The 56,027-nt window shown below is 70.9% G+C and carries 52 protein-coding genes and 2 tRNA genes (2 of these 54 only partly in view); 26 read left to right on the top strand and 28 right to left on the bottom strand.

The genetic code is table 11. The features are described from left to right. The 5 genes from dnaG to ACGFNH_RS03195 form a co-directional block, all read left to right on the top strand. A protein-coding gene (gene dnaG / locus ACGFNH_RS03215) for a DNA primase (protein ID WP_393651241.1) crosses the window boundary here: on the top strand, positions 1-556 show its final stretch. It extends 1,379 nt beyond the left edge of the window; only the last 556 of its 1,935 coding nucleotides appear in the window; its start codon lies beyond the left edge, outside the window; its stop codon occupies positions 554-556. A gap of 206 nt (positions 557-762) precedes the next feature. Further along, the gene (locus tag ACGFNH_RS03210) at positions 763-2,028 is read left to right on the top strand and encodes a sigma-70 family RNA polymerase sigma factor (protein ID WP_393651240.1); all 1,266 of its coding nucleotides are present in this window, start codon (positions 763-765) and stop codon (positions 2,026-2,028) included. Positions 2,029-2,299: 271 nt separating this feature from the next. Beyond that, positions 2,300-2,899: a hypothetical protein gene (locus ACGFNH_RS03205; protein WP_393651489.1), complete on the top strand. Its 600-nt coding sequence runs from the start codon at positions 2,300-2,302 to the stop codon at positions 2,897-2,899. Positions 2,900-2,901: 2 nt separating this feature from the next. Next, positions 2,902-3,327, top strand: coding sequence for an SgcJ/EcaC family oxidoreductase (locus ACGFNH_RS03200; protein WP_393651239.1), 426 nt, complete (start codon positions 2,902-2,904; stop codon positions 3,325-3,327). A 34-nt stretch (positions 3,328-3,361) separates the two neighbouring features. Next, positions 3,362-3,757: a VOC family protein gene (locus ACGFNH_RS03195; protein ID WP_393651238.1), complete on the top strand. Its 396-nt coding sequence runs from the start codon at positions 3,362-3,364 to the stop codon at positions 3,755-3,757. 89 nt (positions 3,758-3,846) lie between these two features. Here ACGFNH_RS03195 and ACGFNH_RS03190 read toward each other — a convergent pair whose 3' ends face one another. After that, positions 3,847-4,686, bottom strand: a complete 840-nt coding sequence (locus ACGFNH_RS03190) for an SDR family oxidoreductase (protein WP_393651237.1) — start codon at positions 4,684-4,686, stop codon at positions 3,847-3,849. Between the two features lie 111 nt (positions 4,687-4,797). Between ACGFNH_RS03190 and ACGFNH_RS03185 the strand changes: the two genes are divergently transcribed. After that, positions 4,798-5,307 (top strand): MarR family winged helix-turn-helix transcriptional regulator, encoded by a 510-nt coding sequence (locus tag ACGFNH_RS03185; protein ID WP_393651236.1) that lies wholly within the window; start codon positions 4,798-4,800, stop codon positions 5,305-5,307. Positions 5,308-5,360: 53 nt separating this feature from the next. Here the strand turns inward: ACGFNH_RS03185 and ACGFNH_RS03180 are convergent, their stop codons facing one another. From ACGFNH_RS03180 to ACGFNH_RS03165, 4 genes are all read right to left on the bottom strand, one after another. After that, positions 5,361-7,292 (bottom strand): ABC transporter ATP-binding protein, encoded by a 1,932-nt coding sequence (locus ACGFNH_RS03180; RefSeq protein ID WP_393651235.1) that lies wholly within the window; start codon positions 7,290-7,292, stop codon positions 5,361-5,363. Beyond that, positions 7,289-9,022 (bottom strand): ABC transporter ATP-binding protein, encoded by a 1,734-nt coding sequence (locus ACGFNH_RS03175; protein WP_393651234.1) that lies wholly within the window; start codon positions 9,020-9,022, stop codon positions 7,289-7,291. The genes ACGFNH_RS03180 and ACGFNH_RS03175 overlap by 4 nt, the downstream gene beginning before the upstream one ends. A 92-nt stretch (positions 9,023-9,114) precedes the next feature. After that, on the bottom strand, positions 9,115-10,638 hold the full coding sequence (locus tag ACGFNH_RS03170; protein ID WP_393651233.1) for an FGGY family carbohydrate kinase: 1,524 nt from the start codon (positions 10,636-10,638) through the stop codon (positions 9,115-9,117). Between the two features lie 307 nt (positions 10,639-10,945). Further along, positions 10,946-11,245 (bottom strand): YtxH domain-containing protein, encoded by a 300-nt coding sequence (locus tag ACGFNH_RS03165; protein WP_393651232.1) that lies wholly within the window; start codon positions 11,243-11,245, stop codon positions 10,946-10,948. 159 nt (positions 11,246-11,404) lie between these two features. Between ACGFNH_RS03165 and ACGFNH_RS03160 the strand changes: the two genes are divergently transcribed. Further along, a tRNA-Asn gene (locus ACGFNH_RS03160) sits at positions 11,405-11,477 on the top strand. A 178-nt stretch (positions 11,478-11,655) separates the two neighbouring features. After that, positions 11,656-11,729, top strand: a tRNA-Ile gene (locus ACGFNH_RS03155). Positions 11,730-12,133: 404 nt separating this feature from the next. Here the strand turns inward: ACGFNH_RS03155 and ACGFNH_RS03150 are convergent. Then, entirely contained in the window at positions 12,134-12,463 is a 330-nt protein-coding gene (locus ACGFNH_RS03150) for a hypothetical protein (protein ID WP_393651231.1), read from the bottom strand. Between the two features lie 295 nt (positions 12,464-12,758). On the opposite strand from ACGFNH_RS03150, the gene ACGFNH_RS03145 reads away from it, so the two are divergent. Beyond that, the gene (locus ACGFNH_RS03145; protein WP_393651230.1) at positions 12,759-13,121 is read left to right on the top strand and encodes a YbjQ family protein; all 363 of its coding nucleotides are present in this window, start codon (positions 12,759-12,761) and stop codon (positions 13,119-13,121) included. Between the two features lie 138 nt (positions 13,122-13,259). Further along, the gene (locus tag ACGFNH_RS03140) at positions 13,260-14,204 is read left to right on the top strand and encodes a DUF5996 family protein (RefSeq protein WP_393651229.1); all 945 of its coding nucleotides are present in this window, start codon (positions 13,260-13,262) and stop codon (positions 14,202-14,204) included. Between the two features lie 45 nt (positions 14,205-14,249). On the opposite strand, the gene ACGFNH_RS03135 is transcribed toward ACGFNH_RS03140, so the two are convergent. From ACGFNH_RS03135 to ACGFNH_RS03110, 6 genes are all read right to left on the bottom strand, one after another. Further along, complete coding sequence (locus ACGFNH_RS03135) at positions 14,250-14,693, bottom strand: VOC family protein (RefSeq protein ID WP_393651228.1); 444 nt, start codon at positions 14,691-14,693, stop codon at positions 14,250-14,252. 369 nt (positions 14,694-15,062) lie between these two features. Then, positions 15,063-15,587 (bottom strand): GNAT family N-acetyltransferase, encoded by a 525-nt coding sequence (locus ACGFNH_RS03130; protein WP_393651227.1) that lies wholly within the window; start codon positions 15,585-15,587, stop codon positions 15,063-15,065. A gap of 138 nt (positions 15,588-15,725) precedes the next feature. Continuing rightward, complete coding sequence (locus ACGFNH_RS03125) at positions 15,726-19,019, bottom strand: GH92 family glycosyl hydrolase (RefSeq protein ID WP_393651226.1); 3,294 nt, start codon at positions 19,017-19,019, stop codon at positions 15,726-15,728. A 420-nt stretch (positions 19,020-19,439) separates the two neighbouring features. Beyond that, on the bottom strand, positions 19,440-19,961 hold the full coding sequence (locus ACGFNH_RS03120; protein ID WP_393651225.1) for a hypothetical protein: 522 nt from the start codon (positions 19,959-19,961) through the stop codon (positions 19,440-19,442). A gap of 218 nt (positions 19,962-20,179) precedes the next feature. Beyond that, complete coding sequence (locus tag ACGFNH_RS03115; RefSeq protein ID WP_393651224.1) at positions 20,180-20,884, bottom strand: DNA polymerase ligase N-terminal domain-containing protein; 705 nt, start codon at positions 20,882-20,884, stop codon at positions 20,180-20,182. A gap of 157 nt (positions 20,885-21,041) precedes the next feature. Continuing rightward, positions 21,042-21,635 carry a hypothetical protein gene (locus ACGFNH_RS03110; protein WP_393651223.1) on the bottom strand — a complete coding sequence of 198 codons (594 nt, stop codon included), beginning with the start codon at positions 21,633-21,635 and terminating at the stop codon, positions 21,042-21,044. 1,277 nt (positions 21,636-22,912) lie between these two features. On the opposite strand from ACGFNH_RS03110, the gene ACGFNH_RS03105 reads away from it, so the two are divergent. Continuing rightward, positions 22,913-23,512, top strand: a complete 600-nt coding sequence (locus ACGFNH_RS03105; RefSeq protein WP_393651222.1) for a hypothetical protein — start codon at positions 22,913-22,915, stop codon at positions 23,510-23,512. Between the two features lie 417 nt (positions 23,513-23,929). Here the strand turns inward: ACGFNH_RS03105 and ACGFNH_RS03100 are convergent, their stop codons facing one another. Next, entirely contained in the window at positions 23,930-24,388 is a 459-nt protein-coding gene (locus tag ACGFNH_RS03100; RefSeq protein ID WP_393651221.1) for a MarR family winged helix-turn-helix transcriptional regulator, read from the bottom strand. Positions 24,389-24,498: 110 nt separating this feature from the next. Here ACGFNH_RS03100 and ACGFNH_RS03095 point away from each other — a divergent pair, with 110 nt between their 5' ends. Further along, complete coding sequence (locus tag ACGFNH_RS03095) at positions 24,499-25,518, top strand: NADP-dependent oxidoreductase (protein WP_393651220.1); 1,020 nt, start codon at positions 24,499-24,501, stop codon at positions 25,516-25,518. A 179-nt stretch (positions 25,519-25,697) separates the two neighbouring features. Here the strand turns inward: ACGFNH_RS03095 and ACGFNH_RS03090 are convergent, their stop codons facing one another. Then, on the bottom strand, positions 25,698-26,186 hold the full coding sequence (locus ACGFNH_RS03090; protein ID WP_393651219.1) for a hypothetical protein: 489 nt from the start codon (positions 26,184-26,186) through the stop codon (positions 25,698-25,700). A gap of 13 nt (positions 26,187-26,199) precedes the next feature. After that, positions 26,200-26,664, bottom strand: a complete 465-nt coding sequence (locus ACGFNH_RS03085) for a plastocyanin/azurin family copper-binding protein (protein ID WP_393651218.1) — start codon at positions 26,662-26,664, stop codon at positions 26,200-26,202. Positions 26,665-26,948: 284 nt separating this feature from the next. Between ACGFNH_RS03085 and ACGFNH_RS03080 the strand changes: the two genes are divergently transcribed. From ACGFNH_RS03080 to ACGFNH_RS03065, 4 genes are all read left to right on the top strand, one after another. After that, the gene (locus ACGFNH_RS03080) at positions 26,949-27,533 is read left to right on the top strand and encodes an RNA polymerase sigma factor (protein ID WP_393651217.1); all 585 of its coding nucleotides are present in this window, start codon (positions 26,949-26,951) and stop codon (positions 27,531-27,533) included. Next, positions 27,526-28,290, top strand: coding sequence for an anti-sigma factor family protein (locus ACGFNH_RS03075; protein WP_393651216.1), 765 nt, complete (start codon positions 27,526-27,528; stop codon positions 28,288-28,290). Before ACGFNH_RS03080 ends, ACGFNH_RS03075 begins: the two co-directional genes overlap by 8 nt. Before the next feature lie 17 nt (positions 28,291-28,307). After that, positions 28,308-29,126, top strand: a complete 819-nt coding sequence (locus tag ACGFNH_RS03070; protein ID WP_393651215.1) for an EI24 domain-containing protein — start codon at positions 28,308-28,310, stop codon at positions 29,124-29,126. Positions 29,127-29,309: 183 nt separating this feature from the next. After that, on the top strand, positions 29,310-29,462 hold the full coding sequence (locus ACGFNH_RS03065) for a hypothetical protein (RefSeq protein WP_393651214.1): 153 nt from the start codon (positions 29,310-29,312) through the stop codon (positions 29,460-29,462). Positions 29,463-29,582: 120 nt separating this feature from the next. On the opposite strand, the gene ACGFNH_RS03060 is transcribed toward ACGFNH_RS03065, so the two are convergent. Beyond that, positions 29,583-30,875 carry a pyroglutamyl peptidase gene (locus ACGFNH_RS03060; RefSeq protein ID WP_393651213.1) on the bottom strand — a complete coding sequence of 431 codons (1,293 nt, stop codon included), beginning with the start codon at positions 30,873-30,875 and terminating at the stop codon, positions 29,583-29,585. 399 nt (positions 30,876-31,274) lie between these two features. Next, entirely contained in the window at positions 31,275-31,889 is a 615-nt protein-coding gene (locus ACGFNH_RS03055; RefSeq protein ID WP_393651212.1) for a TetR/AcrR family transcriptional regulator, read from the bottom strand. A gap of 129 nt (positions 31,890-32,018) precedes the next feature. Between ACGFNH_RS03055 and ACGFNH_RS03050 the strand changes: the two genes are divergently transcribed. Beyond that, positions 32,019-34,520: a glycoside hydrolase family 3 protein gene (locus ACGFNH_RS03050; RefSeq protein ID WP_393651211.1), complete on the top strand. Its 2,502-nt coding sequence runs from the start codon at positions 32,019-32,021 to the stop codon at positions 34,518-34,520. A 25-nt stretch (positions 34,521-34,545) separates the two neighbouring features. Here the strand turns inward: ACGFNH_RS03050 and ACGFNH_RS03045 are convergent, their stop codons facing one another. Beyond that, positions 34,546-35,490, bottom strand: coding sequence for an SGNH/GDSL hydrolase family protein (locus ACGFNH_RS03045; RefSeq protein WP_393651210.1), 945 nt, complete (start codon positions 35,488-35,490; stop codon positions 34,546-34,548). Between the two features lie 462 nt (positions 35,491-35,952). On the opposite strand from ACGFNH_RS03045, the gene ACGFNH_RS03040 reads away from it, so the two are divergent. Continuing rightward, entirely contained in the window at positions 35,953-36,447 is a 495-nt protein-coding gene (locus ACGFNH_RS03040) for a DUF3145 domain-containing protein (RefSeq protein ID WP_393651209.1), read from the top strand. 75 nt (positions 36,448-36,522) lie between these two features. Next, on the top strand, positions 36,523-37,398 hold the full coding sequence (locus tag ACGFNH_RS03035; protein WP_393651208.1) for an NAD(P)-dependent oxidoreductase: 876 nt from the start codon (positions 36,523-36,525) through the stop codon (positions 37,396-37,398). A gap of 87 nt (positions 37,399-37,485) precedes the next feature. Here the strand turns inward: ACGFNH_RS03035 and fabF are convergent, their stop codons facing one another. The 5 genes from fabF to ACGFNH_RS03010 form a co-directional block, all read right to left on the bottom strand. After that, positions 37,486-38,748, bottom strand: a complete 1,263-nt coding sequence (gene fabF / locus ACGFNH_RS03030) for a beta-ketoacyl-ACP synthase II (protein ID WP_393651207.1) — start codon at positions 38,746-38,748, stop codon at positions 37,486-37,488. A gap of 76 nt (positions 38,749-38,824) precedes the next feature. Next, positions 38,825-39,073 carry an acyl carrier protein gene (locus ACGFNH_RS03025; protein WP_360850225.1) on the bottom strand — a complete coding sequence of 83 codons (249 nt, stop codon included), beginning with the start codon at positions 39,071-39,073 and terminating at the stop codon, positions 38,825-38,827. Positions 39,074-39,121: 48 nt separating this feature from the next. Continuing rightward, positions 39,122-40,156, bottom strand: a complete 1,035-nt coding sequence (locus ACGFNH_RS03020; protein WP_393651206.1) for a ketoacyl-ACP synthase III — start codon at positions 40,154-40,156, stop codon at positions 39,122-39,124. Between the two features lie 12 nt (positions 40,157-40,168). Further along, entirely contained in the window at positions 40,169-41,155 is a 987-nt protein-coding gene (locus ACGFNH_RS03015) for an ACP S-malonyltransferase (RefSeq protein WP_393651488.1), read from the bottom strand. An 89-nt stretch (positions 41,156-41,244) separates the two neighbouring features. After that, complete coding sequence (locus ACGFNH_RS03010; protein ID WP_393651205.1) at positions 41,245-42,447, bottom strand: PucR family transcriptional regulator; 1,203 nt, start codon at positions 42,445-42,447, stop codon at positions 41,245-41,247. 153 nt (positions 42,448-42,600) lie between these two features. Between ACGFNH_RS03010 and ACGFNH_RS03005 the strand changes: the two genes are divergently transcribed. Further along, positions 42,601-43,257 (top strand): pirin family protein, encoded by a 657-nt coding sequence (locus ACGFNH_RS03005; protein WP_393651204.1) that lies wholly within the window; start codon positions 42,601-42,603, stop codon positions 43,255-43,257. 85 nt (positions 43,258-43,342) lie between these two features. On the opposite strand, the gene ACGFNH_RS03000 is transcribed toward ACGFNH_RS03005, so the two are convergent. Next, positions 43,343-44,158, bottom strand: coding sequence for a serine hydrolase domain-containing protein (locus ACGFNH_RS03000; RefSeq protein ID WP_393651203.1), 816 nt, complete (start codon positions 44,156-44,158; stop codon positions 43,343-43,345). Between the two features lie 160 nt (positions 44,159-44,318). Between ACGFNH_RS03000 and ACGFNH_RS02995 the strand changes: the two genes are divergently transcribed. Beyond that, positions 44,319-44,777, top strand: a complete 459-nt coding sequence (locus tag ACGFNH_RS02995; protein WP_393651202.1) for a MerR family transcriptional regulator — start codon at positions 44,319-44,321, stop codon at positions 44,775-44,777. A 4-nt stretch (positions 44,778-44,781) separates the two neighbouring features. Continuing rightward, positions 44,782-45,825 carry an aldo/keto reductase gene (locus ACGFNH_RS02990; RefSeq protein ID WP_393651201.1) on the top strand — a complete coding sequence of 348 codons (1,044 nt, stop codon included), beginning with the start codon at positions 44,782-44,784 and terminating at the stop codon, positions 45,823-45,825. Positions 45,826-45,925: 100 nt separating this feature from the next. On the opposite strand, the gene ACGFNH_RS02985 is transcribed toward ACGFNH_RS02990, so the two are convergent. The 3 genes from ACGFNH_RS02985 to ACGFNH_RS02975 form a co-directional block, all read right to left on the bottom strand. Next, on the bottom strand, positions 45,926-46,846 hold the full coding sequence (locus ACGFNH_RS02985; protein WP_393651200.1) for a DUF4429 domain-containing protein: 921 nt from the start codon (positions 46,844-46,846) through the stop codon (positions 45,926-45,928). A 56-nt stretch (positions 46,847-46,902) separates the two neighbouring features. Further along, positions 46,903-48,141, bottom strand: coding sequence for an alpha/beta hydrolase (locus ACGFNH_RS02980; protein WP_393651199.1), 1,239 nt, complete (start codon positions 48,139-48,141; stop codon positions 46,903-46,905). Positions 48,142-48,296: 155 nt separating this feature from the next. Next, positions 48,297-49,019: a TetR family transcriptional regulator gene (locus tag ACGFNH_RS02975; protein WP_393651198.1), complete on the bottom strand. Its 723-nt coding sequence runs from the start codon at positions 49,017-49,019 to the stop codon at positions 48,297-48,299. Positions 49,020-49,252: 233 nt separating this feature from the next. Between ACGFNH_RS02975 and ACGFNH_RS02970 the strand changes: the two genes are divergently transcribed. Continuing rightward, the gene (locus ACGFNH_RS02970; protein WP_393651487.1) at positions 49,253-50,737 is read left to right on the top strand and encodes an MFS transporter; all 1,485 of its coding nucleotides are present in this window, start codon (positions 49,253-49,255) and stop codon (positions 50,735-50,737) included. Between the two features lie 493 nt (positions 50,738-51,230). Then, positions 51,231-51,599, top strand: a complete 369-nt coding sequence (locus tag ACGFNH_RS02965; RefSeq protein ID WP_393651486.1) for a peptidase inhibitor family I36 protein — start codon at positions 51,231-51,233, stop codon at positions 51,597-51,599. 327 nt (positions 51,600-51,926) lie between these two features. On the opposite strand, the gene aceE is transcribed toward ACGFNH_RS02965, so the two are convergent. Further along, on the bottom strand, positions 51,927-54,674 hold the full coding sequence (aceE, locus tag ACGFNH_RS02960; RefSeq protein ID WP_393651197.1) for a pyruvate dehydrogenase (acetyl-transferring), homodimeric type: 2,748 nt from the start codon (positions 54,672-54,674) through the stop codon (positions 51,927-51,929). A 451-nt stretch (positions 54,675-55,125) separates the two neighbouring features. On the opposite strand from aceE, the gene ACGFNH_RS02955 reads away from it, so the two are divergent. Together ACGFNH_RS02955 and ACGFNH_RS02950 are read left to right on the top strand one after the other, a co-directional pair. Next, complete coding sequence (locus tag ACGFNH_RS02955) at positions 55,126-55,566, top strand: DUF3052 domain-containing protein (RefSeq protein ID WP_393651196.1); 441 nt, start codon at positions 55,126-55,128, stop codon at positions 55,564-55,566. Between the two features lie 236 nt (positions 55,567-55,802). Continuing rightward, on the top strand, positions 55,803-56,027 hold the 5' end (the start) of the coding sequence (locus tag ACGFNH_RS02950; protein ID WP_393651195.1) for a peroxiredoxin. The gene runs 234 nt beyond the window's last position; 225 of the gene's 459 nt are visible here — the first part of the coding sequence; the start codon lies at positions 55,803-55,805; the stop codon falls past the right edge of the window.

The raw sequence follows: 56,027 nt of genomic DNA, 5'->3' as shown, positions 1-56,027 counted from the left end.
TGCCGCTCCGGGCTCGCGGCAGTCCGGGGCCCCGGCGGCGGGGCAGGGGCAGGGCCCGCAGCCGCGGCGCGGCCCGGCCCTCAACCTCCGCAGCCCCGCCCACCGTGTGGAGCGCGAGCTGCTCAAACTCGCCCTGCAGCGGCCGGACTTGGTCTCCCCTGCCTTCGACGCGTACGGCGCCGACGAGTTCACCGCCCCGCCCTACGCCACCGTTCGCGGGGCGATCGAGCATGCCGGGGGAGCGTCCGCGGCCGATGGGGACTACCTCGCCCGGGTCCGCGACGCTGCGCCCGACGACACGCTGCGCGCCCTGGTCACCGAGCTCGCCGTCGAGCCCCTGCACACCCGGCGCGACCCCGACGCCCTCTATGCGGGCATGCAGTTGGTGGCCGTACGGCTCGCCGCCGTGAACCGCAGGGTGTCCGAGATCCACGCCCAGCTCCGCCGGCTGGAGAGCGGTCCGGAGAACTCCGCCATGATCGCCGTACAGAACGAGCTGAAGGTCCTCCAGGACTACGGCCGGGCCCTCAAGGACCGGGGCGCGGCCGCTCTCTAGCCGACGCCCCGGCGGACCCGTTCATGGTCCCCGTCCCATCCCGGCCCGTCCCGCCCCCGTCCACGGGCAGTCCGTCCCCTCGCCTCATCACGCCGCAAACCAGGGCGAGTTGCTGTAATCGACCGGACGCATCGGGTCACAATCCGCCGAGAAAGTGGACGCAGCCCTCTCGTGGCGGGCATGTGTCGTACCCCACACTGGGGGCGGTGCCTGAGTCATCGGAGCGCGGCGGGCCCGGCCGGTCGGGACCGGAGCCCCCTGCCGATCCGCTTCAGACGGACGGGACGGACCGCGGCCCGGCCGCAACCGTTCCTCAGCCGCATGGCCCTGATCCGGCAGCGCTCACCCTGGAGGTCGCTCCCGTGCAGACCCAGACCCTGAACGGCGAGGCCATCGCGGTGCCGCCGCAGGAGCTCGCCCCGCACCATCCGGACGCGGAGGGCGGCCCCGCACCCGGCAGCGCCCCCGCGGCCGAGGCCGGGGAGGTCGCCGAGATCGCCGCGGGAGTCCTCGTCGAGGAGGCCGGCCCGCCGCAGCCGATGCGCGTCGTCGAGTCCGGCGGCCCGTCGTCGGACCTGTTCCGCCAGTACCTCCGCGAGATCGGCAGGATCCCGCTGCTCTCGGCCGCCGAGGAGGTCGACCTCGCCCGTCGGGTGGAGGCGGGCCTTTTCGCCGAGGAGAAGCTGAGCACCACCCCCGACCTCGACTCCCAGCTCGCCGTCGACCTCGACAAGCTGGTCGTCCTCGGCAGAATGGCCAAGCGCCGCCTCATCGAGGCCAATCTCCGCCTCGTCGTCTCCGTCGCCAAGCGCTACGTCGGCCGCGGCCTGACCATGCTCGACCTCGTCCAGGAGGGCAATCTCGGCCTGATCAGAGCCGTGGAGAAATTCGACTACGCCCGCGGCTTCAAGTTCTCCACGTATGCGACCTGGTGGATCCGCCAGGCCATGTCCCGTGCGCTCGCAGACCAGGCCCGTACGATCCGGGTGCCCGTCCATGTCGTCGAGCTCATCAACCGGGTCATCCGCGTCCAGCGCCGCATGCTCCAGGAGCGCGGCTACGAACCGACGCCGGACGAGGTCGCAGCCCATCTCGACCTCACGGCGGAGCGGGTCGGCGAGGTGCTGCGGCTCGCCCAGGAGCCGGTCTCCCTGCACGCGCCGGTGGGCGAGGAGGACGATGTCGCGCTCGGCGACCTCATCGAGGACGGCGACGCCACCTCACCGGTGGAATCCGCCGCGTTCCTGCTCCTCCGCGAGCACTTGGAGGCCGTACTGTCCACGCTCGGCGAGCGCGAGCGCAAGGTCGTACAGCTCCGGTACGGGCTGGTCGACGGCCGGCCGCGAACGCTGGAGGAGATCGGCCGGATCTTCGGCGTGACCCGTGAACGGATACGCCAGATCGAGTCCAAGACCCTCAACAAGCTGCGCGAGCACGCCTTTGCGGAACAATTGCGCGGCTATCTGGACTGATACGCGGCTATCCGGACCGAGGGGACCGGCCGCATAAGGGTCAGGAGTGCCCGGCAGCCGGTTCCGGCGTTCGATAAGCGGACAGATCATTGAGCCGAGCGAGTTGCTGGCATAAACTCAACTCACCGCATTCACCGGTCATTTGCTGGTTGCGAATGGCCTTTCCGGGCATGGTCGGAGATCCCGGCCCTGCCCTTTTCAGGGAGACAAGTCTGTCATGCCCTTGACAACACCCCCCACCTTATCCCTGCAAACCCAACCCACCGTGCTGATGGACGACCGGGCGCTCGATCTCTTCCTCGGCGCCGCCGTCACCCAGTACGACCGCCTCACACCCGACTCCCCGCTCCCGTGCTTCGCGCTCCTCCTCGGCCGCACCCGGCCCGGCACGGTGCACATCGAGGACATCGCCTTCGGGCGCAACGCACGCACCCGCGACCCGGCGGCCAGACGGGAGTTCACCGAAGCGATCCTGCCGCGATTCGGCTCCTCCTACGAGAACGAGACCCGGGGCTGGTGGTTCGACTCCCGCGACCTCCTGGCGATCTCGCGGCAGGCCGACGACGAGGGGCTGGAGCTGCTGGGCTCGATCCATATGCACCCCGACTGGCACCGGATCGGCCCGCCGAAGGAACGGGCCACCGTCCTCAGCGAGTGTCCGACGCCGATGGACGAGTACCTCTTCAGCGGCACCGCCTGGCCGGTGAACATCATCTGCTACCTGGAACGCCGGAACGGCTTGCTCTACCACGCGCTCGGCGCCTGGGCTCCCCTTCCCGAGAACGGCCCGGATCTCAGGTGCCCGCAAATGTCGTTGCGGGTCGGCGCCAAAGGCCCCCGGGTTCCCTGCGGCGCGGAAGCGACGGTGTGACCATGACGACCACGACGACCATGACCGCGGACGACGAGAAGCGGATCCACGCACTGTGGGACGCGATGGCAGGCGCCTGGGCGGCCGGTGACGCCCCGTCCTTCGCGGCGAACTTCTCGCAGACCTGCGACTTCACCACCGTGCGAGGCGAGAAGCCGCCGGGCCGCGACGGCATCGCGGCCGGGCACGACCGGCTGTTCCGTACGGCGTACCGGGACACCACGCTCCGCGCGCGGGTCACCGGCATCCGCCCCCTGCGCCCCGGTCTCGCCGCGGTGAACGCCGAGTCGACGATCGTGGGCGCCGACGGGACCCCGCTCGCCTCCACCCACGCCCTCGCCATCGTGGAACGGACCGCGGCCACGGACGCATGGCACATCACCGCCTTCCACAACATGGTCCCGGTCGCCCCGGCCGGCGACCGCTGAAGCCCTCGACCCCCCACCCCAGGAGCCCAGCACCATGACTGCCACCTCCAGGCCCAAACTGCGCCATCTGGCCATCGTCGTACGTGATCCCGAGCGGCTGGCCGCGTTCTACGGCGAGATCTTCGCGATGGAGCTCTTCCACCGGGATCCCGACGGAAGCTGCTTCCTCAGCGACGGGTATCTCTCCCTGGCCCTGATCAAGCACCGGCTGGACGGGGAGACGCCCGTGGGGATGAACCACTTCGGCTTCCATGTCGCCGACACCGAGGCCATCTCCGCCGCGCTCGTCGCGAAGGGCGCGGACAAGCCTGCGGAGCGGTTCACCGACCGGCCGTTCGCCGAGTACCGGGCCATGGATCCCGAAGGCAACTGGTTCGACCTCTCCGAGCACGGCTTCGGCGGCCCCAAGCCGCCCGAGGGCGCCGCGTAGGACGGACGGTGCAGGAGGCCGGGCCCGCTCGACGGGTCCGGCCTCCTGCCGTTTCGGGGCGCGGGGCGCGGGGCGCGGAGCCGTCGGTGTCAGCCGAGCCAGCCGCCGGTCAGGGCAAGCGTGGCAGAGCCGTTGATGTCGGCCAGCTTGGTGGCGGCGACCGCGCTGACGAACTGCGAGGTCTGGATACGGAACGCGGGCCGCTCGGCCAGCAGGGCCTCCACGAGGGGCACCGCCGCCTGCTCGGGGGTCTGGGAGTTGGTCGCGAAGTGCCCCGTCGTCCGGGTGGCGTAGGCCTGCAGGGCATCGGCGTACGGACCGGCCTGGGCGACGGCGGCCACCGGGTCGATGCCGATGTTGGCGATGAACTCGCTGGAGACGGGCCCCGGTTCCACGACGCTGACGGTGACGCCGAGCTTGGCGGCGACGGGCGCGAGGCTCTCCATGAAGCCCTCGACGGCGAATTTGGCCGCGCAGTACGCCTCGTTGAACGGCTGCCCGATGACACCGCCGATCGAGCTGACCGTGATCAGGCGGCCGCCGGTGGCGCGCAGGTGGGGCAGGGCCGCCTTGGTCATCTGCACGACGCCGAAGAAGTTGACCTCCATGACGCGGCGTACGTCCTCGACGGTGTCGTTCTCGATGGTGCCCGCGTGTCCGGCTCCGGCGTTGTTGACCAGGGCGTCGAGGCGGCCGTGGTCGGCGATGACGCCGTCGATGGCGGCGTGGACGGAGTCGGGGTCGGTGACGTCGAGCTGCCGTATGTCGAGTTCGACTCCGGCGCTCTCGGCGGCCTTGCGGAGGGCGTCCGCCCGGTTGGTGTCGCGGAGGGTGGCGACCGTGGTCCAGCCTGCCTGGGCCGAGGCGATGGCGGCGGCGAGTCCGATGCCGGAGGAGGTGCCGGTGATGAGAACGACCTTGGGGGACATGGTGTGAGCCTCTCTGGAAGGGCGCGGCCGACCGGCGCGACCGTCGTACAGTGCGTGTGCACACACATTAGTGTTACGTGTGCGCACACGCAACCCGTAGAATCTTCTGCCATGACGAGAGGGAAGCTCACACAAGCGGAGATGCCCCCGGCCGACCATGCCTTCTACGGTCTGGTGTGGGCCGGGACCGTCCTGACCGACCGCGTCGACCGGGCGCTGCACAAGGCCCACGGTCTCCCGGTGTCCTGGTTCGAGGTGATGCTGTGGCTCGCCTCCCAGGAAGACCCGGTCCCGGCATCCGTCCTGGGCAACAGCACCATGCTCAGCCGCAGCCAGGTCTCGCGCGTCCTGGACGCGCTCCAGGAGCGAGGACTGGTCGCCCGCACTCCCTCCGCCCGGGACGCACGCTCCATCGAGGTCGCCCTCACCGCGGAAGGGCGCGAACTCTTCGAGCAGGCGGACGCCACCCGCCGCGCCTGCCTCGCCCCCGTCTTCACCGAAGTCCTCGACGAGGGAGACCTCGAGGCCCTGCGCACGGTCTGGCGCAAGCTCAAGGAGCACAAGGCCGAGCTGACCCCGCCGACCTCGACGGGCCGGGGCGTCCGCACCCGCGCCGAATGACGGAAGCGGGCGCCCGGCAGGCGCCCGCTCCCCGACATACCCGCGACGGGCGGCTATTCGACCTCCGCCACCGCCTGCGCGAACTGGGCCGCGTACAGCCGCGCGTACGCACCGCCCGACGTCAGCAGTACCTCGTGCGTGCCCTGCTCCACGATCGAGCCGTCCTCCATCACCAGGATCACGTCCGCGTCGCGGATCGTGGACAGCCGGTGGGCGATGACGAAGCTCGTCCTGCCCCGGCTCAGACCCGCCATGGCCCGCTGGATCAGCACCTCGGTACGGGTGTCCACCGAGCTGGTCGCCTCGTCCAGCACGAGGATCACCGGATCGGACAGGAACGCCCGCGCGATGGTGATGAGTTGCTTCTCGCCCGCGCTGACGCCCGTGCCCTCGTCCTCGATCACCGTGTCGTAGCCGTCGGGCAGGGTGCGGATGAAGCGGTCGGCGTGCGCGGCCCGCGCCGCCTCCTCGATCTCCTCGCGCGTCACGTCGCGGGACGCGCCGTACGCGATGTTCTCCGCGATGGTGCCGCCGAAGAGCCAGGTGTCCTGGAGCACCATGCCGATCCCGGACCGCAGTTCCTCCCGCGGCAGCGTCGCCGTGTCCACCCCGTCGATGGCGATCCGGCCGCCGCTCACCTCGTAGAACCGCATCAGCAGATTGACGAGCGTGGTCTTGCCGGCGCCCGTCGGCCCGACGATGGCGACCGTCTGGCCCGGCTCGACCGCCAAGGACAGGTCCTCGATGAGCGGCTTGTCCGGCTCGTAGCGGAAGGACACCCGCTCCAGCGCGACCCGTCCGCGGCGCTCCGGGAGTGCCGGAGAGGAGAGGGGCTCGGGCGACTGCTCCTCCGCGTCGAGCAGTTCGAAGATCCGCTCGGCGGAGGCGACACCGGACTGCACGAGGTTCGCCATCGAGGCGACCTGCGTCAACGGCATCGAGAACTGCCGCGAGTACTGGATGAACGCCTGCACGTCGCCGATCGACAGCGCGCCCGAGGCGACCCGCAGCCCGCCGACCACCGCCACCAGCACGTAATTGATGTTGCTCACGAACATCATCAGCGGCTGCATGCTCCCGCTGATGAACTGCGCCTTGAAACTCGCCTTGTAGAGCGCCTGGTTCTGCTCGTCGAAGTCCCGCGCCGACTCCTTCTGCCGCCCGAAGATCTTCACCAGCGCATGCCCGGTGTACATCTCCTCGATATGGGCGTTGAGCGTGCCCGTCGTCTTCCACTGCTGGACGAACTCCGGCTGCGCGCGCTTGCCCATCCGCCGTGCGACCGTCGCCGACAGCGGAACGGTCACCAGCGCGACCAGCGCCAGCAGCGGCGAGATCCAGAACATCATCACCAGCACACCGATGATGGTCAGCAGGGAGTTGACGAGCTGACCCAGCGTCTGCTGCAACGTCTGCGCGATGTTGTCGATGTCGTTGGTGGCCCGGCTGAGGACCTCACCGCGCTTCTGCCGGTCGAAGTACGACAGCGGCAGCCGCGACAGCTTCGCCTGCACGTCCCCGCGCATCCGGAACACGGTGCGGTTGATGGCCCGGTTGGAGAGCCGGGTGGCGACCAGCAGCAGCAGCCCCGCCGTGGCGAAGATGGCCAGCGCGAACAGCAGGACGGTGCCCACCGCTCCGAAGTCGATGCCCTGGCCGGGAGTGAAGTCCGTACCCGAGAGCATGTCGGCGACGCCGCCTTCGCCCCGGTCCCGCAGGCCCTGGATCGCCTGGTCCTTGGTGAGCCCGTCCGGCATCTGCCGTCCGACGATCCCCGCGAAGATCAGGTTGGTGGCGTCACCGAGGATCTTCGGCCCGGCCACCGAGAACCCGACGCTGCACACCAGCGCCGACACCATCGCGATCAGCGTGGCCCGTTCGGGACGGAACTGCCGCAGCAGCCGTTTGCCGGATCCCTTGAAGTCCATCGAGCGCTGGACGGGACCCCCGCCCATCATGCGCGCCATCGGTCCCCCGCCGCTCATGCCGCCTCGGCCTCCGTGAGCTGGGAGAGCACGATCTCCCGGTAGGTCTCGTTGTTCCGCATCAGGTCATGGTGCTCGCCTGCACCCACGATCCGGCCCTCGTCGAGGACCACGATCCGGTCGGCGTCGCGGATGGTCGACACCCGCTGGGCGACGATCACCACGGTCGCCTCGGCCGTCTCCCGCGCCAGCGCCAGCCGCAGCGCGGCGTCCGTCGCGTAGTCCAGGGCCGAGAAGGAGTCGTCGAAGAGATAGATCTCCGGGCGCTGCACCAAGGTGCGCGCGATCGCCAGCCGCTGCCGCTGCCCGCCGGAGACGTTGGTGCCGCCCTGAGCGACCGGTGCGTCGAGGCCGCCCTCCAGCCGCTCGACGAAGTCCTTCGCCTGCGCCACCTCCAAGGCGTGCCACAGCTCCGGCTCGCTCGCGTCGGGCCGCCCGTAGCGCAGGTTGGATGCGACCGTGCCGGCGAAGAGATACGGCCGCTGCGGCACCATCCCCACCGTCCTGGCCAGCAGCACGGGATCCAGCGTCCGTACGTCCTCCCCGTCGACGAGCACCGCGCCGCCCGTCGCGTCGAACAACCTCGCCACGAGCCCCAGCAGGGTCGACTTGCCGCTGCCCGTCGACCCGATGACGGCCGTCGTCTCACCGGGCCGCGCGATCAGCGAGACACCGTGCAGCACCGGCGCCTCGGCGCCCGGGTAGCGGAAGTCGGCGCCGCGGATCTCCAGATGGCCGTGGCGGGACAGTACGGTCACGGGCTCGGCCGGTCGCACCACGCTCGTCTCCGTGTCCAGCACCTCCTGGATGCGCTCGGCGCACACCTCGGCCCGCGGCACCATCATGAACATGAAGGCGGCCATCATCACGGACATCACGATCTGCATCAGGTAGGAGAGGAACGCCGTCAGCGCGCCGATCTCCATCCCGCCGCTGTCGATCCGGTGGGCACCGAACCAGACCACGGCGACGCCGGAGAGGTTCACCACCGTGGTCACCGTCGGGAACATCAGCGCCATCAGACGTCCGGTCGCCAGCGACACATCCGTCAGCTCGGTGTTGGCCGTGCCGAAGCGCTTCTGCTCGTAGGGGTCGCGGACGAAGGCCCGGATGACGCGATTGCCGGTGATCTGTTCCCGCAGCACCCGGTTGACCGTGTCGATGCGGGTCTGCATGGTCCGGTACAGCGGGCGCATCCGCCGGATGATCACGCTCACCGCGATGCCCAGCACCGGGACCACCGCCAGCAGGACGGCGGACAGCGGCACGTCCTGACCCAGCGCCAGCACGATGCCGCCCACGCACATGATGGGCGCCGTGACCATGAGCGTGAACGCCATGACCACGAGCATCTGGACCTGCTGGACGTCGTTGGTGGTGCGGGTGATCAGCGAGGGCGCCCCGAACTTCCCCACCTCCCGCGCCGAGAAGCTCTGCACGCGGTCGAAGACGGCCGCCCGTACGTCCCGGCCCAGGGCGGCGGCGGTGCGCGCACCGTAGTAGACGGCCCCGAGGTTACCGGCCACCTGGACCACGCTGATCGCCAGCATGATCCCGCCGAAGCGCAGGATGTAGCCGGTGTCGCCCACCACCACGCCGTGGTCGATGATGTCGGCGTTGAGCGTCGGCAGACAGAGCGTGGCCGTGGTCTGCACCAGCTGCAGGAGCACCAGTGCGGCGATGGTGCGTCTGTAGGGAGCGAGGTGGGCCCGCAGGAGTCGGATCAGCACAAAAAGTCTCTCTTCGGTTCGGCGCCGGTGCACTGCGCTGCTGGGAACACCCTGCCGCCTCAACTTCGGTTGAGGTCAAACGAGTTTTGCCACTAGCGGCCGCGGCTGAAAGCGCCCGGGTGGGTCTCCTCGCGCACCGCCGCGAACTGCTGCCGTACAGCCTGGCCCACCGCCAGGTCCGCACCCGGCTCACTCGCCGTCTCTCCCGTTCCCGGGTCGAACACCTGCGCCGACGGCCCCTGCCACAGCGGCGGCTGCTGCGGCGACAGCGTGCCCTGCGCCACGCCCAGCGCCCACGCCGCCTGGCGGGCCGCCCCGATCGCCGCGTAGTCGGCGGCCTGCGGAACGATCACCTGCGCCCCGAGGATGGCCGGCGCCAGGGCCTGCACGGCCGGCAGCTCGGCCGCCCCGCCCAGCAGGAACACCCGCCCCGAAGCCGCCCCGGGAACGCCGCCGGCCTGGACGCCGCGGCCGCGCAGCACATCGAGCGCGTCCGCCAGGCCGCACAGCATGCCCTCGAACGCCGCCCGTGCCAGGTGCTCCGGCTTCATGCTCTCCCGCCGCAGACCTGCCAGTGTTCCGGCGGTGTGCGGGAGGTACGGCGTGCGCTCGCCCTCCAGGTAGGGGAGCAGCACCAGCCCGTGCGAGCCGGGTGTGGACTTCAGCGCCAGCGCGGACAGTCCGTCGAGGTCGGTGCCGAGCAGCTCGGCGGTGCCGCGCAGGACGCGTACGGCGTTGAGCGTGTGCACGACCGGTAGATGCATCCCGGTCGCGTCGGCGAACGAGGTGATGGTGCCGGTGGAGTCCGCCAGCGGCTCATGGTGCACGGCGAAGATCGAGCCGGAGGCGCCGAGCGACACCACCACATCGCCGAGGCCGACGCCGAGAGCGAAGGACGCGGCCATGGTCTCGCCCGTACCTGCGGAGATCAGCAGTCCCTCGGGCGTCGTCCCCGCGGGCTCGGAGGGGCCGAGCACGTCCGGAAGAGCCACCGGACGGCCCAGCGCCATCTCCACGAGATCCGGCCGGTAGGCACCGGTGGCCGCCGACCAGTAGCCGGTGCCCGAGGCCCCGCCCCGGTCGGTGGTCTGCCGGGCCGGGCGCCCCAGCAACTGCCAGACCAGCCAGTCGTGCGGCTGCAGCACGGCGGCCGTGCGCTGCGCCGCCTCCGGCTCGTTCCGCGCCATCCAGCGCAGCTTCGCCACCGGCTGCGCGGCGGTCGGCACCGACCCCACGGCCTCCGCCCACGCCGGACGCCCGCCGAGCGCGTCGATCAGATCCGCGGCCGCGGACTGCGCGCGCTTGTCGTTGCCGAGCATGGCGGGCCGTACGAGGGAGCCCTCGGCGTCGAGCGGCACGAGTCCGTGCTGCTGGGCCGACACACCGATGGCCTGCACGCCTTCGAGCACCCCGCCGGCCGCCGCCTCGCCGAGCGACATCAGCCACATCTGCGGATCGATCTCGGTCCGCCTCGCGCCGCCGGCCTCGTCCTCGCCCTGTCCTGGTTCGGGGGGATGCGGCGCGCAGCCCTGCCTGAGCACGGCACCGGTGTCGGTGTCGCAGACGACGATGCGTGTGTACCCGGAAGAGCTGTCCAGACCGGCGACTATCCCCATGCCGACAGATGATGCCGCATGCCCGGGGGGATGCGGCCGGTGAGGCACGAGGTGGGCCGGGCCCGATGATCGTCCGCCCGGCTCCGGGGAGCGGCCGGCGGGGGAGGCGGAATGCGGCCGGGCCACACGAGAGCGGGCGGCGGAGCCCGCGTTGAGAGGACGCGCCGGCGGTCACGGTCCTTCCTGCGGGCGCGGGCGAGCGCGCGTAGGAAGGGGAGGACGTGATCGTGATCACACGGTGAATGGGGTGGTGGAAAGGGGCGGAGCCGGAGCCGGCCCGGGCGGGTGGCCCGGGCCGGGGGGCGGTCTAGGTGTTCGTGGTGCCCCAGTCGTCCGCTTCCGGGGACCGCTGGTCGCGCAGGGACCGCACACGCTCCGTCACGGCGCCCGGCAGGCGGTCACCCATTTTGGAGCCGACCGATTCCGCGGCTCGCGACGCGGCGCGCCGGCCGTTCGTCGCCGCTGCCTCCGCCGCGTTGCGGACGGCCGGGTTCTGGGCGACCTGCCGGGCGGACTTCATGAGCCCCTCGTACCGCTCCCGCCCGGCCCGCGCTCCCAGCACGTAACCGACGGCGAGACCGGAGATGAACGTGAGCCGGTACCGCATGGCTTCCACCCTTCACTCGATGCGTACTGAGCGCATGCCCAGCCTGGTGGGTGCCGATGCGGATACCGATTTCGGCGCACCCCCTGGCATGCGCTAATGTATTGCTCGCAGCGAGGGAACGCCCCCGGAGAGCAATCCGGGCGGGTCCGAGCGGAGCAGTCCCCTGTAGCTCAATTGGCAGAGCAGCCGGCTGTTAACCGGCAGGTTACTGGTTCGAGTCCAGTCGGGGGAGCACAGGATGAAGGCCCCGATCGAGGGGCCTTTTTTCATGACATCACCTGGGCGGGAACCGCGGACACCGTGATCGATGTCATCCAGGCGAGGCGACTGCAGCCCACACGGGCGGCAGATCTTATGAGCAGCTATGCTGCGGCAGACGGCGCGTACAGATGTGCGCGGCGCGCCGATACGGGGCGGTAGCTCAGCCGGTTAGAGCAGCGGACTCATAATCCGTCGGTCGTGGGTTCGAGTCCCACCCGCCCCACTCGAAACCCTCTTCCCGGGAACATTCTGACGGTTCGACGGGGCCGGAGCTTTGCTCGCCCGGGGCGGCGACGCAGCACGCGCGACGACGGGGGCAGGGGGCGGGCCGCGGGAGCCCCGCAGCGGATCTCCCCGAGGCGAGGACCAGTTGGTGTCCTCGGACCACCGCGCAAGCTCGCACCGCATCCCTGAGGCGCTCCGGCTCCTGCTCGGAAGGCACATCGCCGTCGGCCGCGCGCAACCGCCTCAACGGGCGTCGCGAGCGCACCCGGCGCCCGCTCCCGCACCGACGTGTGTGCTTGCGGTCAATCCTCAATCGGCGAGAAGGAGAAGTTGGTTTCTCCGTGCGCGAGCTGCCGCTCCGGTCGCAGATGATCGACCGTCAGGGGCCCCGCCCGCGCGGGGTCACGACCTCTCAAGGGTCGCCGGCGCGAGCATCAAGGGCAATGCGGCGAGGGCGAGCGCGAGTGCCGTCGCCGCCATCCCTCCACGGATCTCCCGTTTGCCCCTGAGGCCCATGTAAGCCGCGATCGGTGGGAGGACGAAACCCACGAGAAAGCTGAAGTGCCGACCCTCTTCCGTGAAGAAGAAGAGCGTGGCGCCCCACCAGGCCGGCACCGCCCCGACGCTCAGTTGGCAGCTACGGGCGAGGAAGAGCTCGAAGCCGTCGACGCACTGAAGAAGCCCATGATCCGAACTGCCTTCTCCGCTGCACCGCCCGGTGGTCGGAGCCACCGGTACCCACTCGTGGGAATCAGTCCGCCGCCGTTGGGCGGGGCCGTGCCGCGAGCAGCTCGACCAGCCGGACGACGAGCACGTCGCAGGACGACACCAGAGCCTCGGCTCAAGTGCGTCATGTCGGAAGTGCGTTTGAGCAACAAGTACTCAGGTTGACTACCCCATACCGCGGGTAACTTCGAGCCCGTTCCGTCCACGGGTCCTCCACCGCAGGGCACTTCACGGTGATCGCACCGTGGTAGCCGCGCCGCGCGTCGTGACACCCCCCATGTTCCAAGGAGAGCAATCAGCCATGTCCTACGAAGACTACGGCGGCAGCCAGACCTCGAACGACGTCCTGGTCGTCACGACCAACGAGCTTCCCGGCTTCCGTGTGGACGCCGTGGTGGGCGAGGTCTTCGGCCTCACGGTGCGTTCCCGCAATGCCGGTGCCCAGATCGGTGCCGGTCTGAAGTCCCTCGTCGGCGGTGAGCTGCGCGGTCTGACCAAGACTCTGGTCCAGTCCCGCAACGAGGCCATGGAACGCCTCATCGAGCACGCGCGTGCCCGCGGTGCCAATGCGGTCCTCGCCTTCCGCTTCGATGTTTCCGAGGCCTCCGGGGTCGGCACCGAGGTGTGCGCCTACGGGACCGCGGCCGTCGTCTCGCGTATCTGACCGGCCCTGCCGAGTCCCGCGGAGTCCGGGTGGCCACGCCGATGGGCGGCCCGGGCTCCGCGACGTGCCTCCCCGGTCCCGGCCGGTCATGATGGAAGGGTCCGGGACGCAGGGGGGACGGGCAGAAAGGGGAACGCCATGGAGCTGTTCCCGGAGATCCCGTACACCCAGTGGCGGGACACCAAGGAGACGCTGCACCGCTACACGCAGGTCATCGGCAAGATCCGCCTCGCCGCGAGTGCGCGGCGCAACCACTGGTGGAACGTGCCGTTCCATACGACCGGGCGAGGCATCACCACCCGTCCGACGGGGCAGGCCGACGGCCACCCCCTCTTCACGGTGGACTTCGACTTCGTCGACCATCAACTGATCGTCACCACACTCGACGGCCGGGCGGTCTCCTTCCCGCTCTACGGCCAGTCCGTGGCCTCCTTCTACGACAGCACCCTGGCCGCGCTCGCCGACCTGGACGTACGCGTGACCCCGGACAACCCCAGGCCCTTCGACCTGCCCGACACCGGGCGGCCGTTCGCCGAGGACACCGAGCACACGACGTACGACCCCGTGCAGGCCAACCGGTATTGGCAGGTGCTCAGTCAGGTGGCGGCGGTGCTCGAGGAGTTCGCGGCGCGCTACTCGGGGAAGGTCAGCCCGGTCCACCACTTCTGGCACACCTTCGACATCGCGCACAGCCGCTTCTCCGATGCCCATGTCGAGCAGCCGGCGGATGCCGACCCGGTGACGCGGGAGGCGTACTCGCGCGAAGTGATCAGCTTCGGCTTCTGGTTCGGGGACGACACCTTCCCCGAGCCCGCCTTCTACTCGTACACCGCCCCCGAGCCCCCGGGCCTCGCCGAGGAGCCGCTCACGCCCGCGTCCGCGCAGTGGGCGGCGCGCAAGGACAGCCATCTGGCGGTGCTGCGGTACGACGAGGCCCGTGCGGAGAGCGATCCCCGCACCGCTGTACTCGGCTTCTACGAGAGCGCGTACCAGGCAGGGGCGGGGCGTGCGGGCTGGGACACCGCCCGGTTCGCCTGTCCCGGCGGGGTCACCGACCAGCACCTCTCGGATTCGCACCCCTGAGGCGGCGGGTTCCGGTGCGGCGGGTTCCGGTGCGGGGTGTTCCGGTCAGTCGTCGGTGCGGGCGAAGATCCCTTCGAGGAGGCCGGTGGCCTGGCCCACCTCGATGAGGTAGCCGTCCGGATCCCGCATGTAGCACCGCAGTTCGGCACGGCGGTCGATGGGCGGGGTGAGGAATGCGGCGCCCTTCGCGCGCGCGGCGTCGTAGAAGCCCTGGATGTCCGCCACGCGGACGTTGAGGAAGCTGGAGACGCTGTGCGGGTCCTCCGGCGGGCGCAGCACGACATCCGGCTTGTCGTCGGTGGGGCCACCGCCGGGGTTCATGATGATCCACCCGTTGGCGACCTTGACGATGCAGGGGTTCTCCTCCAGGACGACCGTTCCGCCCAGCACGTCGGTGTAGAAGGCCCGTGAGCGCGGCACGTCGCGGACGGTGATGAAGTGCGTGAGCACCAGGCCCTCGGCCGGCGCAGGAAGGTCCTCGCGGTTCATACGCCTCTCCCGCTCATGGTGTGGCCGGACATGCACCGAGCGTAGGGCGGGGCCGGGCGGGCGGCATCCCGGCTGCCCCGCTGCCTGCGGGCCGGACCGCTCCGGCCGACCGGTCCCGCGGGCTGCCGGACGCCGGTCGAGGCCGTCGGCAATCCGGAACGGGTGCGGGGGTGATCGCCGACGGCCCCGGACCTGCTGCCCGGCGCTCACGAGGTCTCGCGGTTGCAGTGGCTGCCGGTGTCCCTGCCGGTGCCATGACCGTCAGAGACGCCAGAGGGGTGGTCGCCGCCGCCCTGCGCGACCGGCCCGGGGGCGACCGACCGGGTGCCGCCCGCCGAACTCGAGGGCGACCGGTTCGTGGTCAGCGAGCTACAGCCGGCTCTCGTCCAGCTCCTCGGCGAGGAGGTCCATCAGCAGGCCGTCGTGCCAGGTGCCGTCCGGGCCGCGCTCGTAGCGGCGCATCACCCCGACCGTACGGAAGCCCACTTTGCCGTAACTGCGGATCGCTGCGGCGTTGTCGGCGGCCGGATCGATGACGATGCGGTGATGACCGCGGTCGGCGAACAGATGGCGGGCGAGCGTACGGACCGCGTCCGTGCCCAGGCCGCGTCCGTGCACCGCGGGGTCGAGGTAGATGTCGATGCTCGCATGCCGGTAGTCCGGATCGCTCTCCTCGCCCCACTGGATCGCGCCCACGACGCGGCCCGCGGACTCGACCGCGTACGTGGTGGCCTCCGGCTCGCGCAGGTCCTCGGCCACCGAGGCCGCGAGGTCCTCCCCGCCGCCCCACCGCCGGAAGACCTCGGGTGTGCTGCGGATCCGCGCCAGCGCGGGGATGTCGGCGTCGGTCGCGGGGCGCAAGGCCACCACTGCTCCCCGGAGCGTCTCCTGCATGCTCCGAACGCTAGCGGTACGGCCGTACGGAGGGGGTCGCGCGGGGGCTTCTCGCGCTGCGCCCGCCCGCCGTCTGCGGGTCTGCTCAGCCGCCGCCCGCCGCCCGCCGCCCGCCGCCCGCCGCCCGCCGCCCGCCGCTCAGTTCAGCGTGAGCGCGTAGAGCTCGATCCGCGGGTCGTCGGGCAGGGTCACCGAGCGCAGCGTCCGGGACGGATCCAGCTCGGCCTTGTCCGCGAACAGCCGGACCGCTGGGCCGCCGGCACCCTGGCCCGCCTTGATCCGGTGCGGCATCTCCAGCGCCACGGAACTGCCGTCGGGGGCCTTGCCCGCCCAGTCGCCGACCGTGACCGGTACCTCGGCGCTGCTCCCGTCCTCGTACCGCACTGTCAGGCGGGTCGTCACCGGCCCGTCGTGCGCGGCGGCGACCAGGCGCAGTGAGGGGTGGTGGCTTGCGGGAAGCAGCAGCGTCTGGCCGCGGGCCTCGACGAAGTTCGGGGCGTTGCCGGACGGGTCGGGCGCGTCGTGGAGGACACCGTCCCAGGTGACCGGGCCGGCCTTCGGCAGCAGGTCGCCGTCGTAGCTCCAGCCCCCGCCGTCGAAGTCGCCGTCGTCCGGCCGGACGTCGGTCGCCGTGCCGTCGTGGTTGCGCTCGCCGTTGAGGCCGACCGCGCAGCTCGTGCCCGCGGTCGCCGCGCAGGTCGCGGCAGGCCGCACCTCGACCGCGGCGTTCCGGGTGACCGTGTTCGCGCCGTCGCCCGCGACGTCGATGCGGACCGGATACGAGCCGACGGGGGTGCCGGCGGGGACGGTCACCGCCAGTTCCACCGTCTTCTGCACCGGTGCGTGCCCGGACCTCACCATGAGCGGGGAGGGCGGAGAGGCTGTCACCTTCCAGCCCGGAGGCGCCTTCGGTGTCACCGAGACGCGAAGCCGGTCCGGGGCCTGGGCGAGCACATCGAGCGTCAGACGGGCGGTCCGGGCCGAGTTGCCCTGTGGCACGACGTCGGCGGGCGTACGCAGCGACGCGTCGACATGGCGACGGGTGTCGGCTCCTGCCCGGCTCACCGACGGGGGTTCGGCACCCGGCGCGGTGCCCCACGCCGAGGGCTCGGTGCCGAGCGTGTGGTTCAGGGAGCCGCCGTGTGCGAGCGAACGCCAGCCCAGCCAGGACGTCGTGACGTTCCGCCCGTCCAGCGACGCCTTCTGCACGTACCGCTTGGCGTCGCTCGCCCCCGGGGCCTTGATGTCCAGGGTCCCGCCCTGCTGGTCCCCGAAGCGCCCGATGCGCACGCTCGCCGACGGGAACTGCGGGCTGGACAGGGCCAGGAAGTCACCGCCGTTCATGGTCGGGTAGAGGCCGAGCGAGGAGAAGACGTACCAGGCCGACATGGTGCCCAGGTCGTCGTTGCCGGTCATCCCGTCCGGCCCGTCGGTGAACAGGGTCATCGCCGCCCGCACCACATCCGCCGTCTTCGCGGGCGCACCGGCCCAGTGGTAGACGTACGGGGCCAGCAGATCGGGCTCGTTGTTCGGGTTGTACGTGGGCTTGCCGTAGTAGTCGTACGGCTTGGATATCCACTCCTCGCGCGCCGTGCCCGCCGGGTCGGTGAGCAGCTTGTCGTGCGCGAAGAACGCGTCGAGCCGCTTCTCCGCCGCCTTCCGTCCGCCCATCAGCGAGACGAGCCCGGCCGGATCCTGCGGCACGAGCCACTGGTACTGGTACGCGCCGCCCTCGTGGAACTGGTGTCCCGCGGCGACCGGGTCGTACGGCGTCACCCACGTGCCGTCCGCCGTGCGCGGGCGGAAGTGGCCGGTCGAGGAGTCCCACAGGTTGCGGTACCACTGGCCGCGGCTCGCGAACATCCGCGCGTCCGCCCCGTGCCCGAGCCCGCGGGCCATCAGGGCGAGCGAGGCGTCGGCGGCCGCGTACTCCAGGGTGGACGAGGCCGGGTGGTCGCAGTCGTTGTCGCCGCCCTTGTCGGCGCAGTCCTTGCCGATCTCCAGACCGGAGGGGAGATAGCCGCGTTTCTCGTAATGGTCAACGCCCGAGCGGCCGTTGAAGGGGGAGTCGGCGGGCGGCGTGCTGGTCGCGTTCTTCCGCAGCAGCGCGTACGTCTCCTTCTCGTGCCCCTTCAGGAGCCCTTTCGACCACGCCTCGACGAGGAAGGGGGTGACCGGGTCGCCGGTCATGATGTTGGTCTCGCTGTTGGCCAGCGCCCAGCGGGGCAGCCAGCCGCCGTCCCGTCCGATGGCGAGGACCGACAGCGCGACATCGCGGGCGACTTCGGGTTGGAGAAGTTGCAGGAGCTGGTTCTGCGGGCGGTAGGTGTCCCACAGCGAGAGGTTCTGATACGGGGTGAAGCCGGAGGCGGTGTGGACGTCGTCGTCGAAGCCGCGGTAGCGGCCGTCCACGTCACCGGCGAGGTTCGGGTGCAACTGGGCGTGGTACAGCGCGGTGTAGAACGCGCGCCGCCGCTCCTGCGAACCCCCGCCGATCCGTACGGAATCGAGCTGCTTCTTCCAGGTGTCGCGGAGGGCCTCGCGCGTGGCGTCGAAGTCGTAGGAGTCCTTCGTCTCGGCGTGGAGGTTCTTCCGGGCGCCCTCGATGCCGGTGTACGACAGGCCGGTCTTCACCACGACGTCCCGGTCGGATATCGCGTCGAAGGACACCCAGGCGCCGTTGCTCCCCTCGCCCTCCGCGTCCCGGCTGCCGGGCTCGGGCTTGTCGCCGCGCCAGGTGCCGTGGGCCTTGAAGGGGCGGTCGAAGGTGGCCGTGAACCAGACCGTGTGCCGGTCGTCGCCGGAGCAGAACTTGCCCGCGCGGATGCGCCCTTCGATGGTCCGGTCGCCGACGACGTGCACCTCGGAGTCGAACACGTCCTGGTTGGCCTTGCCGGTGTTGAACATGACGTTGGCCGACCCGACGGCCGGGAAGGCGTAGCGCTGCCAGCCGGTGCGCGGGGTGGCGGTCAGCTCGGCATCGATGCCGTAGGTCTTGAGCCCCACGCGGTAGTAGCCGGGCTCTGCCTCCTCGTCGGCGTGGGAGTACGCCGAGCGGTAGTCGTCGGGGTCCACGCTGCGGACCGGGCCGGTGGTGGGCATGATCGGGAGCTCGCCCGAGACGCCGCAGCCGACTCCTGACAGATGGGTCTGGCTGAACCCGTGGATCTTGTCCTGCTGGTAGTCGTAGCCGCCCTGGCCGCCGGTGTCCGGGCTGACCTGGACCATCCCGAAGGGCGCGCTCGCGCCGGGGAAGGTGTTGCCGAAGTTCTGCGTGCCGACGAAGGGGTTCACCAGGTCGACAGGGCTGTCGGCCTGTCCGGATGCGGTCCGCATCGTACCGAGGACGTCACCGGCCAGCAGTCCGGCGACCAGCAGAACGGTCGCCACCCCCGCCGACACCGCGCGGATCCAGACTGCCCGGAGTCGCATCGGTCCACCCCTTGTACTCAGGCGCTGCCGCAGTTGCTGACAACGTTGTCCGGCCGGGTCCGCGAAACCGTTTCATGGGCCCCTGACGGTGTCAATGGGCCCGTTGTGAACGGCTGATGGCGATACGCGGACAGATGTGGTGCGTGACGGACATACCGTCTGATCCGGTACGAGTCGAGTGCTCGGTGGGTGCGGCGCGTGCGTAGGGCGCGCAGGGGAGGGGCGGTGGCCACGGCTCGGTGGCGGTGGCGGTGGCGGTTGCCGTTCCGGCTGAGGCTGGCGGCTGGCGGTTGCTGCGGCTCGCGTTCGCCACGGTTCGCCTTCGCTGCGCTCGCGGTGGCCACCGCCCACGTTGGCCACCGCCCACGCCCGCCACCGCCCACGCCCGCCACCGCTCACGTGGGCCACCGCCTACGTTCGCTACGGCTCGTCGTGCGTCAGCTCGCTCCGCGCGTCGTGCAGTCCGGCGAGGGCTTCGGCGAGGAAGCCTTCCGCGGCGTCGAGGCTGTGCCGCACCTCGCGGTCGTCGCCCATGTTGAGGTAGGCGCTGATGAGGTTCGCGGCGGCCACGGCGGCGTTGCTCGCCGCCTCCATCGCGGACGGCTCCGGCTCGTCCGCGCTCTCCGCCTGCAGGGTGTCCAGGGCGGTGCGCTGCAGGCGGTTGGAGAGAACGGCGAGGCCGAGCCCGTCGTCGCCCACCATCGCGTTCCAGCCGGCGATCAGCTCGGGCAGACCCGCCGGCGGGACCTCGGCGGGATGGATACGGGCCGCGATCTCCGTCTCGACTGTGGCCAGGAGCGCGCCCAGCAGCTCCGGCAGATCCTCGGGCCCCGGGCCCGCGGGGCGCAGCTCGGGATCGACGACGGGTTCGGCGCCGAGGCCCACCAGGGCCCGTAGCACCTGGTCCGCGGACAGTGTGTGATCACTCTCTGAACTGGTCACCCCCGGTCAACGAGCTGCCTGGCCGGCAGGTCATGCGGGGTGCACCCGGTTGCGCGGTCGCGGTCGCGGTCGCGGGGTCGCTCCGGAGCTCTCGGTCCGGCGCTCTCGGTCCGGGGCGCTCGCGGAGGTCGGTACCGGTCGTCCCGTTGGTCGGTCCCGGTCCCGGTCCCCGCTCGGGCGCGGTCGCTCGCGGAGATCAGTCGCGGTTGCTCGCGAGGTCAGTCCGGGGCGTCCCCGTTCTCCTCCGCGAGATCCTCGGTCGTACGGCCGCTGAGGACCGAGGCCGGCTGCGAGCCGACCGGGTTGAGGCGGGCGTCCGCCGTCTCGTCGGACTTCTTCACCAGGATCCAGCGTTCCTTGTCGCCGTCGCGGCCGGTCCGCGTCAACGCCCAGCCCCCGCGCAGCTTCTCGCCCTCCAGCCGGAACGAGACGTGTCCGCGCTCGACCGCCTCGGCGACCGGGAGCGGCTTGCCGCGGTGCTCGGTCCGGTTCTCGTAGTGACCCGTGTCCCACACGATGACCGTGCCCGCGCCGTACTCGCCGGACGCGATGACCCCCTCGAAGTCGACGTAGTCCAGCGGATGGTCCTCGGTCCGCAGGGCGAGCCGCTTCTCCCGCGGGTCCATGGACGGTCCCTTCGGCACCGCCCAGGAGATCAGCACGTCGTCCGCCTCCAGACGGACGTCGTAGTGCAGGGAGGTCGCGGAGTGCTTCTGGATCACGAAGCGAGGGGCACCGCCCCGGGGCTCGCCGCCCATGGGTTCGGTCGTGCGGTCGGCGTGGCGCTTGGAACGGTACGTCGTGAGCCGGTCGTCAGGGGCGTCCGCGCCACGGTCGACCGTGCCTCGGTCGTCCCGGCCCGTGCCGCTGTCCTTGGCGCTGCTCCGGCTGCTCTTCGCGGTCCTTCCGGTCTTCGCGGCCATGGTCGGCGGGTTCCCGTGCGGCATGGCCGCAAACAGGGAGGTAAGCCGCACGGGTGAGCGCTCTGGTGTATCGGCACGAAGCGTTTCGGCACGGGCGTTTCGGTGCGGGGCGTTTCGGTGCGGCCCGGCGTCGCCCGCTCACCGGCCGGGGCCGCCCTCACGGATCGAGGCGCTGGAGCAGCCCCCAGGTGAACTCCGCGACGTGGCCCCGCCGTTCGTCGGACGCCTTCGCCCCGGGCGCTGTGAAGGCGAGCCGCCAGCGCGTGGGCGCCGTGCCCTCCATCGGCGTCGCCGGGGGGAAGGCGCGGGCAACCTCGTCGATCGTGCAGCACCACGGATGCAGGTCCGCAAGGGCGTGCAGTTCGGGGCCCGGGGCTCCTGGAGCGCGGACCAGCCATTCGTTCCACACCTGGCCTCCGGGCCCGGTGACCACCTCGAAGCGCAGATCCGGCCACAGCGGCAGCCGCCAGCGGAGCGCCTCGCAGTCGAGGTCACCGATCCGCCGGGGGAGGACCCCCTCGGGCGGGCCGAGCGCCGAGCGGTAGCGCTGGACTCCGGGGCGTGCTCCGCGGGCATGTCCCCGGGCCTGCCAGACGCGGTTCGCCTCGCGCATCTCCGCCTTGCCGACGCCGAGTTCGCGCAGCGCGTCCTCCACCAGCCCCGGCTGGTGGTCGGCCATGCGCCGTAGCAGGACGAGCGTGAACTCCAGAGAGCCGAAGGGGCCGGAACCGGGACGGGACGTGGAGGTCATCGCCCCAGTCTCCACCGTGCCCCTGACACAGCAGGGGTGATGGTGGGCGCGGAGGCGCGTTCACCAACCCTCGGTTCCTGCCCTGAGGACGGGAACGGCACGGAGTTGACGCAGCGACGGTGCGGGGCGAGGGGGCGACGCAGCAGTCCGTGTTCCACGCCCTGGCTCCGTCGGTACGGGTGGTGGCCCGGCAGGACGAAGCACGACAAGAGCGCGGCCGGTCGCGCCGCAGAATGCGCTGTGCACCGCGGAGCCCGGCCCGCCCCGCCGCCGTCCGAATCGAGCTTGATCAGTGCGATGTCCGTCAGGCGCAGATCTTCCAGGAGGTCGTCCTGGGGACGCAGCCGCACGTCCAGCGGCGTGCCGGTGGACCTCGTACCGCACCAGCGGAGACACCCCGCGGGCATCGGGCCCGATGGACAGCAGCCACAGCGACGGCCCTCCCGTGCGGCCTGCGGCGACAGCCTGGACGACTGTGGCGTTTGGCGTTTGGCGTGCGTGGGAGGCGAGTTGGTGGATCAGGCGGGTACACATCCGACGGTGACGACGCGGTCGGCGGGGCGACGCCTCGCGCGGCTTCCTGGCGTGCGGACCCGCCCACGCGCGACGGCTGTCCGAACTCTGCCGGACCGGCTGGAGATGCGAGGCGGTGCACCGGAAGTGGCGGGACGATTCGGGGCGCACCCCCGACGATCCGCTACCTGCTGCGCCGGATCCGCGCACTGTGGGGGTACGGACGTGGACGATCCGGACCGCCGCTTCGAACCGGAACGTGTATGGAGGACCCAGCGGTTGCGGGCCGAACGACCGGGCTGTGCGCTCCGGTGGCGTCGGTCCACCGGCGGAGCGGCCGCCGGCGGAGCGGCTGCCCGCCCGGCGGCTCGGATCACCCTTGCGTTCCTGCGGGGGTGTGCCGCTCCGCCGGCTACGTGTTCGTCCCCTCTACGGGGCGGTTGGTGCGCCGGTCTCCCCAACGCCCGGTCTCCCCAACGCCCGGTGGTCCTGTCGGACTCGTGATCCTGCCCGACGCACTGTCGGTCGGTCCGGGGACAACGGTCGCTCTGCGGAGACGCGTGCCTGTCTGCGGCGACGGTTAGCCCGTTCTGTCTGCATCCGTCTGCCCGGCACGCCGGCCAACACGGAATCCTCACAAGAGACCGATGCCATCGTTACCGACGAGGCCATAACCTGCGGTCGCCATGAACTACTGCTCTTTCTGCCGACGACACCTCAACGGGGCGCTGTCCTGCCCGGGGTGCGGCAGGTTCATGGAGGACATGCTTCCTCCGCCTGCCCCGTCCGCGGCTGAAGAGGAGTCCATACCCGAGTCCCGCTCCCCGGCGCCCGCGGGCCGACGAGCCCACCGCCGCACCGCGCAGGCTCGTAGGGCCGCGCCGCGCGGGCGCCGCGCCCGCCGGGCCCGACGGGGCCCCCGCCTCGTCGTCGTCAGCGGCGCCGTGCTCGGATTCACGCTCCTCACCCTGGCGGTCGCCGAAGTCGCCACGGAGGGTGCCCTGTCCACCTCCCTGACGGACGAGGAGTCCTCGACCGTGTCCGAGGACGGGAATGGTGTCGGGGCCGATGCCACCGGCAGCGTGAGCCCTTCCGGGAGCGACGCGTCCAGCGCATCCCCGTCGAGCAGCGGGAGCGCGGACAGTCGGAACGCCAAGGACAAGAAGAAGGCCAAGAAGTCGCCGAGCCCCAGCGCCTCGTCGGACGGCTCCACCGCGACGGCCACGGGCGAGGTCTCCGCGCCGCCCCCTGCGCCCCGGCCCACGCAGCCCCGGAACCCGGACCCGCAGCCGACGACATCCAGTGCGCCGCCACCACCGGATCCCCAGCCGACGTGCACGCGATTCCTCTGGTTCTGCACCTGAGGCCCTGCACAGCGATTGCCGACCTGAGGCCCCGCACAGCGATTGCCGACCTGAGGCCCCGCACAGCGCCTGCCGGCGCGTGAGCCATGCGCGTGCCCGTATGCGAGCCGGAGGGGTTACCTGGACTTGAGTCGTCAGGCGCTGACTCGTGCCTGAGGTACGGGGTGCGTACTCGAGCCCGGCTCTCGCCCGTGCCCGCTCCATCCCGTACTTGAGCCCGGTGCTGCCCGTCCCCGTGCCCGTATCCGAACCCGGCCCTCGCCCGGGCTTGGCCCCGCGACCTGTGCCCGAACCCGGCCCTCTACCGTGCCCGTGCCTGGCCCCGACCTGTACCCGATGTCCGGGCGAGCCTTCCTGGGCCCGTCCCGGCCGTCACTGCCCGTACCCGAGGTGCCGGGCGTGGTGACGTGAGGGGGCTCAGTCTCCGGCAGCCGCCGCCGCGGCCGTGCCGGCCTCCTCGCCCAGCATTCTGCGGAGCAGATCCCGCAGCATCGTCCGCTCGACCGTCGTGAGTTCGGCGAGGGGTTCGCGCGCGAAGTCCAGAGCGTCGCCCAGCCGTGACGCGGTCTCACGGCCCTGGTCCGTCGGGGCGGCGAGCTTGACGCGGCGGTCGGCCGGGTCGGGGCGGCGCTCGACGAGCCCCCGCGCTTCCAGCCGGTCGACGATGCCCGTCACGTTCGACGGCTCGCACTTCAGGCGCAGAGCTATCCGGCGCATCGGCATCGGCTCATGGGAGAGGAGTCCCAGCACACGCGCCTGCGCTCCGGTGAGGGAGTGCTTGGCGGCGGCGTCCTCGTACTCCTCGTAGTAGCGAGCCACGACGGTGCCGATGAGCTCGACGACTTCGAGGGTCAGGGGATCGGGACGTGGGGCCATGGCAACCAGAGTACCCGGTTACTTGACAACATGAAACATCCAGGCGCATGGTTGTTTCAGTTGATGAAACATTGCCGCGGTGAAACTGCGGCTGGAGGAGGCACCGCACCATGTCCGAACTGCCGAAGACCGGCCGGGAATGGCACCTCACGGCTCGCCCGCACGGCTGGCCGAAGCCCGAGGACTTCGCCCTGCGCGAGGCCGAGATCCCCGCCCCCGGTCCCGGCCAGATCCTGGTCCGCAACACCCACATGTCCGTGGACCCCTACATGCGCGGCCGGATGAACGACACGAAGTCCTACGTACCGCCGTTCCAGCTCGACCAGCCCATGGAGGGCGGCGCGGTCGGCGAGGTCGTGGCTTCGAACGCCGATGACATCGCCGTCGGCGACCACGTGCTGCACGGTCTCGGCTGGCGTGAGTACGCGGTGCTGGACGCCCGGCACGCGGCGAAGGTGGACCCCGGGCTCGCCCCCCTCCCCGCCTACCTCGGTGTCCTGGGCATGCCCGGTCTCACCGCCTACGCCGGACTGCTGGAGGTCGCCTCCTTCAAGGAAGGCGACGCCGTCTTCGTGTCCGGTGCGGCCGGTGCGGTGGGCAGCCAGGTCGGCCAGATCGCCAAGCTCAAGGGCGCCTCGCGGGTCATCGGCAGCGCGGGCTCCGACGAGAAGGTCAGGCTGCTCGTCGAGGAGTACGGCTTCGACGCCGCCTTCAACTACAAGAACGGCCCGGTGGAGGAGCAGCTCAAGGCAGCCGCTCCCGATGGCATCGACGTCTACTTCGACAACGTCGGCGGCGACCACCTCGAAGCCGCGCTCTCCACGCTCAACGTCCACGGCCGCGCCGCCCTCTGCGGAATGATCGCGCAGTACAACGCGACCGAGCCGACCCCGGCGCCGCGCAACCTCGCCCTGGTCATCGGCAAGCGGCTGCGGCTGCAGGGTGTGCTCGTGCGCGACCACGCCGCGCTCCAGCCGGAGTTCGTGCGCGAGGTGTCCGGCTGGATCCGCTCCGGCGAGCTGCAGTACCGCGAGACCGTGGTGGAGGGAATCGACCACGCGGTGGACGCCTTCCTCGGCATGCTCCGCGGCGAGAACGTGGGCAAGATGATCGTCTCGTTCGGCGACTGACCGACCGGCCCAACGGCTTCCGTACGGGAGGTTGTTGGGGCCCGTGTGCGGGCCCCGGCCCGCACACGGGCCCGCCGCGACGCGACCGGCGGGCCACCCCTCGGGGACGAGGCGGCCCCTCGGCGCAGGCAAGCCGTGCATGACAGCGGCCTTCCGCGTTACGACCGTGGCCTTCCGCGTTACGACCGCGGCTTCCCGCGCCAGGCAGGGCGGGAGGCCGCGGTCGGCGCACCGCGGCCGGCCGGTCCCGCGGCGCCGGTCGCCGCACGCACGGTGGTTGCCCGCGCCGCACGGGTCAACGGCACCATCGCGCTCAGCGCGACGGTGCCCGCCGATTCGACGACGAGTGTCGTGGTCACCCAGGGGGCGTCGACCGACTCGGCGAAGCCGAAGAGACCGGTGGTCAGACTGAGCACCAGCGCAGCCAGCGTCCCCGCCGTGAACAGCGCACCGAACGCGGCGACCCATGCCAGCAGACGGACGGCGGTGACCAGCAGGGCCACGGCCAGCAGCCCGCCCACCACCGCGTTGATCAGGAACAGCTCGCCGATCGTGTCCAGACTCCCGTAGCCCTCGCCCCACAGGTGCGCATGGATTCCGGCCATGGCCCCGGTCAGCCCGGCACCGGTGAGGCGCAGAGCCATGAGCGTGCCGGCGACGATCCGCATCTCAGTCTCACCTTCAGTAACCGCCGCCCGGCGAGCTCGAATCCTTCGCGGCGCCCACGGTGATCTGGGTCCTCATGCCCAGGTCGGCGTGCGAGTCGACCGGGCAGAAGACCTTGTACGTGCCCTTCTCCAGCGTCACCTTCAGATCAGCTGTCTGCCCGGGCATGAGCGTCATCGTCTTCTGCTCGCCTCCTGGACCCTCGACCTCCAGCGCGTGGTCATGGGTTCCGCTGTTCTTGGCCACGAACGTGTAATTCCCGGCTGTGAACGTCTTCTTCGACAGCGCCAGCGTGAAGTCCTTCATGTCCACGTTCACCCGCGTCGCCGTCTTGTCGCCGTTGCCGGACGACGGGGATGTGGTGTCCGTGTTCCCGCCACCGCCGTAGCCGCCGCCCCCGCACGCGACGAGGACGCCCGCGAGCACTCCGCCCGCGACCCCCAGCGCGGCACTTTTCCCGCCCCTCACCGTCATCGCCATGACTCCGCCTTTCGCGAGCGCGCCGGCCGGCCGGCGCCGCCGGTCGCTCCTGTCCCGGCTTCCCGGCTCTGCGGCAGTCCTGCCAGTGGTTACGCACAAGCGGCGCCATGGGATTGCCCGGAGACGCCTCGGCACGAGGGAGGAGAGGCTCCGGCACGAGGAAGCAGAATCCGGCCCGCCGGGCGAGCGCGTCAGCGGGAGCGAGAATGGAGGTGTGACACCCACGCGGGGCGATCGGACCGGCAATCCCTCCGCCCGGCCTGGCCGTATCGAGTGATATGAGGATGGGCCTTCCCCTGGGCCGAGCCGCGGACGAAACGCTGCTGGCCGGACTCACGACAGGCGACCCCGAGATCGCCGTCGCCTTCGTGCGCCGCTTCCAGCGCACGGTCTACGGTGTCGCGATCGCTGTCGTCGGTGACCCGCAGCTCGCCGAGGACATTGCCCAGCAGACCTTCGAACGGGCATGGCGGCATGCCCAGATGTACGACTCACGACGCGGCTCGGTGAAGACCTGGCTGACGACCATCGCGCACAACCTGGCGATCGACACCGTCCGCGCCCGCAGGTCCACCCCCGTCGCCCCCGAGGACCTCGACGCCCTCCTCGACATCGTCGGGACCGAGACCCCCGAGCAGCGTGTCGTCGCCGCCGAGTCGGCCCGCCGTGTCCGTACGGCGTTGGCGGCTCTCCCTCGTGAGCAGGCCAGGGCGCTGGCGATGGCCGGTATCTACGGCATGACCGCTCAGCAGGTCGCGGAATCCGAGCACATCCCCCTGGGCACGGCCAAGACGCGGATCAGGGCCGGCATGGCGAAACTGCGCACCGCCCTCGCCGCGGCGGAACCGAAGCGAGCCGGCCATGAATAACCGCGCCCGCCCCTACGACGACGACCCCGCCCGCGGCGGAGGCATGACGTGCGAGGAGCTGAGGAACGGCCTCGGCACCGAATTGGCCCTGGGCATCCTCCCCGCCCAGGAGCGGGGTGCGGCCATCGCCCACCTGGACCGCTGCCCCGGCTGCCGCGAACACATCGAGCAGCTCACCCTCGCCGCCGACGGTCTGCTGGGACTGCTGCCCGGAAGCGAGCCGCCCGTCGGATTCGAGAAGCGCGTCCTCGGCCGTCTCGAGGTCCCGGGGAAACGGCAGCGTCTGCAGCGCAGACGTCACCGGCTCCGGCTCGCCGCAGCTTCCGCCGCCATCGCCGCCGCCTTCGGCTTCGGCGGCTGGGCGATCGGTGCCGCCACCGCCGGTTCCCCCGCCCCCACCGCCTCCGCCCCCGCCACCCAACACGGACTGCTCCAGGCCGACTTGACCAGCGACGGGCAGCGGGTCGGCGAAATCTTCGCCCACCCCGGTTCGCCCGGCTGGGTCTACATGTCGGTCGCGCTCGACGGCTACGGCACCTCGGGTTACGGTCAGTCGCCCCCCACCGGCAAGGTCACCTGCCAGCTCGTACGCGAGGACGGCACAACGACGGACGTCGGCACGTACACGCTCAAGGACGGCCACGGCTACTGGGGCGGCCCCGCACCCGTCGACGCCGACACAGTCTCCGGCGTCCGTCTGGTCGCCGAGGACGGCGCGGTCCTCGCCACCGCCCACTTCGACGCGGCGGGCCGCTGACAATTAGGCTGCCCCCCATGGGCGACCTCGGGCTCGGTATCCGCTATTTTATCGACGGGCAGCGCTGGGTGGCCCGGCACGGCCGCTGGTGGGGATTCGGGCTGCTGCCCGGGCTCATCACCCTCGTGCTGTACGTCGCGGCTCTCGTCGGCCTCGGCTTCTGGGCCGGCGATCTGACCGCCTGGGCCACGCCGTTCGCCGATGACTGGGGATCGCCCTGGCAAGGCGCCTTCCGCGGTTTCCTCACGGCCCTCCTGTTCGCGTTCGGCCTGCTGATCGCCGTCGTCTCCTTCACCGCGGTGACCCTGCTGGTCGGCCAGCCCTTCTACGAATCGCTCTCCGAGCAGGTCGACATTTCCGAGGACGGCTTCGCCCCCGAGTCCGGACTGCCGCTCTGGCGCGAGCTGTTGATCTCCGCCGCCGACAGCCTCTCGGTACTGGCGCGTGTCGCCCTCTACGGTGTGCTGCTCTTCGCCCTCGGATTCGTCCCCCTCATCGGCCAGACCGTTATCCCGGTCCTCGGATTCTGCGTCACCGGTTTCTTCCTCGCGGAGGAGCTAACCGCCGTTGCCCTCCAGCGCCGCGGCTTCCGCCTCAAGCCGCGACTGGCTCTGCTGCGCCGTCGCCGCATGCTGACACTCGGGTTCGGCGTTCCGGTGGCGGTGCTCTTCCTCGTGCCCGTGGCCGCGGTCTTCCTGATGCCCGGCGCGGTCGCGGGAGCCACGCTCCTGGCTCGCGACCTTGTGGGGGCGGACGACCGGCCAGGCGAGCCCGACGAGCAAGACGGCACACCCGAAGCCCTGACCACCAAGCCGCCCACGCCTTTCCAGGGCTAGGGTCCTTCGACGGGGCGTGCTGCTCGCGGCGTCTCGTAGGGCACCTGACTGCGTTGGCGTCGCGTTGGCGGAAGTCGTCCGACTACGCCCGGCACGAGGCGCCGACCCGTCTTGCGCGGGTCCCCCGGATACCGCCGGGAGGTTCCCCCGCACCAGACGCCGCTTCGCGGTCGGACGCTCTGCGTGACGAGAGACCCTGACCCGCCCCGTACGACGATGCGCCTCTTCGCGGCCGTCGTGTTCGTCCACGAAGCGGACGCCGTCCTCGGCCCCGCCCTGGAACCGACCTGGGCCGGGCGGCCCACTGTGAACTGCGCCGCCGCCCCGGCAGCCTGAGCGCCCGCGCTCGATAGCGCCCTTCACAGCGCGGGCCATGCGCTCGCCCGGCCGGCACGCACAGGGGCCGCCCCGCGTCGCCCTGCCGCCCCGGTCACCAGAGGCGGCCCATGCGCGACGTCAGCCCCTGGGCAGGGTGCCCGCCCCCGTCCGTATCACCGCCCGCACCTGTTCGGTGATCGCCAGCCGGTTCCGCACGAAGTCCGGATCGGTGATCTTCCCGGTGGCCGGATCCGTGTTGTCCGCGCCGAACTGCAGGACCGGCGTGTGGAGATGACCGCCGGGGACGGCCAGTCCGAGCGCGTCGCGCAGCAGGGTCGCGCGGTAGGCGATCTCGTTCGACAGATAGTTGCCGCCGCCGCCCGCGCGGGCCGTCGAGCCCTCGGTGGGGCCGTCGGGCCGGTCCACCGGCTCCGTCCCACCGGCCGGGATCTCCGTGACGGCCGTGTTGTCGTTCACGGGGAAGTCACCGGTGTCCGCGTCCACGATCGCCCGGTAGGGCAGGCTGGTCGTCGTCCACTGCGGCTGTGGCTCCACCGTCGGGATGCCGTCCGGAACCGGCACGGTCTCCGTACGCGACACATTCGCATTGTCCGGATAGCCGCCGCGCCAGGCCCCGTTGAAGCGCTCGACGTCGAAGCGCCCGACCCGACCCTGGCTGACCGTGGTGAACATGTCGACCTGCTGCGGCCCGCTCCTGAAGTGCGGCAGCAGGGTGCGCTCCACCGTGCCCTCCGCGAAGTCCCCCCAGCGCACCGGGAAGACGGCGGTCTCGATCCGCGCGGGCCCCGAAGCCGTACGGATCGTGGTCCCGTCGAGCGCGAGCGCGGCTGCCCCCGACGGGTTGCTGCGGCGGATGTCCGCGTCCAACTGGAACGGGTCGAACCCCGTGACCACGATGCGCTTCACCTGGCGCCCCGTCGGCAGATCGATGGAGTCCTGGCCGCGCGAGGTGCGCTCGAGACGCGCGATCAGCGCCGTGCGCTGTGCGTCGGACATCTCGAAGGAAGGGGACCACTCCCGCAGCGCCTTGCTCATGCCCAGCCGTGCCCAGTAGAGCGGCCGGTCGTCGTCCCGGCTCAGATCTCCGCCCGCAGGGCCGCGGCCCTGCACACGGTCGACCGCCCGTCCCCACAGCTGCGTGCCGGAACGGTCGGCGAGCCGCGCGGCATCGCGATAGGAGCCCGCGCCGTCCAGTGCTTGTGCGAACTCCGGCGCTACCGCGTCGAATCCGCTGCGCCGGAGGATTTCCTGAGGCGCCTCCTTCGCCAGCCGCTGCTCCTCGACCGTGAGCGCGGCGATGCCGGCGGTCCCAGCCGGTGGAGCGGCGGGGGCTGCCGAAGCCATGGGCGCGCAGAGCGCCAGTACGGCACCGGCACCGAGCAGAACCTTGCGGGCGTCTGTCCATCTCATGGCTGAGGTCTCCTCCAACTCCGCAGTGGGACGGGGACGACTTCACCACACCGTCCCGACCTCCGTCACCACCTGTGGATAACCCGAGTGACCCGCGTGCCATCAGCGCGTCGTCGCCCCCCTTTCCCATCCGCCCCGCCGGGCCTGGAGTCGGCTCCGGCGAACCCAACTCGCCACCGTGGCAGGGAACTCGGTACGTGCCGATCAGCCGCAGCCGACATCAGCCGGTCCCAGGCATCAGTCGGCCCCAGGCATCAGTCGGCCCCGGTGCCGGCTCACCCAGGTATGAACCTGGCCCGGTGCCAGCCCGCCCACGTATCAGGCCCACCCCGCTCAGGCCCACCCCGCTCAGGCCCACCCCACTCAGCCCACCCCGCCCGGCGCAGAGCGCCTCGACGTTCAGCCGTCCGCGCCCTGCCGGAACAACGCGACCAGAGCACGGAATGCGGCGGACATGTCCACCCGCTCCGGGTCCAGCAGCCACTGGAACTGCATCCCGTCCATCACTGCCACCATCAGCGGTGCGGCCTCCTCCGGCGTCAGCCCTCCGGGCAGTCGGTCGCCGAACTCGCTGCGCAGCGTGGCCGCCATGCCCTCGCGCACCGATTCATAGCGGCGCCGGAAGAAGTCCTGCGCCGGGTGAACCTCGGTCACGCTCTCGCCGAGCAGGGCGGAGAAGGTCTGGACGATGCCGGGCCGTGTCGCGTTGTACTCGACCAGCGAGGTGTAGAGGTCCAGCGGCCACGGCTCCACGCCGGGCGCCGAGGCGTGCTGGGTGTCCCAGTCGTCCCGTGCTTCCAGCACGGCGATCAGCAGTGCTTCCTTGGTCGGGAAATAGTGCAGCAGACCCTGCTGGGTGAGGCCGACCCGATCGGCGACGGCGCTGAGCGATGCGCCGCGGTATCCGCGCTCGGCGATGACGGCCATGGTCGCCCGCAGGATCGACTCGCGCCGTTCCTCACCGCGCGCCTCGCGCCCGCTGCCTCGTCGTCCCGGCTGCCACTGCTCCGCCACGCGCCCGAGCCTAGCCTCCGAGTGAACATAACGAAATGAGGACGACACCTACCGCGCGCACGGTCCGCGAGGTCAGGATGGCGTGCGTCCACCCCTGACGAACCGCACCACCCCCCGAGGAGGTCGACGATGGTCACGCAGGACGCGGCAGACACCCCGGCAACGGGAACACCGAGCGACGCGGCGCGCGAGGCCGCCGTCGAGAACGCGCTCGGCAAGCTGGACCTGGACGCCAAGACCCGTCTGCTCGCCGGTCAGGACACGTGGTCCCTGCCCGCGTTCCCCGAGATCGGTCTGCGCTCGCTCGTCATGTCGGACGGACCCGTCGGCGTACGCGGCGTGCGCTGGACCGCCGCCGATCCCTCGGTCGCTCTCCCCAGCCCCACAGCCCTGGCCGCGACCTGGGACCCGTCGCTCGCCCGCCGCGCCGGCCGGCTCCTCGCCCAGGAGGCACGCCGCAAGGGCGTGCACGTCCTGCTGGCGCCCACGGTCAACCTGCACCGTTCGCCGCTGGGTGGCCGCCACTTCGAGTGCTACTCCGAAGACCCGTACCTCACGGCCGCGATCGGCACCGGCTATGTGCGGGGCGTGCAGGACGGCGGTGTCGGCACCACCGTGAAGCACTTCGTCGGCAACGACGCCGAGACCGAGCGCTTCACCGTGAACAACACGATCCCGCCGCGCGCCCTCCGCGAGCTCTACCTCGCCCCGTTCGAGGCCATCGTCAAGAACGCCCACCCCTGGGGCATCATGTCCGCCTACAACGGGGTCAACGGATCCACGATGACCCAGCACGCCGCGCTCCAACTCGGCGTGCTGCGCGGTGAGTGGGGCTACGACGGCGCCATCGTCTCCGACTGGATGGCCGCCCGCGACACCGCGGGAGCCCTGAGCGGCGGCCTGGACGTGGCCATGCCCGGCCCCCGCACCGTCTACGGCGAGGCCCTCGCCACCGCCGTACGGGAAGGCCGCGCCGAGGAGTCCGCCGTCGACGCCGCCGTACGGAACGTGCTCCGGCTCGCCGCCCGTACCGGCGTCCTCGACGCCGCCCCGCCCGCGGTCGACCCCGCCGACCTCCCCGCCGACCTCGACGGTGACGCCCTCGCGCGCGAGATCGCCCGCCGCTCCTTCGTCCTCGTCCGCAACGAGCGCGCGACGCTGCCGATCGACCCTGCCCGTACCGGCAGCGTCGCCGTCATCGGTGCCGCCGCCCGTGACGCCCGGATCCTGGGCGGCGGCTCGGCCGAGGTCTTCCCCGCCCACGTCGTCTCCCCGCTGGAGGGGCTGCGGGCCGCGCTCCCGGAGACCGTCGCTGTCTCGTACGCGATGGGCGCCGACCCCAGCGACGAACTGGCCGTCGCGGGCCAGGGGTTCGAGCTGCGCGCCGTCTGCCGGGACGCCTCGGGCCGCGAACTCGGCGGTGAGCCGCTGCCCAGCGGACTGGTGCACTGGCTCGGCGACTTCCCCGACGGCGTCCGCTTCGAGGACCTGCACACCGTCGAGATCACCGGCACGTTCACCGCGCGCGAGAGCGGCGCGCACGCCTTCGGTACCCGGGGGCTCGGCGGCTTCACCCTCACCGTCGGAGGCCGGAGGCTCTTCGAGGGCGTCGAGGAGCCCGCCGATGAGGGCGACCCTTTCGAGGCGTTCCAGGGCACTCCCGTCCCGCGCGGCGAAGTGGAGCTGACCGCGGGCGAGTCGGTGGAGGTGTCGCTGGTCTGCACGATCGCCAAACTTCGCGAGGCCCCCATGTCCGCCGTCGCCTGCGCCCTGGTCCACGGCGAGCCCGTACGCGATCCGGACACGCTCATGGAGGAGGCTGTCGCCGCGGCCTCCGGCGCCGACACCGCCGTGGTGGTCGTCGCCACCACCGAGCGTGTGGAGAGCGAGGGCTTCGACCGTACGAGCCTCGCGCTCCCCGGCCGCCAGGACGAGCTCGTACGCCGTGTCGCCGCCGTCGCGCCCCGCACGGTCGTCGTCGTCAACTCCGGCTCCCCGGTGGAGCTTCCGTGGCGCGACGAGGTCGACGCCGTGCTGCTGGGCTGGTTCCCCGGGCAGGAGGCCGGCGCGGCCCTCGCAGACGTCCTCCTGGGCGACGAGGAACCGGGCGGCCGACTGCCCACCACCTGGCCGGTCGCCCTGGCCGACGCTCCGGTCACGCGCGTCGAGCCCGAGGGCGGCGAACTCCTCTACGAGGAAGGCGTGTTCATCGGCTACCGGGCATGGCAGAAGGAGGACCGCACCCCCGCCTACCCCTTCGGCCACGGCCTCGGCTACACCACCTGGGACTACGAGAGTCTCGACCTCTCCACGACCGACGCCACCGCCACGGTCCGGCTGCGCAACACCGGGACGCGCCACGGCCGCGAGGTCGTCCAGATCTACCTGGCCCCGGACAGCGGCGGCTCAAGCCCGCCGAAGCGGCCCGCCCGCTGGCTCGCCGGCTTCGCCACCGTCGAAGCCGGCCCCGGCGAGACCGTCAGCGCCGACATCCCTCTGCCGCGCCGCTCGTTCGAGATCTGGGACGAGAGGACGGATGCTTGGCGCCTTCTCTCCGGCACATATGTGGTGGAGGCGGCGCACTCGATCGCCGACCGGCGGTTGCGCGCCCGCCTCCACGTGGAGCGGTGACGCCGGGTGTGCGGCGAGGAGCCGGTTACGCCACCGGCTCCTTCGCCGTGATCCGGCGGTAGGCCATCTCGGCGAGCCGCTCCTGGCCGTTCTTGCTCGGATGGAACCAGTCCCAGGGGCTGAGCTGCTTGCCGCTGAAGCGGTAGCGGAAGACCTCCCCGCCGTCGTACCGGCACCGCGGGTCCTTGCCGCACACTTCCTTGAGCGCGGAGTTGTACGCCACCACCCGGTCGTACACCTGCTGGCGGCGGGCCACCGACGCCTTGTCCAGGGCGTCCGGCTCGCTCAGCATCGAGGCGCAGATGCCGAGCTTCCACACCTGTTTGCCGAACGGGTTCTGCCGGCCCTCGCTCCACAGCCGCTTGAGGTCCGGAACACTCGCCACATACACCTGCGTCTTGGGCAGCGCGCGCCGAAGGGTGCGCAGAGCCTTCTCGAAGTCGGACCGGAAGTCGGCGGCCGGGGTCATCAGGTCGGTGCTGTCGCGGCACGCGTCGTTCGCCCCGACCATCACCGTCACCAGGTCCGGCCGGTCGGACACCGCCGCCGAGACCTGGCGCGGAAGGTCGTCCATACGGGCACCGGACCGCGCGTGGTTCCAGCTGCTGCGCCCCGGGTTCTTCAGCATCCGCTGCGCCAGGCTGCCGACGCCGGGGTCCGTGCCCGTCGCCCAGGACACCTCGGGGCAGTCGGTGAGGACGCCGCAGGCGTCGAAGCCGCGCGTGATGGAGTCACCCAGAGCAGCGATGGAGCGAGGGCTCGTGTCCCACTGAGGGGTGGGTTTGGGACTGGGCCGGCGGGACGCCTCCGCGGCCCCTCGGGCGGGCCCGTCATCGCCCTCGCCGACTGCGAACCAGACGACCCCGCCGGTCCCGGCCAGCACCGCTCCCGCCACGAGCGCCGCGACAGTGCGGCCCCGGCGCTCGCGCCGGGGTGCGCGCGGTTGTGCGCGCTCGTGGGTTCCCCTCATCCGTGTGCTCCCCTCCAGCGGTAGCAAGGGTTCCGCTCCGCTTTCACACCTGGGGGACGTATCGGCCCGCTCGGACGTTCCCCGATCGGAGGCCCGTGGCGTCCCGGCGGGTGAAAGCTTCGCCGATATCCGCTCGGGACCGACGGTACGTCACACCTGGCCCTCCGCCGCACGGTAGCTTTTCCCCGTGGCGTCGGGACGCTGCGTCTCGGGGAAACAGCGACCTGACGACCCGTCGAACCAGAGGAGCGTGCGCTTCCCGGCAAACTCGGGAAAACTACATCGCGTCACATGTTGTCCCTTTTGGCAAGAATTGCTCTCCGTAGTGTTTACTTCATGTGACCTCGGGAGCTGGTTCGGAAGGGACCCGTGGGGCAGGATGTCAAGTGCTGTCCCGGACACGACCGGTACGGGCACGAGGCCGCTGGGGAAGGCGAACCTCGTCCCACACTGGAGGTCCCGGTGACGACACGTGGAGTTCTCTACGTTCACTCCGCACCGCGTGCGCTGTGCCCGCACGTCGAATGGGCCGTCGCGGGCGTTCTCGGCGTGCGCGTAAGCCTCGACTGGATCAGGCAGCCCGCCTCGCCCGGGACATGGAGGGCCGAGTTCTCCTGGCAGGGCGAGCCGGGCGCGGCGTCCAAGCTGGCGTCCGCCCTGCGCGGCTGGCATCTGCTCCGCTTCGAGGTGACGGCCGAACCCTGCCCCACCGCCGAGGGCGAGCGCTACAGCTCCACACCCGACCTCGGCATCTTCCACGCCGTCACCGGCATCCACGGCGACATCCTGATCCCGGAGGACAGGTTGCGCGCCGCGCTGGCCCGGGCCGGGCAGGGCGAGACCGACCTGGAGGCCGAGATCGCCAGGCTGCTCGGCAAGCCCTGGGACGACGAGCTGGAGCCGTTCCGGTACGCGGGGGAGGGCGCACCGGTCCGCTGGCTGCACCAGGTGGTCTGAGCACCCGGGTGGTGCGACGGCCGCGCGATGCGCCGTTCTGTGCCCGGGGCGGGCCCTGCGCCGTAGCGTGCCCTCATGCCTGACACCACATCAGTGGCCGTTCTCGGAACCGGCATCATGGGCGCCGCGATGGCCCGCAGCATGCGCCGTGCGGGACTGGACGTCCGCGTCTGGAACCGCACCCGCGCCAAGGCTGAACCCCTGGCCGCCGAAGGGGCCCGTATCGCCGACGACCCCGCCGCGGCCGTCGAGGGCGCCGACGTCGTCCTCACCATGCTCTACGACGGCTCGGCCGCGCTCGCCACGATGCGCACGGCCGCCTCCGCCCTGGGGCCCGGCACCGTATGGGCCCAGTCCACGACCGCGGGCCTCGACGCCCTCGAGCCGCTCGCCGCTTTCGCGGCCGAGCACGACCTGTTGTTCGTCGACGCGCCCGTCCTCGGAACCCGACAGCCCGCGGAGCACGGGCAGCTCACCGTCCTCGCCGCGGGGCCCGAGGAGGCCCGTACCGTCCTGGCGCCCGTCTTCGACGCCGTCGGCAGCCGTACGGTCTGGGTGGCGGAGGACGGTGCGAGCGGAGCCGCGACCCGGCTCAAACTCGTCTGCAACAGTTGGGTCCTGGCCGTCAACAACGCCACCGCGGAGGCGCTCGCCCTCGCCGAGGGCCTGGGCGTCGAACCGCAGGGCTTCCTCGACGCCATCGAGGGCGGGACGCTCGACTGCGGCTACCTCCGCGTCAAGGCCGCGGCCATGATGTCCGGCGACTTCACGCCCAACTTCACGGTGACGACGGCAGCCAAGGACGCCCGGCTGATCGTGGAGGCGGGGGAGCGGGCCGGGGTCCGGCTCGACCTGGCCGCGGCCGGCGCCGAGCGACTGCGCCGGGCAGGGCAACAGGGCCACGGCGACGAGGACATGGCGGCGAGCTGGTTCGCGAGCTTCCCGGAGTGACGGCGTTCCCGGAACCCCGGTCCCGGGTGACAACGCAACGGCCCCTGCCCGGTGCAGCGCACCGGGCAGGGGCCGTGACGCGTCGGATCAGACGGTCCTGAAGGCCAGGACGACGTTGTGTCCGCCGAAGCCGAAGGAGTCGTTCAGTGCCGCGATGGTGCCCTCCGGAAGGGCACGGGCCTCGCCGCGTACGACGTCCGCGTCCGCCTCGGGGTCGAGCTTCGCGATGTTGATCGACGGCGGGGCGAGCCGGTGGTGCAGCGCGAGAACGGTGGCGACCGTCTCGATACCGCCCGCGCCACCGAGGAGGTGACCGGTCATCGACTTGGTTGCCGACAGGGCCATGTGGTCCACGTCGTCGTCGAAGATCTTCCGCAGCGCCTTGATCTCGGCCACATCGCCCTGAGGGGTGGAGGTGGCGTGCGCGTTGATGTGCGCGATCTCGGCCGGCTTGAGGTCGGTGCCGTCGAGGAGGTTCTGCAGCGCGTGCGCGATGCCGTTGCCGGACGGCTCGGGCTGCGTGATGTGGTGGGCGTCCGCGGAGATGCCCTGGCCGAGCGCCTCGGCGTAGATCCGCGCGCCGCGCTTGGCGGCGTGCTCGGCCGACTCCAGCACGACGACGCCCGCGCCCTCGCCGAGGACGAAGCCGTCACGGCCCTCGTCGTACGGCCGCGAGGCGCCCTCGGGGTCGTCGTTGTTCTTCGACATCGCCATCATGTTGCCGAACGCGGCGATCGGCAGCGGGTGGACGGCGGCCTCCGTGCCGCCCGCGACGACGACGTCGGCGCGGCCGGTGCGGATCATCTCGATCGCGTAGCCGATGGCCTCGGCCCCGGACGCACAGGCACTGACCGGGGTGTGGACGCCCGCGCGGGCGCCCACCTCCAGGCCGACGTTGGCGGCGGGGCTGTTCGGCATGAGCATCGGCACGGTGTGCGGGGAGACACGGCGTACGCCCTTCTCCCGCAGCACGTCGTACTGGTCGAGGAGCGTGGTGACACCGCCGATGCCGGAGGCGATGACCGCGCCCAGCCTGTCGGGGTCCATGGCCGCGTCCTCGCCGGCCCTGGCGGTGAAGCCCGCGTCGGCCCAAGCCTCACGGGCGGCGATCAGCGCGAACTGCGCCGAACGGTCCAGCTTGCGCGCCAGCGGCCGGGCGATGACCTCGCCCGGCTCGACGGCGATCTGTGCGGCGATCCGGACAGGAAGGTCGACGGCCCAGTCCTGCTTGAGCGCGCTGACACCCGAACGTCCGGCCACCAGGCCTTCCCAGGTCGATGCGCTGTCGCCACCCAGCGGTGTGGTTGCGCCGATACCGGTGACGACCACAGTGCGATTGGTCGCGTTCACAGGAATTCTTTCTCCACGTGTCGAGGGGTCCGAATCGACGGCGCCACCACGGGGTGGCGACAGGCGCTCGGCTGGATCAGTCCTGGTGCTTGAGGATGTAGTCGACGGCGTCGCCGACGGTCTTGAGGTTCTTGACGTCGTCGTCCGGGATCTTCACGTCGAAGCGCTCCTCGGCGGCGACGACGACCTCGACCATGGACAGCGAGTCGACGTCCAGGTCATCGGTGAACGACTTCTCACGCTGGACATCCTCGGTGGGAATTCCGGCGATCTCGTTCACGATCTCCGCGAGACCTTCGAGGATCTCTTCCTGGGTGGCGGCCATGGAGGCGCTCCTTCTGTGTCTTTCGCTTTCGCTGGTTGTGGATCTTGGCTAGGGGAGGGTAACGACCGTGGCGGCATAGACCAGACCCGCCCCGAAGCCGATGACAAGCGCGGTGTCGCCGCTCTTGGCCTGCCCGGTCGCCAGCATCCGCTCCATAGCGAGCGGAATGGAGGCGGCCGAGGTGTTGCCGGTGGTCTCCACGTCCCGGGCGACCGTGACGTGCTCCGGCAGTTTGAGGGTCTTCACCATCGAGTCGATGATCCGCATGTTGGCCTGGTGCGGAATGAAGACGTCCAGGTCGTCCGGGGTGATCCCGGCCGCGTCCAGCGCCTGCTGGGCGACCTTCGCCATCTCGAACACCGCCCAGCGGAAGACCGTTTGGCCCTCCTGGCGGATAGCCGGGAACTTCAGCTCGCCGTCCTCGCCGAGCGGAAGCCGGGAGACGTCGCCGACGCGGAAGTCGTCCCAGGGGACGGTCTGCGAGATGACGTCCGCTTTGTCGCCCTCCGAACCCCAGATGCTGGGGCCGATCGCGGGCTCGTCGGACGGTCCGACGACGACCGCACCCGCACCGTCGCCGAAGAGGAAGGCGGTGGAGCGGTCGGTCACATCGGTGAGGTCGGAGAGACGCTCGACCCCGACCACGACCACGTAGTCGGCGCTGCCCTCGACGACGAGGCCCTTGGCGATCGTCAGGCCGTAGCCGAAGCCCGCGCAGGCCGCGGAGATGTCGAACGCGGCGGCCTTGCCCGCGCCGAGCCGGTGCACGATCTCGGTCGCGATGGACGGCGTCTGCTTGAAGTGCGAGACCGTCGAGATGATCACGGCGCCGACCTGTTCGGCGGTGATGCCGGCAGCGGCGATGGCCTTGCCGGAGGCCTCCACCGACATCTCGGCGACCGTCTCGTCCGGCCCGGCCCAGTGGCGCGTCGCGATGCCCGAACGCGAGCGGATCCACTCGTCGGAGGAGTCGATGTGCTTGAGGATCTCCTCGTTCTGCACCACGCGCGTGGGGCGATAGCCGCCGACGCCGAGGACCCGCGCGTACGGGGAACCCTTGCTCGGCCTGATCTTCGCGGTCATGCTGCGCGGCTCCTATTCGGCGGTCTGGTCGGCGGACGAGACGCCCACCGCGTCAGCGGATGACAGGGGGGCCGACGTGGTGTCGGCGATGAGCTCGCGGGCGGCTTCGAGGTCGTCCGGGGTCTTCAGGGCGACCGTCTTCACACCGGGCAGGGCCCGCTTGGCGAGACCGGAGAGCGTGCCGCCGGGGCACAGTTCGATCATCCCGGTGACGCCGAGCTGCTGGAACGTCTCCATGCACCGGTCCCAGCGGACCGGGTTGGAGACCTGGTCGACCAGGCGCCGCACGATCTCTCCACCACCGGCGACGACTTGGCCGTCCCTGTTGGAGACGTACGCGGTGCTCGGGTCGTTGACGTCGAGGTCCGGTACGAGCGCCGCCAGCGTGTCTACCGCGGGAGCCATGTGGTGCGTGTGGAACGCCCCGGCCACTTTCAGCGCGATGACGCGTGCCTTCTCCGGCTTATTCTCGGTGAGGGCGGCCAACTGCTCCGCAGTGCCCGCGGCCACGATCTGCCCGGCACCGTTCATGTTCGCCGGGGTCAGACCCAGCCCCTCCAGGTGCGCGACCACCGCGTCGGGGTCGCCGCCGAGGACCGCGGACATGCCCGTCTCGGCCACGGCCGCCGCCTTCGCCATGGCCAGGCCCCGCTGCCGTACGAGAGACATGGCTGCCTCCGGGGCCAGCACACCGGTCGCGGCGGCCACCGTGATCTCACCGACGCTGTGCCCGGCCGCGGCACCGGCCAGACGTCCGACCTCACCGGGCGTCGCGAAGAGCTGCTGGGCCGCGACCAGTCCGGCGGCGACGAGCAGCGGCTGGGCCACGGCGGTGTCGCGGATCGCGTCCGCGTCGGCCTTGGTGCCGAAGTGCACAAGGTCCAGTTCGGTGACGGCCGACCACTCCTCGAGGCGCTCGGTGACGCCGGGAAGGTCGAGCCAGGAGGTCAGAAAGCCGGGCGCCTGGGCACCCTGGCCGGGAGCGACGAGTACGAGCACTCTCACACTCTCTCTTGTGGACGGCCGGTATCGCCGGTGGGGACAGGGACCAAGAACCGTCAGGGGAATTGTGGGTGTCCAACAAAAGGCTACGGCTTGGTTTCCGCGTGGGCCAGACGCCCCAGAATGAGAGCGATACGGAGGGTGAACGCCGACCGTACATCCGAGGGTGACCATCCGGTGACGTCGGTCACACGTCGAAGCCGGTAGCGCACGGTGTTGGGGTGCACGAACAGCATCCGGGCGGCGCCCTCGAGGCTGCTGGCCTGTTCCAGATAGACGCTCAGGGTCTCCAGCAGAGCCGATCCCGCTTCTTCGAGCGGTCTGTAGATCTCCTCCACCAACTGCTCGCGCGCGGTGGCGTCCCCGGCCATCGCGCGCTCGGGCAGCAGATCGTCCGCGAGGACCGGACGCGGCGCGTCCGGCCAGGCGTTGCACGCGCGCAGGCTGGCGGCCGCCGCCTGCGCAGATCGGGTCGCCGAGAGCAGGTCGCCGACGACCGGCCCCGCGACGACGGGACCCGCTGCGAACGGGCCGATCAGCCCCTTCGCGGTGCGGATCGGGTCGTTGCTGCCGCCGGCGATCACCACGAGCCGGTCGCCGAGAACGCCGGTGAGGACCTGCAGTTTGGCGTGCCGGGCGGCGCGGCGGATCGCCTCGACCGTCAACTCGCTGTCGCCGTCGGGGGCGGTGCCGAGGACGACGATCACGTGTTCCGGGGAGTTCCAGCCGAGGGCTGCCGCGCGGGAGAGGGCGCCCTCGTCGGCCTCACCGGAGAGCACGGCGTTGACCACGAGCGATTCGAGCCGGGCGTCCCAGGCCCCGCGGGCCTCGGCGGCCTGGGCGTACACCTGCGCCGTGGCGAAGGCGATCTCGCGCGCGTACACGAGGAGGGCCTCGCGCAGGGCGGACTCGTCACCGGGAGCCGCCACCTCGTCGATGGCGGACTCCATGACCTCGATCGTGGTGCGCACCATCTCGACGGTCTGGCGGAGCGTGATGGCCCGGGTCAGCTCGCGGGGCGCGGTGCCGAAGACATCGGTGCTGATGGCCTGCGGAGTCTCCGGGTGCCGGAACCACTCGGTGAACGCGGCGATGCCCGCCTGCGCGACGAGACCGATCCAGGACCGGTTCTCGGGTGGCATGGCGCGATACCAGGGCAGCGTCTCGTCCATGCGGGCGATGGCGTTCGCGGCGAGGCGGCCGGAGGACTTCTCCAGCCGCCGCAGGGTCGCGGCGTGGGGATGAGCGTCTGCGGATCCGGTATCAGGCACGGGACAAGACTGCCTCATCGGGACGAGCGGTCGGGGCGGCGGGGGCGGTGAGCGGTACGGGATGTGACGCGAGAGACACCTGGGGTGTACGGGGCGGGAGTGCTCCGCCAGGGGGCGCGGAGGGTGAGGGGACGGTGCGGCAGCGTCACCGCCCACGGTTACGGTGGGGTGATGGCTGACGTACGGCGGGGACGGGAGCGTTACCGGGGCGGAGACGCCGCGGCGGGGATCGAGTCGCTGCACGCGTTCTCCTTCGGCCACCACTACGACCCGGACAATCTGCGCTTCGGGGCGCTCATGGCCTGCAACGAGGAACGGCTCGCCCCCGGCGCGGGCTTCGATGAGCACCCGCACCGCGACGTGGAGATCGTCACCTGGGTCGTCGAGGGCGAACTCACCCACCGAGACTCGCAAGGCCACGCGAGCGTCGTCCGCACCGGTGACGTTCAACGCCTCAGCGCCGGCACCGGCGTGCGGCACGTGGAGCGCAACGACGCCGAGGAGCCGCTCACATTCGTGCAGATGTGGCTCGAACCGTCACGGCAGCCGGGCGGCGAACCGGAGTACGAGGTGGTGCGCGGCATCGCCGACGGCACCCCCTATGCGCTGGACCGCGCGGGGGCCGTCCTCCACATCCGTCGCGTCACCCCCGGCGAGCGCATCGCCCTGCCGGACGCGCCGCGGGTGTACGCGCATGTGGTGCGCGGCGCCGTGCGTCTGGACGAGTCGGTGCTGGGCCCGGGCGACGCGGTGCGGATCACCGGATGCGAGGGCCGCGAGATCGCGGCGATCGACGGCGCGGAACTCCTGGTCTGGGAACTGCGGTAGCGCGTACGGTCCGGCGTGGGAGCGGACACCTTCCCGCCTCGCGGTCGAACGGGCGGACCCGTCGCGGGAGTTCGCGGGCGGCGACTCAGCCGGACAGCTCGGCGAGCACCGCGTCCGTGAAGGCCGGCCACGCCTCGACCGCCCAGGGCCCGAAGGGCCGGTCCGCCAGTGCCACGCACGCCGCGCCCGCGTCCGGGTCCACCCACAGGAAGGTGCCGGACTGGCCGAAGTGCCCGAAGGTGCGCGGCGAGGACGAAGAGCCCGTCCAGTGGGGCGACTTGGAGTCCCGGATCTCGAATCCGAGGCCCCAGTCGTTCGGCTTCTGGTGGCCGTAGCCGGGGAGCACGCCGGACAGGCCCGGGTGCACCACGGACATCGCCTCGGCGACCGTCCGCGGGTGCAGCAGCTGCGGTGCCTGGAGCTCGGCGGCGAACCGGGTGAGGTCGGCGACCGTCGACACACCGTCCTTGGCCGGGGAGCCGGGCAGGTCCGTGGAGGTCATGCCGAGCGGCTGGAGCACCGCCTGCCGCAGGTACTCGGCGAAAGGGATCTCCGTGGCCTTGGCGATGTGGTCGCCGAGCACCTCGAAGCCCGCATTGGAGTAGAGGCGGCGCGTGCCCGGCTCCGCCGTCGTACGGTGCTCGTCGAAGGCGAGACCCGAGGTGTGCGCGAGCAGGTGGCGCACGGTCGACCCCTCGGGACCGGCGGGCTCGTCGAGTTCGACCGCGCCCTCCTCGTACGCGACGAGCACGGCGTAGGCGGCCAGGGGCTTGGTGACCGAGGCGAGCCGGAAACGGTGGTCCACCGGACCGTGGGAACCGGCGAGCGTGCCGTTCGCCCGTATGACGGCGGCGGCCGCGGTCGGGACCGGCCAGTTCTCGATCATGTGCAGGCTCTGCATGGGCCCGAGCCTAACGCGGGCCCGTGAGGCACCCTCCCGCGGCCGCAATCCTGTGCTGCTCCTCGAATTCTTCGCTTGCCTGGAGTGCACTCGAAGTCTCTAGCGTTGACGCTGTCGCGAGGGTTCCAGGGCTGACGGCCCGCGAAGGAAGGTGTGACGCATGACCGTGGCGGAGAGCGCGTCCGAGCAGGCGGTGCAGCTGTGCGCGGCGGTCCCTGCCCCGCCCCCGCGTCCGGAGGGCCGGGACCGCTACACGATCAGCGAGGTCGCAGCCTGTTCCGGCCTGACGGCGCACACCCTGCGCTGGTACGAGCGAATCGGCCTGATGCCGCACGTGGACCGGTCGCACACCGGCCAGCGCCGCTACACCGACAAAGACCTCGACTGGCTCGCCTTCGTCGGCAAGCTGCGGCTGACCGGGATGCCGGTCGCGGACATGGTCCGGTACGCCGAGCTGGTGCGGGAGGGCGACCACACGGTCACGGAACGGCACCGGCTGCTGCACGAGCACCGCGACGACGTACGCCGGCGGATCGCCGAACTGCAGGACACCCTCGCGGTGCTGGACTACAAGATCGGCATGTATGCGGACGCCCAGGGGGCGTCGGAGAGGTCCTGACACGATGAGCACAACAGGAACAACAGGAACAACCGGCAACGACCCGATCGACGCAGTCACCCTGGGCGCTTCCGGCCCCAGGGTCGGCGTGCAGGGCCTCGGTTGCATGGGCATGAGCTTCGCCTACGGCCCGACGGACGAGACGGAGGCGCGAGCGACCCTGGAGCGGGCGCTGGAGCTGGGCGTCACGCTCTACGACACGGCCGACATCTACGGGCTGGGGGAGAACGAGAAGTTCATCGCCCCGTTCGTACGGGCCCACCGCGAACAGGTCGTGCTGGCCACGAAGTTCGGCATCGTCCTGGACCCGGACAACCCGGCGTACCGGGGCTTCAGGAACGACCGCGCGTACATCCGGAGGTCCGCCGAGGGCAGCCTGCGGCGGCTCGGCGTGGACACCATCGACCTGTACTACATGCACCGTCGGGACGTGAACGTCCCCATCGAGGAGACGGTCGGCGCGATGGCCGAGCTGGTGCGGGAGGGCAAGGTCGAGCACCTGGGCCTGAGCGAGGTGACGGGCGACGAACTGCGGGCGGCGCACGCGGTGCACCCGATCGCGGCCGTGCAGTCCGAGTGGTCGATCTTCAGCCGTGACGTGGAGCGGACGGCGGTCCCCGCGGCGGCCGAACTCGGGGTGGCGTTCGTGCCCTATTCGCCCCTCGGCCGCGGCTTCCTCACCGGCTCGTTCGTGAATGCCGGCAGCGAGCTGGGGGCGGACGACTTCCGCAGGACGATGCCCCGGTTCAACGGCGACAACGCGGCGGCGAACGCGGATCTGCTGGAGCCGGTGCGCTCGATCGCCGAGGCGCGCCGCGCGACGACCGGACAGGTCGCCCTGGCCTGGGTGCAGCAGCAGGCCGAGCAGCACGGCCTGACCGTCGTACCGATCCCGGGCACGCGCAGGCGGAGCCGGGTGGAGGAGAACACCGCGGCGACCCGGCTCGTGCTCACCGATCAGGAGCTGGCGCTGCTGGAGCCGGTCGCGGGCAAGGTCGCGGGCGGTCGGTACCCGGACATGAGCTCCACGTCGGCGGGGCGCGAATAGCGGCGCTCTGCTGGGGAACCCGCTGAGGACGTGGGAGGTTAAGGAAGGCCGGGTTGCCGCGGGCGACAGCGCGGGCGCCGCACCTCCGGGCGCCCGGGCGCTACAGCTCCGCGAGCAGCTCGGCCTTTTTCGAGCTGAACTCGTCGTCCGTCAGCAGCCCCGCCTCGTGGAGCGCGCCCAAGTGCCGGATGCGGTCGGCGATATCGGCCGGGTCGGGGCGGCCCTTCGCGGTCACCGTCATGGTCGTGACGGTTCGCCGCGGCACGGCCGGCATCGTGTCCTCGTCCGGCTCGGCGGCCCGTACGGCTTCCAGCACCGCGGCCGCGAACGGCAACGACTCGTGGACCAGGCCGTACCCGAGCCCGAACACGACGGCCGCGGGATCCTGGTCCGCCTCCCCGGGCCGCTCCGTACGGGACGGACACCCCGTGGCATCGGCCTCTTCGCGCCGCACCAGCCGCAGATGGCCGTTGAAGACCTCCGGCGAGCGCCACTCGACGCCGGACAGCTCCTCCACCGAGAAGTTCTGGTCCCCGGCCTTCCACTTGGCCGACGACGCGCCCGTCCAGAACCAGCGGAAGGCGACCGACTTCCCGTCGAACGTCGCCTTGCCGTCATAGGCCTTGAAGTTGAGCGGCGGCGGGGGAGCGCTGACCAGGTACGCGTCCGCCGGAACGGACGCGGAATCGCCCAACGCGGCCCGCATCTCGTCCGCGTAGTACTCGGCGAGCACCTCGCGCTCGGCGGGCAGCACCAGCCGGTACGGGTCGCAGCCCTCCTTGAGCTGCCCGTCCGCGGCGTCCATGAGCGGATCGGCGCCGGGCCGGGGCACGGCGCGCAGCGCGACCGTCCCCCGCTTGCCCGGGGTGAGTTCGACCGCGGCCAGCGCTTCGTAGGGGATGCGCCGCTCGCCGAGAACCTGGAACAGCTTCGGCGTGCGAATCCCCCGTTCGAAGCGGATGAGCACGGAGTCCGTGTCGAACTCCCAGACGGTGTGAAAACCGGCCAGCACATCACCCATGCGGCTCATCGTATGCGGCGGCAGTCCGCCCGTCCCCCTTCTGAACGCTACGCGCGTCAAACCTCTACGGAGCCCGGAATTCCGTTCCGGCAGTCCGTCGCCGACATCGGCGCACAGTCGACGGACCCCAGAGCGCCTACCCCGATCTCGGCGAAATTCTCCAGGCTCTTGGTGCCGGGTTCGAAGTAACCGGCGTGGCCGACGGCGCCGTCCGCGGAGAGCACCCGCGCACCGAAGCCCGCGGACACCGGGTCGGCGCCGTGCCCCAGCTCGCCGATCTCCATGTACGGGACGTCCTGGATCCAGTCGTCCGCGTCCCGTGTGGCCCACACGCGGGCGCGCGTGCCGAGCCCGACCGCGCTCTGCGCCCGCATGCCGGGGCTGCCGGCCACGGCGATGTCGGTGACCTTGGAGGAGAGCGAGTGGGCCGCGACGCCGCAGACCACGGAGCCGTAGGAGTGGCAGAACAGGGAGACGCGCGAGGCATCCGTCAGTGTGTCCACGAAGGAGTCCAGCCGCACGGCCCCGCTCTCGGCGAGCCGTCCGGTCGCGGCATCCACGCCGAGGCCCGCGGGCGAGGTGTAGTCGGCCCAGGCCACCACCGCCGTACGGGCGCCGGGGCGTTCGGCGCGCTCGGCCTCGTACAAGGAGCGGGCCATGCCGACGGGGGCGGTGTTCGGGCGTTCGGTGCGCTCGAAGTTCGCCAGATTGGTGTCCACGCCGGGGACGACGACGGACACCTCGTCGGCGTTCGGGAGATCGCCGAAGACCTCGGCGGCGCGCCCCGGTCCCGTCGGGTCGAACGCCAGGATCTGCCGGCCCTTGGTGAGCATCGACTCGAACCGGTGCATGAGGCGTCCTGCCTCCTGGCGGCCCACCGCGCTGAGTTTGCGGTCCTTCATACGCTTCGCAGCGACCTGCCGGGCATCGTCTACCGCGAAGTGGTTCGCGCGGTAGCGCAGTTCCACAGGGGCCCCGCCCAGATTGCCCACGACCAGCGGGAATCGTTCGGCCAGACGGTTGTTCTGGGCGGTGGTGAGCGAGCTGAAGAACCGGGAGAGCTCGGCGGGCTTGGCATCCGGGTCGGGGAGGTCGCGACCGCTTATCCGCGCCTTGTTCCAGGCAGCGACAGCCGCCTCGCGCGGTCCGGGCGACGGATGGTGGTTCCGGATCGCCGTCCAGCCGGTGGTGGCCAGGAGGACGAACACGACGGCCAGAGCGAGCATTGCACGCCAGGCCGGGGAGTCGCCGGGCCAGGAAGTCGAGGTGGAGCCGAGCTCAGAGAAGGAAGACACTGCCGACCACCCTAAGAGAAGCGCAGGGTGGCCCGTGGAGGGGGTGACACAACTCACGTTTCATGCCGGTGCAATTACCGCCACATCGGACGACTGCCACGTCGGGCAGCTTCCACGCCTTTGCGGTGTGTTGTGTCCTGCCCCGGAGGCGCCCGTCAGTCCGGGGCGTGTTCCCGTCCGATGTGATCTGTGTCTCGCCAATCCTCGGACAGGGCGGGCCCCAAGTGATCCAGGTAGGACTCGGTGATCTCCCGGATCGCGTCCGAGCTGCAGTCGTGCCCCGCGCCCCAGAGCCGGCCGCTCACGCGCATCACGCCGCCGAACGCCGCGACCAGCACGCGGGGACGCGGGTCGCTGTCCACGTCGAGGTCCTCACGCCGGGCGATTTCCTGGGCGAGCCGCTCCTCCTGCTCCGCCGAACGCCGCAGATGGACCGCGAGGAGGGCGGGCGTCGACTCGATGACCTGGTACATGCGCATATGCAGTTCGGGCGGCACGGCCTCCTCGATGGCCTGCCCGATGGCGTCCCAGGCGTGGAGGACGGCATGACGCAACGCGGTCATCGGCGGTTCTTCGGCGGGGCGTTCGCACACGGCGGCGTGGAAGAGCTCCTCCACCACGTCCTGGACCGCGAAGGCGACCTCTTCCTTGTTGGCGAAGTAGCGGAAGAAGGTGCGCTGGGAGACCTCGACGGCGTCGGTGATCTCGTCGACTGTCGTCCGCTCGTAGCCCTGCGTCGTGAAGAGCTCGAGGGCGGAGCGGACCAGGGCGTTGCGCGTGCGCTGCTTCTTCAGCTCCCTGAGGCCGGTGTGCGGGGTCGGCTCCGCAGGGGGAGGCGTGGGTGACGGAGCGGACTCCGTCCCATGGTGAGGTGTCATCTCCCTGCCCTTTCCGGGCCACGTTTTCCCTGTTCAGGATACCTGTGAGCTATATGACAGTTACCGACTCGTGAATCGGTTTGTCAACTGTCAGTAGCTGTCATTAGCCTCCCATTATGACGCCACAGACCACCGTCGCCGACCCGGCGCCGGAACTTCCTGTACCGGAGTCCCGGAAGGGCCTTCGGGGACACCCTTGGCTGACCCTCTTCGCCGTCGCCCTCGGCGTCACGATGGTCGCCCTCGACGGCACGATCGTCGCGATCGCCAACCCCGCGATCCAGAAGGACCTCGGCGCGTCGCTCGCCGATGTCCAGTGGATAACCAACGGCTATCTGCTCGCGCTCGCCGTCGCCCTCATCACGGCCGGCAAGCTCGGTGACCGCTTCGGTCACCGCCAGACCTTCCTCATCGGGATCACGGGCTTCGCCGCCGCCTCGGGGGCCATCGGGCTCTCCGACAGCGTGGCCACCGTCGTGACCTTCCGTGTGATCCAGGGCTTGTTCGGCGCACTGCTGATGCCTGCCGCGCTCGGCCTGCTGCGGGCCACCTTCCCCGCGGAGAAGCTCAACATGGCGATCGGCATCTGGGGTGCCGTCATCGGTGCTTCCACAGCCGCCGGACCGATCGTCGGCGGCCTGCTCGTCGAGCACGTCAACTGGCAATCGGTGTTCTTCATCAACGTGCCGGTCGGCCTCGTGGCGCTCGTCCTCGGCCTGCTGATCCTGGTGGACCACCGGGCGGAGAACGCCGCCAAGTCCTTCGACATCCCCGGCATCGTGCTGCTGTCGGGCGCGATGTTCTCGCTCATCTGGGCGCTCATCAAGGCCCCGGCGTGGGGCTGGGGCGACCCCACGACACTGATCTTCCTCGCAGCCGCCGTCGTCGGCTTCATCGTCTTCGCGATCTGGGAGTCCCGGGTTCGGGAACCGCTGATCCCGCTCGGCCTGTTCCGCTCCGTACCGCTCTCCGCGGGAACCATCCTCATGGTCCTCATGGCCTTCGCGTTCCTGGGCGGGCTGTTCTTCGTCACCTTCTATCTGCAGAACGTGCACGGGATGAGCCCGGTGGAGAGCGGCCTGCACCTGCTGCCGCTGACGGGCATGATGATCGTCGCCTCGCCGATCACCGGTGCTCTGATCACCAAGTTCGGCCCGCGGATCGTCCTCGTCACCGGCATGGTCCTCACCGCGGTCGCGATGCTGGGCATGTCCACGCTCGACGGGAACAGCGGCACCGGCGTCATGTCCGTGTGGTTCTCCCTGCTCGGCCTGGGCCTCGCCCCGGTGATGGTCGGTGCCACGGACGTCATCGTCGGCAACGCCCCGCTGGAGCACGCGGGCGTCGCGGGCGGTCTCCAGCAGGCGGCGATGCAGGTCGGCGGCAGCCTGGGTACGGCCGTGCTCGGGGCCGTGATGGCCGCCCGGGTGGAGAACGACCTGCCCGGGAACTGGAAGGAGGCCGGCCTGCCGCCTCTGCCTCCGGGGCAGTCGGCGCAGGCCTCCGAGGCGGTCTCGGTCGGCATCGCGCCGGTCACCGAGCAGACGCCGCCGGCCGTTGTCGCCAAGATCACGGACGTGGCTCATGACACCTTCGTGTCGGGCATGGGGCTGTCGTTCACGGTGGCCGGCGTGGTCGCGGTGCTCGCCGCTCTGATCGCGACGCTCACGAAGCGGGGCGACAACGTGCAGCCCGGTGCCGGAGGCGGGCACATCTAGCCTGCCGCGAGGCGCACCCGCGGATGCGGGGACGGAAGGGACCGAGCGTGATGCTCGGTCCCTTCCTCGCGTTCGGGCGGGGTGTGTACGGGGCGGGATGTGTACGGGGCGTTTGCTTCCGGGGGTGCGGTGTCGGGGCGTTGAAGGTGCGCGGATACGACGTGTGGCGCGCGCTGCCGACCGTCGTGGTGGGCCGTCAACTTCCGTGGTGGACCGTGAACTTCCGTGATGGCCGTCAACTCCCGTGGCGGGACCCGGAACCCGGAGCGGGGCTGCGGTGTAAGAGATGCAGAAGCGCAGAACACAGGGAGTGATGGACATGTGCAAGACCGACGCGGCCACGACGAGGACGCCCGACACCGCCAAGGTGCGAGGTCCCGTCGAGACGGGTGACTGTGCTGAGGGCCGTCCTGTCCGTACGGCCGCGAGGGCCGCACGGGCGGTTGCGGCCCCACGGGTCGCACGAGCTGTCGCACGTGCCCGGGTTGCCGCCCTGATCGCTGTTGTCGCTGCCGCTCTGCTTCCGGGTGCCTTCGCTGCGACGGCTTCCGCGGCGTCACCGGCCGCGGCTGCTCCGAAGCTCGGTGGTTGTGCGGCAGGGCAGCTGTGCCTCTGGAAGCAGGGCGAGTTCGGCTCAAGTCCTCTGACGTACGAGCTGTCGGAGATCGACATCGAGAGTTGTGTGCCGCTCCCGCGCGGTGTCACGGCGGAATCGCTGGCGAACCGCACCGGCAGGCCCGTCACCACGTACCAGAGCGCGGAGTGCGCCGAGACGGGTGAATTCGATACCTATCCGGGTGGAGGCACATGGGTGCCCCGATCCCCTTACCAGGTACGGGCTTTCAAGGTCTGGGAGAGCTGAAGGGCGCAAGGCGGGGGCCAGGGAGAGCTGAAGGGCCGGGAGAGCTGAACCGCTCGGGGAGAGTTGCAGGGCCCGGAGAGCTGAACGTTCGGGGCAGCCGAAGTACCGGGGGAGGAAGCCGTGATGAGGACGTACGACACTGTCAGCTCACCCATGTGTGTTCTGGCAGTCCCGGCAGTCACAGGGGTGAGGGAACGCGCACCCGGCTGCGAGCCGGTGGCAGCCGCGCGTGCGCCCGCACCGGAGTCCCCGCTCACCCTGCACAACCGCTCGGCCCCGACCGGTCGAGCCGGTCGGGGCCGAGGAGTCAGCGCGAGAAGCGGGGGGTCAGGCGTCCCCGCCTGCGGGGCCCGGGTCGGCGGCCGCGACGTCGAGGAGCTGGTAGCGGTCGATCGCCTGCTTCAGCACCGAGCGGTCGATCTTGCCCTCCTTGGCGAGCTCGGTGAGCACGCCGAGGACGATCGACTGGGCGTCGATGTGGAAGAAGCGGCGGGCCGCACCGCGGGTGTCGGCGAAGCCGAACCCGTCGGCACCCAGGGACTGGTAGGTGCCCGGCACCCAGCGCGCGATCTGGTCCGGGACGGCCCGCATCCAGTCGGACACGGCCACCTTCGGGCCCTCGGTGTCCTGGAGCTTCCGCGTCACGTACGGGACGCGCTGCTCCTCCTCCGGGTGGAGCAGGTTGTGCTCCTCGGTCGCCACCGCGTCGCGCCGCAGTTCGTTCCAGGAGGTCGCCGACCAGACGTCCGCCTTGACGTTCCAGTCGTCGGCAAGCATCTGCTGCGCCTCGACCGCCCACGGCACCGCGACACCGGAGGCGAGGATCTGAGCCGGGATGGTGCCCTTCTCGCCCGCCCGGAAGCGGTGGAGGCCCTTGAGGATGCCGTCGACGTCGACGTCACCGGGCTCGGCCGGGTGCTGGATCGGCTCGTTGTAGACGGTGAGGTAGTAGAAGATGTCTTCGCCGTGGGGGTGCTCGTCGGACGAGCCGTACATCCGGCGCAGACCCTCCTTGACGATGTGGGCGATCTCGTAGCCGAACGCCGGGTCGTAGCAGACCGCGGCCGGGTTGGTCGACGCAAGAAGCTGCGAGTGCCCGTCGGCGTGCTGGAGGCCCTCACCGGTCAGCGTGGTGCGGCCGGCGGTCGCACCCAGGACGAAGCCTCGCGCGAGCTGGTCGGACATCTGCCAGAACTGGTCGCCCGTGCGCTGGAAGCCGAACATCGAGTAGAAGACGTAGACGGGGATCAGCGGTTCGCCGTGCGTCGCATAGGAGGAGCCGGCCGCGATGAGCGAGGCGGTGCAGCCCGCCTCGGAGATGCCGTCGTGCAGCATCTGTCCCGTCGGCGACTCCTTGTAGGCGAGGAGCAGGTCACGGTCCACGGACTCGTAGGTCTGGCCCAGCGGGTTGTAGATCTTCGCTGTCGGGAACAGCGAGTCCATGCCGAAGGTGCGGTATTCGTCCGGGGCGATCGGCACGAACCGCTTGCCGATCTCCTTGTCCCGCATGAGGTCCTTCAGCAGCCGGACGAACGCCATCGTCGTGGCGATCTTCTGGCTGCCGGAGCCCTTCCTGACCGAGGCGTAGGCCTTGTCGTCCGGCAGATTGAGCGGCTTCGACCGGACCACACGGGTCGGTACGTAGCCCCCAAGGCCCTTGCGCCGGTCGTGCATGTACTGAAGCTCGTCCGAGTCGGGACCGGGGTGGTAGTACGGCGGGACGCCGGACTCCAGCTCCTTGTCCGGGATCGGCAGGTGCAGCCGGTCACGGAAGCCCTTGAGGTCGTCGACCGTCAGCTTCTTCATCTGGTGGGTCGCGTTGCGGCCCTCGAAGTTGGGGCCGAGCGTCCAGCCCTTGACGGTCTGCGCGAGGATCACGGTCGGCTGGCCCTTGTGCGCCTGGGCCGCCGCGTACGCCGCGTAGATCTTCCGGTGGTCGTGGCCGCCGCGTCCCAGATGCAGGATCTGGTCGTCGGTCATGCCGTCCACCATCTGGCGCAGGCGGTGGTCGTCGCCGAAGAAGTGGTCGCGGATGTACGCACCGGTCTCGGTGGCGTAGGTCTGGAACTGACCGTCGGGGGTGGTGTTGAGCTTGTTGACCAGCACGCCGTCGCGGTCCTGGGCGAGCAGCGGGTCCCAGCTCCGGTCCCACACCAGTTTGATCACGTTCCACCCGGCGCCGCGGAAGACCGACTCCAGCTCCTGGATGATCTTGCCGTTGCCGCGCACCGGACCGTCGAGACGCTGCAGGTTGCAGTTGACGACGAAGGTCAGGTTGTCCAGGCCCTCGCGTGCCGCCAGCGTGAGCTGACCCAGCGACTCGGGCTCGTCCATCTCACCGTCGCCGAGGAAGGCCCATACGTTCGACTTGGAGGTGTCCGCGATGCCCCGCGCCTCCATGTAGCGGTTCATCCGGGCCTGGAAGATCGCGCCGAGCGGGCCGAGGCCCATGGAGACGGTCGGGAACTCCCAGAAGTCCGGCATCGACCGCGGGTGCGGGTAGCTGGACAGGCCGTAGGGCGCCTTCGACTTCTCCTGCCGGAAGCCGTCGAGCTGCTGCTCGTTCAGCCGGTCCAGCAGATACGCGCGTGCGTAGATGCCGGGGGAGGCGTGCCCCTGGAAGAAGATCTGGTCGCCGCCGTCACCCTGGTCCTTGCCGCGGAAGAAGTGGTTGAAGCCCACGTCGTAGAGCGATGCCGAGGAAGCGAAGGTGGCGATGTGGCCGCCGACACCGATGCCCGGACGCTGCGCGCGGGAGACCATCACCGCGGCGTTCCACCGGGTCGCGTTGAGGATCCTGCGCTCGATCTCCTCGTTACCGGGGAAGAACGGCTCGCTCTTCGTCGCAATGGTGTTGACGTAGTCCGTGCTGCGCATCTCGGGCACGGCCACGCGCTTCTCGCGGGCTCGCTCGATCAGGCGGAGCATCAGGTAGCGGGCACGCTCACGGCCCCGCTCGTCGACCGCTGCGTCGAGCGAGTCGAGCCATTCCCGGGTCTCTTCGGGATCAAAGTCCGGGACCTGGCTGGGAAGGCCGCCAATGATGATCGGGTTGCGATCGGATCCGGAAGCCACGCTGTTCCTTCGCTGTTCGGTAGTTCTCTGCTGGGTCGCGCCGCCTCCATCGTGTACCTCCGAAGGCGGAAACGTCATCTCTACCGAGGGGTAACCGCCACCGTGCGAGACGGGACGTTGCTCGGCGTCGCTGACCCGGAGACGGCCAAATCGCAACCATACGCCCACGTCGCCGCAACCCTGCGTACTGCTGTTCGCCGCCCGAAGCTCGTCCTTGACGACGTACGGGTGGTGCCGCGAGGGAGCACGGCTCCATAAACCGGGCAGAATCGTGTGGTGTGAATCACCGCGGCCGTTCCTTCATGATGGGAGTTACGGCGACACGTCAACGTTTGGGCGGGATCGATGGCTGGGTACTTGCGCGAACAGCCCGGCCCGTGTGGACTACGCCCAATGGCTCGCGCACGCGCGAGACGACAGACATTTCTCAGGACATGACAGGAGGCAATCCGTGAGCGCGACCGCGGACCACGCGGAGGAGCGGACCAACCCTGCCGCAAGGCTGGGTTTCCAGCCCGGGCAGGTGGTCCAGGAGATCGGCTACGACGACGACGTCGAGCAGGAGCTCCGCGAGGGTATCGAGGCCGTCACCGGCCAGGAGCTCGCCGACGAGGAGTACGACGACGTTGCCGACGCCGTTGTTCTGTGGTTCCGCGAGGACGACGGTGACCTGACGGACGCGCTGGTGGACGCGACCACGATGATCGATTCCGGCGCCCCGGTCTGGCTGATGACGCCGAAGACCGGGCGCGACGGATACGTCGAGCCGAGCGACATCGGCGAGGCCGCGCAGACCGCCGGCCTGGCGCAGACCAGCAGTGTCAACGCGGGCAAGGACTGGACCGGCAGCCGCCTGGTCACTCCCAAGGCAGCCCGTTCCGGCAAGCGATAACCCCTCCGGACTGCGGACCGTCCCGACCGCGGCCACGTCGGCCCAGGCCAGGGCGCGGTTACGGCTGCTCCGGTTCGCCCGATGCACACGCCCCGGTGGCTCCCGCCGCCGGGGCGCAGTGCCAGGGCGGACGCCCCCGGTGACGGACCCGGTGACAGACTGGGCTGCGAAACCGCAGGTGCCGGGTAGGGCGCGTGCCCTACCCGGCTTCTTTCGTAGAGAGGGACCCAGGACTCATGGCGATCGAGGTCGGCGCGAAGGCACCGGACATCGAGCTCAAGAACCAGCACGGCGAGACGGTTCGTCTCTCGGACTTCCGGGGTGAGAAGAGCGTCGTGCTGCTCTTCTACCCGTTTGCCTTCACCGGCGTCTGCACCGGCGAACTGTGCGCCCTGCGTGACGAGCTGCCGAAGTTCGTCAACGACGACGTGCAGCTTCTCGCCGTGTCCAACGACTCTCCG

Origin of the sequence: Streptomyces sp. NPDC048639 (assembly GCF_043199075.1) — a bacterium.
Taxonomy (GTDB): Bacteria; Actinomycetota; Actinomycetes; order Streptomycetales; family Streptomycetaceae; genus Streptomyces.
This window is presented reverse-complemented; position numbering and strand designations above follow the sequence as displayed.

Coding starts and splice junctions, on each gene's coding strand:
- ACGFNH_RS03205 (WP_393651489.1), top strand. CDS start 2,300: ATGGACGACCGGGCGCTCGATCTCTTCCTCGGCGCCGCCGTCACCCAG.
- ACGFNH_RS03200 (WP_393651239.1), top strand. CDS start 2,902: ATGACGACCACGACGACCATGACCGCGGACGACGAGAAGCGGATCCAC.
- ACGFNH_RS03195 (WP_393651238.1), top strand. CDS start 3,362: ATGACTGCCACCTCCAGGCCCAAACTGCGCCATCTGGCCATCGTCGTA.
- ACGFNH_RS03190 (WP_393651237.1), bottom strand. CDS start 4,686: ATGTCCCCCAAGGTCGTTCTCATCACCGGCACCTCCTCCGGCATCGGA.
- ACGFNH_RS03185 (WP_393651236.1), top strand. CDS start 4,798: ATGACGAGAGGGAAGCTCACACAAGCGGAGATGCCCCCGGCCGACCAT.
- ACGFNH_RS03180 (WP_393651235.1), bottom strand. CDS start 7,292: ATGAGCGGCGGGGGACCGATGGCGCGCATGATGGGCGGGGGTCCCGTC.
- ACGFNH_RS03170 (WP_393651233.1), bottom strand. CDS start 10,638: ATGGGGATAGTCGCCGGTCTGGACAGCTCTTCCGGGTACACACGCATC.
- ACGFNH_RS03165 (WP_393651232.1), bottom strand. CDS start 11,245: ATGCGGTACCGGCTCACGTTCATCTCCGGTCTCGCCGTCGGTTACGTG.
- ACGFNH_RS03145 (WP_393651230.1), top strand. CDS start 12,759: ATGTCCTACGAAGACTACGGCGGCAGCCAGACCTCGAACGACGTCCTG.
- ACGFNH_RS03140 (WP_393651229.1), top strand. CDS start 13,260: ATGGAGCTGTTCCCGGAGATCCCGTACACCCAGTGGCGGGACACCAAG.
- ACGFNH_RS03135 (WP_393651228.1), bottom strand. CDS start 14,693: ATGAACCGCGAGGACCTTCCTGCGCCGGCCGAGGGCCTGGTGCTCACG.
- ACGFNH_RS03130 (WP_393651227.1), bottom strand. CDS start 15,587: ATGCAGGAGACGCTCCGGGGAGCAGTGGTGGCCTTGCGCCCCGCGACC.
- ACGFNH_RS03125 (WP_393651226.1), bottom strand. CDS start 19,019: ATGCGACTCCGGGCAGTCTGGATCCGCGCGGTGTCGGCGGGGGTGGCG.
- ACGFNH_RS03115 (WP_393651224.1), bottom strand. CDS start 20,884: ATGGCCGCGAAGACCGGAAGGACCGCGAAGAGCAGCCGGAGCAGCGCC.
- ACGFNH_RS03110 (WP_393651223.1), bottom strand. CDS start 21,635: ATGACCTCCACGTCCCGTCCCGGTTCCGGCCCCTTCGGCTCTCTGGAG.
- ACGFNH_RS03105 (WP_393651222.1), top strand. CDS start 22,913: ATGCTTCCTCCGCCTGCCCCGTCCGCGGCTGAAGAGGAGTCCATACCC.
- ACGFNH_RS03100 (WP_393651221.1), bottom strand. CDS start 24,388: ATGGCCCCACGTCCCGATCCCCTGACCCTCGAAGTCGTCGAGCTCATC.
- ACGFNH_RS03095 (WP_393651220.1), top strand. CDS start 24,499: ATGTCCGAACTGCCGAAGACCGGCCGGGAATGGCACCTCACGGCTCGC.
- ACGFNH_RS03090 (WP_393651219.1), bottom strand. CDS start 26,186: ATGCGGATCGTCGCCGGCACGCTCATGGCTCTGCGCCTCACCGGTGCC.
- ACGFNH_RS03085 (WP_393651218.1), bottom strand. CDS start 26,664: ATGGCGATGACGGTGAGGGGCGGGAAAAGTGCCGCGCTGGGGGTCGCG.
- ACGFNH_RS03080 (WP_393651217.1), top strand. CDS start 26,949: ATGGGCCTTCCCCTGGGCCGAGCCGCGGACGAAACGCTGCTGGCCGGA.
- ACGFNH_RS03075 (WP_393651216.1), top strand. CDS start 27,526: ATGAATAACCGCGCCCGCCCCTACGACGACGACCCCGCCCGCGGCGGA.
- ACGFNH_RS03070 (WP_393651215.1), top strand. CDS start 28,308: ATGGGCGACCTCGGGCTCGGTATCCGCTATTTTATCGACGGGCAGCGC.
- ACGFNH_RS03060 (WP_393651213.1), bottom strand. CDS start 30,875: ATGAGATGGACAGACGCCCGCAAGGTTCTGCTCGGTGCCGGTGCCGTA.
- ACGFNH_RS03050 (WP_393651211.1), top strand. CDS start 32,019: ATGGTCACGCAGGACGCGGCAGACACCCCGGCAACGGGAACACCGAGC.
- ACGFNH_RS03045 (WP_393651210.1), bottom strand. CDS start 35,490: ATGAGGGGAACCCACGAGCGCGCACAACCGCGCGCACCCCGGCGCGAG.
- ACGFNH_RS03035 (WP_393651208.1), top strand. CDS start 36,523: ATGCCTGACACCACATCAGTGGCCGTTCTCGGAACCGGCATCATGGGC.
- ACGFNH_RS03025 (WP_360850225.1), bottom strand. CDS start 39,073: ATGGCCGCCACCCAGGAAGAGATCCTCGAAGGTCTCGCGGAGATCGTG.
- ACGFNH_RS03020 (WP_393651206.1), bottom strand. CDS start 40,156: ATGACCGCGAAGATCAGGCCGAGCAAGGGTTCCCCGTACGCGCGGGTC.
- ACGFNH_RS03010 (WP_393651205.1), bottom strand. CDS start 42,447: ATGAGGCAGTCTTGTCCCGTGCCTGATACCGGATCCGCAGACGCTCAT.
- ACGFNH_RS03005 (WP_393651204.1), top strand. CDS start 42,601: ATGGCTGACGTACGGCGGGGACGGGAGCGTTACCGGGGCGGAGACGCC.
- ACGFNH_RS03000 (WP_393651203.1), bottom strand. CDS start 44,158: ATGCAGAGCCTGCACATGATCGAGAACTGGCCGGTCCCGACCGCGGCC.
- ACGFNH_RS02995 (WP_393651202.1), top strand. CDS start 44,319: ATGACCGTGGCGGAGAGCGCGTCCGAGCAGGCGGTGCAGCTGTGCGCG.
- ACGFNH_RS02990 (WP_393651201.1), top strand. CDS start 44,782: ATGAGCACAACAGGAACAACAGGAACAACCGGCAACGACCCGATCGAC.
- ACGFNH_RS02985 (WP_393651200.1), bottom strand. CDS start 46,846: ATGGGTGATGTGCTGGCCGGTTTTCACACCGTCTGGGAGTTCGACACG.
- ACGFNH_RS02975 (WP_393651198.1), bottom strand. CDS start 49,019: ATGACACCTCACCATGGGACGGAGTCCGCTCCGTCACCCACGCCTCCC.
- ACGFNH_RS02970 (WP_393651487.1), top strand. CDS start 49,253: ATGGTCGCCCTCGACGGCACGATCGTCGCGATCGCCAACCCCGCGATC.